The following is a 56,377-nucleotide window of genomic DNA, read 5'->3' as shown; positions in this document are numbered from 1 at the left end:
GCGATAGGCGAGAATCAATGCGCCCACCGCCAAGAGAACCAGCAGCAGAATGCGAAAGAACCAGCGAAAAATGATCACAAGCCCCGCGAGCCCACCCAAATCTCATGCCAAGGCCTGAGCCTTGACCGATCTGGAGCAATCGGGCAAGGCGTCAAAGCAGCGGCGGTTTGCACCCGCCCAAAGCAGACCGCCCGTTTCCTCGGAAGCTGAAGCGGTTCAATGCCAAGGTGAGGCGACAGGGACGATGGCATCAGGTGGCGCGCGTGAATTCGAAGGGCGATTGTCGGACGTCGCGGAGGCGACGGAGAGCATGCTCGACACGCTCCTGTCGGCGAACCCGCTGCCCGGAGAGACATTCCGCCCTGCCCGTTTTCTGCAGGCCATGCGCTATGCGAGCCTTGGCGGCGGCAAAAGGCTGCGGCCATTTCTTCTGATCGAGACCGCACGGCTCTTCGGCGTCGAAGGCAAGGGCGTGGTTCGCGCCGCGGCCGCGCTCGAAATGATCCATTGCTATTCCCTGGTCCATGACGATCTGCCCGCGCTCGATAATGACGATCTGCGGCGCGGCCGGCCGACCACCCATAAAGCTTTTGACGAAGCGACGGCCATTCTCGTCGGCGACGGGCTTTTGACCTATGCCTTCGATGTCACCGCCGATCTCGCGACCCATCCGGACCCGGCGGTTCGCGCCGAACTGGTCTTGGCCTTGGCCCGCGCGGCCGGCATCGGCGGTATGGTCGGCGGCCAGGTGCTCGACCTCGAAGCGGAACAGGCGAAGGAGCCGCATACGGCGGAAGCGGTCATCAGGCTTCAATCCATGAAGACCGGCGCGCTTTTGCATTATGCGGTCAATGCCGGCGCGATCCTCGGCGGCGCCGACGCGGAGGCGAAAGCCGCTCTCTCGCGCTATGGTCAGGCGCTTGGCGCGGCCTTTCAGGTGGCAGACGACATTTTGGATGTCGAGGCCGACGAGGTCGCCCTCGGCAAACGCGCCGGCAAGGATGCCGAGCGCAACAAGGCGACGCTTGTCGCCGCGCTCGGCTTTGAGGCCGCCTGCGAAAGACGCGACAAGATGGCGTCCGAAGCGATTTCCGCGCTGAAAGGCTTAGGACCGCAGGCGGGCATCCTCAAAGAGGCGGCGCATTTCGTCGTGGCGCGCAAAAATTGACCGATCCGTCCGCCGCCGGCCTTGGAGCAAACCTCCATCGGTGGCGCCTTGTCCGTTTGATCCGCGGCCGGCCGCGGCTTTTCATCAGCGTTCTATTTGGATTGGCGGTCGGCCTTTTCACGCCATCGTCGTGGCGCGAAATCACCCGCTGGCTCATTGCCTGGAACGCCTGCACCCTGCTTTATTTCATCTTGACCGGATGGCTTATCGCAACGGCGACGCAGGCCTCGATCCGCTATCGCGCCAAGCTCCAGGACGAAGGCCGTTTCGCCATTCTCATTTTGACGAGCATCGCAGCTTTAAGCTCGATTGGCGCGATCGTCGCGCAGTTGGCGATCGTCAAAGATACGACCGGGCTCTTAAAGGAGCTGCATATCGCATTGGCGGCAACGACGATCCTCAGCGCCTGGTTCTTCATCCATCTGATGTTCGCGCTGCACTATGCGCATGATTATTTCGGTACGGGCACCACGCGATCGGGCGGCCCGGAGCACCGGCGCGGCGGGCTGCATTTTCCCGGCACCGACAATCCGGATTATTTCGATTTCCTCTACTTCTCTTATGTGATCGGCGTCGCGTCGCAGACGGCCGATGTTGAGATCACATCAAAGGGCATGCGCCGGACAGCGCTGACCCATTGCATCCTCGCCTTTTTCTTCAACAGCGCGGTGCTTGCATTGACGATCAATATTGCCGCGGGATTGATCTGATCTTCAAAAATCGCTGACGATGCCTTTGACTTCCCAATCGCCATAACGGGTCGGCTCCGGCCCGTCGCGGCCGCCGATTTCCGTCGCTTTGGCAGCGTCCTTCGAAGAGGCTTCGGCGCGACGCCGGCGTTCCTCCGCTTCGGCCAAAGCGCGACGCGCTTCCGGGCTCAAAGACTTGGACGGGGAAAGAGGCGCATCGCCGCCCGGCGGATCAAGCTTGGGCATAAGTCATTATCCTGACCTGCATATAGGACTTCTATGCCCGAACTCCGGACGAGGAGAACATTCGAGTACCACTTTCGAAAATGTCCTTATACTGTCTGTGTGGTATCGCACAGCGTAAGCGGCACGTTTATGCGATGTTTGCAAGTTGTATACATGACGCCGCGTCCGGCACGCTTGAAGAAGGTGCGAGGCTAGCGGCGGAAGAGAATCCATTTCATAAGGAGCGGTACTTAGGCAGCAAATAAAATTCGAACACTGCAAGACGAAAGCGGTTTCGAAACGATTGAACATATACACTCTAATTGAGATAGCTTGAGGCGCATTTGCGCTGCCGCGTCAAAGCCGGAACCGTAGTTTTGGATTCTTCACAAGGAAAGCCTCGCCCGAAGCATCGCAGCCCGATGGTCTCGGCGGAAACTCAAAGACGCGAGGCGGAACGTCATCCCGGTCTTCTCGCCAGAACCGCAGCCGCGGCGCTTTTGAACGATATCATTACCAATGGTCATGCGCTCGACGAACGGCTTTCGTCGACAGCCGTTCCCAATCGCCTCGCAGGCATCGATGCGCGCGATCGCGCCTTGGTCCGCTCCATCGTCACCGTTTCGCTCCGGCGGCTCGGAACGATCAGGCATGCGATCAACAAGCTGGTGGAGCGCGGCCTGCCGCGTCAGGCGGCACAGATCGAATGGACGCTGATCGTCGCGGCGGCGCAGATCCTCTTTCTGGACGTGCCGGATCATGCGGCGGTCGATCTCGCCGTCCGCATCGTAAGGCTTGAAACGAAGACGGCGCCTTATGCGTCGCTCGTCAACGCCGTCTTGCGCAATATCGCACGCGAACGCGACGCCATTCTTGCCGCCAGCGATCCGCTCGAACAGGATACGCCGCATTGGCTCGCCGCGCGCTGGCGCAAGACCTATGGCGACGCCGCGGCCCAGGCCATCGCCGCGATCAATTGCGAGGAACCGACGCTCGATCTGACCGTCAGGTCGGATATCGAATCCTGGCAACAAAAGCTTGGCGGCGTGGTTTTGCCGACAGGCTCTCTGCGGCTCGAGACCCATGTTCCCATCAGCGAGCTTGAGGGCTTCGACCTCGGACAATGGTGGGTACAGGACGCGGCCGCCGCCCTGCCCGCGCGTCTGCTTCGGGTCAAGCCCGGCACGAAAGTCGCCGATTTCTGCGCGGCGCCCGGCGGCAAGGCGGCGCAACTCGCGGCGCTCGGCGCCGATGTCACCGCGATCGATCGCTCGGCCGAGCGCCTCAAAATGCTGGCGGCTAATTTTGAGCGGCTTCATCTGCGCGCCGAAATGATCGTCGCCGATGTGACCGGTCTCAAGGCCCTGACTTTCGACGCCATATTGATCGACCCGCCCTGCACGGGCACGGGCACGATCCGCCGCCACCCCGACATCGCCTGGATCAAAAAAGCGAGCGACATTACCTCTCTCGCGGCGATGCAGTCGCGTATGCTCGACAAGGCGGCGGAAATGGTGCGGCCCGGCGGGCTGATCGTCTTCTGCACATGTTCGATCGAGCCTGAAGAGGGCGAAATGCAGATCCAGGCTTTCCTGCGCCGCAATCCGGATATGGCGCGCCTGCCGATCGAACCGGACGAAGTTGGGGGTCTGCCGGGCATCCTCAACGAATTCGGCGAAATGCGGACTCTGCCTTCGCATCTTCCCGCCGAAAACCCAAGGCTCGCCGGCCTTGACGGCTTTTTCGCTGCGCGTCTCATTCGACGTGGTTAACAAACCCTATAGGATTTTCGAACATAACTTGCAGCATGATGCGATCGAGGAAATCGTGTCCATGTGTAAGTCGTTGTTTTAGCCAACTTCGTTTCGCGGGGGCGAGCCAGCATTTCGGGACCTCGTTTGAGGATTCCTCGCCAGAAATCAACGCTTGCGGGTATCGGCGTCGCTGCGATGAACGTCGATTTTGAGGAGCTACGGCCCTGAGAGGCGCCGCAATCAAAGATCGGGTGCGCCTGGTCGGCCTCTTCGCAGGCCGAATCGCGAGGCTCGCGCGCCGCGCGGCCACGGCACCTTTGCGTCTTTTCGCCGGAATGACCTTTCATCCGGCGGAGCGGCTTTTGATCGCGCCGCAAGATATTCGCACCGGCGATCCGACCACAGCGAACGACATTTATGCGGGCTATTTCGCCTTCGGCGGCAAGATCGTCAACGCGCATGGGCGCTCGCCCTTCGAAATCGAGCCGGGCTCGCCGGCCTGGGCGCGGGCGCTCGCCGGTTTCGGCTGGCTGCGCCATTTGCGTGCCGCCGATACGGCGCGCGCACGGGACCATGCCCGCGCGCTTGTCGACGATTTTCTTACCCATATGGGCAAGCCCACACCGGACCCCGCCTGGGAGCCGCGCGTCGTCGCGCGCCGGACCTTGGCCTGGCTGTCGCAATCGCCTTTGATCCTCGATGGTGCCGATCGCGCCTTCTATCGGCGATTCATGAAAGGGCTCGGCCGCTCACAAATAGCGCTCGAACATGAGGTCAAGGCCGGGCTCAGCGGCGAGCCTCGCCTGCTTGCCGCGATCACGCTCGCCGAGCTCGGCCTTTGCGCGCAGGCCGCGACGAAATTGCAGAAGAAGGCTACGAGATTGCTGGCCGAAGAACTCGACCGGCAGATCTTGCCGGACGGCGGACATGTCAGCCGCAATCCGCAAGTCTTGATCGATCTTCTGCTCGATCTTCTGCCTCTGCGCCAAGCCTATGCGGCGCGCAATATCGCGGCGCCGCCGCAGCTTCTCAACGCGATCGATCGCATCATGCCGATGCTGCGGCTGTTTCGCCATGGCGACGGCGCGCTCGCGCTTTTCAATGGAATGGGCGTGACCGCGCCGGAGATGCTTGCAACCGTGCTCGCCTATGACGACGCGCGCGTGCAAGCCATCACCAACGCACCCTATTCCGGCTATCAGCGTCTTGAGATGCAAGGCAGCTTGCTGATCGTCGATGCCGGGCCGCCGCCGCCGCAGGATTTTTCCGAACAGGCGCATGCGGGCTGCCTTGCCTTCGAATTTTCATCCGAAGCCCAGCATCTCGTCATCAATTGCGGCGCGCCGGATATTCATCGCGAGGCGGCTCGCCAGGCGGCCCGCATGACGGCGGCGCATTCGACCGTGGTCGTCGACGACACGTCATCTTGCCGCTTCGCCTTTCACTCAAGCCTCGGCCGATGGCTTGGCCATCGTATTCTGTCGGGACCGGATAGGGTCACGGTCGAAAGGAGCACGGTTTCCTCGGCCGCGCGGCTACGGCTTTCCCATAATGGCTATCAACCGCGGTTTGGATTGATCCATGAGCGCGATCTGACGCTGTCGAACGACGGGCGAACGCTCGAAGGCCAAGACCGCCTGCGGCCATCATCGCCTTCAAAACCGCTCGAAAACTACCCCTATTGCCTGCGTTTCCACATTCATCCGAGCGTCCGCCTCAAGCCTTCGTCGGAGCCGCGCGGCATTCTCTTCGAGCTTCCAAACCGGACGCAATGGGTTTTCGAAGCGCCCGGCCGCGACATCAGGATCGCGGAGAGCGTTTTCTTCGCTTCGCCCGACGGGCCGAGGCGCTGCGAACAGATCGTCATTTCGAGCGAAACCGGCCAGAGTCCGGAGATCAATTGGACCCTTCGCAGGCTCGACAAGACGACGCCATGACACAGCCCGCAGGGAGATATTCCAGTGGTTTGGCGATTGATTTATCTGCTAAGAAGGTCAAAACAGGGTCGGCTGCGCGGCCAAGAGCGTCCGAATGAGGGTTAATGTGTCCGAGATGATCGAAGTCGATGAGGCAAACCAGGACGATATGGGCCGCATTGTCGGCTATTACTGCTATGTCGGAACCAAGATTTGGTTCGAGGACGGCAAGGTTCATCGCACCGACGGTCCCGCCGTCATCACTTTGGACGGTATCGATCGCTATTATGTCAACGGCAAAGAAATCACGGTCGACGTTCGCGATTTCCTGATTGCGCATAAATGGAACCCGAAAAAGGGTCTCGACCGACCGGATAAGGTCACGGCCTTTCAAGAAGCCTTCTGCAAGTAAGGCAAGCCTCACTGGACGTGCGGAAACGGCTCGATATGCATTTCGCTTGTCCGCCCGAAATAGACGGCGCGGCGCCCAGCAAGCGACACGAAATAGCCGACGCAACCCGCGGCACCGATCCGTTCACAAAATTCCTTATATGTGATCGCGCGGGTTTGGATCGCCCGGATCGCGGCCTCGACACCGCTCGCGGAGAAATCCTGCGCGGGTGATGCTTCGAGGGCCGGACATGCAACGACGTGAGACGCTCCGTCCGGCATATAATAGGTTTTCTCGGCGCGGCGCAGGTCCGCATGATATTGTTCGACACCGGCCTCCATCAATTTCAACACGACCTGAGGAAAGCTCAACCGGCCCTCGTCCGAACCTCTCGTGCAATCCTCCATGACGTCTTTCACATCCGGGTCCATCATCGTCTCCTGCGGTTTTGAATTGGCGTCCGTTGAACTTTCTACCGTCACGTGATGGGCACCGCCCTCAGCCCATGAAGGCGAACGATGTCCTTCAAGATCGTTTCGACCTTGGCCCTTTCCGCCGGCGTCAGGTGAGCGAAGAAGGCCGCGTCATTCTCATCCGCCAGCACTGCTAGCTGCGGCACGAGCGCTCGTGCGGCCTTCGTGAGCGCCAGACTTTGATATCGGCGATCCATTTGATCCCTGCCTATCTCGATCAAAGCTTTTGCTTCGAGCCGGTCGGCGAGCTTCGAGATGGCGCCGCGCGTCATGCCGATGCCCTCTGCAAGTTCGCTCGGCGCCAAACTCTCCTTCTCATAAAGCTGGCGCAGCACGACCCATTCGGCGACGGTTACGTCGCGCTGCGCGAGCTTGAGACTGAAAGCATGCGAGACATGATTCGACACGAAGCGCAGCCAGTATCCCAAATGCGCCTCCAGAGGAGCGGCCTTTGCTTTGCATCTCATTTGAGCCTCGTAATTTCCAAGGAAACTATCACAAGTAGTTTCCTTGTCAACTGTTATGGCTTTAAACTCCTGAAGTGGGTGTCTCAAAGAACGAGGGCGGCCCATCCTGTTAAGACGGCGGAGCATGCGCTCCGGCTACGTTTTGACAAAAGCGCGCGTCGCCTCGGCCCAGGCCCGCGCGCGGGCCTGGGGATCCGCATTGAGCGTGATGTCGGTTACGACCGCCGCGCTATCGGCGCCGGCTTCGAGTACGCCTTTGGCGCGGTCGAGCGAGATCCCGCCTATGCCGACAAGCGGCAACGATCCGATCTTCTTTCGCCATTCGCCAAGCCGGCCCAAACCTTGCGGCCCAAAAGGCATTTGCTTCAAGATCGTCGGATAGATCGGCCCGAGCGCGATGTAATCCGGCGCCGTTGTAAGCGCGCGGGCAAGTTCGGCCTCGTCATGCGTCGAGACGCCGAGCCGCAGGCCTGCCTTGCGGATCGCCGTCAAATCGGCCGTGTCGAGATCGCCCTGGCCAAGATGGATATAATCGCAGCCGAGATCGATCGCATCTTGCCAATAATCATTGACGATGAGCTGCGCGCCATACTGCGCGCAAAGCGCTTTCGATTTCGCAATCTCGGCGCGCCGTTCTTCGGCGCTCACATCCTTGATGCGCAATTGCACGAGCTTCACGCCGCTTGGCAGCAGCCGCGCGATCCAGCTCGCGCTGTCGACGATCAGATAAAACGGATCAAGCACGCACGGCACCGCCGAAAGGAAGGCCTGCGGTCGGTGTCGAAGGCTCGGCCATGTCGCGCGGCTCCATAGGTCCCGCGAGATAGGCGAGCCGCCCAGCTTCGACGGCGCGCGCAAAGGCGTCCGCCATCATCACCGGATCGCCAGCTTTCGCGATGGCCGTATTCAAGAGCACGGCATCATAGCCAAGCTCCATGGCTTCCGCCGCATGCGACGGCGTGCCGATGCCCGCATCGACGATGAGCGGCACATTCGGAAAATGTGCGCGCAAGGCCTTCAGGCCGAACCTGTTGTTGAGACCACGGCCGGAACCGATCGGCGCGCCCCAGGGCATCAGGACTTCGCAACCGGCGCCGAGCAATTTTTCTGCGACGACGAGATCTTCCGTCGTGTAGGGAAAGACCGAGAAACCGTCGCGCGCGAGAATAGCCGCGGCTTCGACAAGGCCGAAGACGTCGGGCTGCAACGTATCGTCCTCGCCGATGACTTCGAGTTTGACCCAAGCCGTGCCGAAAACCTCGCGCGCCATTTGCGCGGTGGTGACGGCCTCTTTCACGCTGCGGCAGCCGGCCGTATTCGGCAAAACGCGCACGCCGAGATCGCGGATCAAGCCCCAGAAGGAATCGCCCGCGCGGCCGCCGCCCGCCTCGCGGCGCAGCGAGACGGTGACCACCTCGGTCCGTGCGGCTTTGACGGCGGCGGCAAGAATGGCGGGCGACGGATATTGCGCCGTGCCGGCCAAGAGCCGCGACGTCAGGCTGACTCCATAAAGCGAGAGCGGCTTGTCGCTCAATTCAGCCTCCCTGTTTCGGCACGAGAACCTCGACCGCATCCCCGTCTTTGAGAGGCGTCGTCATCCGATCCACCTTGCGGATAAAATTCTGATTGAGCGCCGTCGCAACCATGGCGTCTTCATAGTCGAGCTCATCGAGAAGCGCTGCGAGCGTCGTCGCAGCGACCTCAAGCTCTTTGCCGTTCACGCGGATCTGCATCCATGATCTCCGGAAAATAGGACCCCTTCAACACGACATCCGCCGCGCGGCGCGCGAGCGACGGCGCCGCGAGAAAGCCGTGCCTGTAAAGCCCGTTGACGAAGAGCGTCCGGCCGTCCAGCCGCAGACGCGGCAGGTTGTCGGCGAAAGCCGGCCGCACATTGGCGCCCATTTCGATGATCTCGGCCTCGCCGAAGGCCGGATGAACCGTGCAGACGGCAGACAGCAATTCAAGCGCCGAACGCGCCGTCATCACGCCGCCCTGCCCGCTTTCGATCATGGTCGCGCCGATCATGAAGCGGCCATCGCCGCGCGGCACGATATAGACCGGATAGCGCGGATGCAGAAGGCGCACCGGACGTGCGAAATTTATCTCCTGCGTCTTGAGCACCAGCATTTCGCCGCGAACCCCGCGCAGATCGGTGAGGCGATCGCGGGCATCGAAGCCGCGGCAATCGATGATCCAATCCGCATCGCCCTCGAGCGCATCCGCCTCGGTATTAAAGCGGAAGGTGACATCGGCATGCTCCGCAAGCAGCGATGCAAGCTTCGCCATTGCAACCCGCGGATCGAGATGCGCTTCTTCTGCGAAGAAAAGCGCCGACTCGAACCGGCCTTCGAGATCTGGTTCGAGCGCTGCGACAGCGGCCCCATCACACATCTCATAATGCGAGGTGCGGCGCGAAAAGCGGATGAGGTCGGGTCTATCGCGCGCGGGGGCGACGACAAGGCTGCCATGTATCTGAGCGACAGGCACGTCTTGCGTCCAATAGGTCAGCGCCTCGATGCCATAGGAGACGACAAGCGGCTCGGCGCTTTCGGCCTCGCACCAGGGCGCGATCATGCCGCCGGCAAACCAGGAACAGCCGAGGCCCGGCCCCGCCGCGCGATCGACGATCTCGACCGCGCAGCCGGCGCGGGCAAATTCATAAGCAGTTGTCAGTCCAGCGACACCGGCGCCGATCACGCGGATCTTCATCGTGGGCCTCCAGCGCTTAGCGCCTCATCCTGAGGGGCAAGCCATAGGGCGTTGCGAAGCGACGCCCGTCGCGAGCAACGGGCTATGGCTTGCGTCTCGAAGGAGAGGCGCGGGCAAGCCGCATAGTGCAAGTCGCCATGCCGCCCTCGTCCTTCGAGACGTGCGCTACGCGCACTCCTCAGGATGAGGGCTAGAACTGCTGAATGTGGGGGAAAAAATGCGCTCACAACCATCCCTCCGCCAGTGCAAACTGGATCAGGTTCGAAGGGTCGCCAGGCGCCGGCATGATCGTCATGCCAGCTTGCCAGCCTCTCAGCCCCCTGCCGGGGATCCCCTAGGTCTCAAACTCTAAATAGGCTCCGCAGGCCGCTCCCGTCAAGGAGAGGTCGGTTTTGCCTCACCGAAATGCGGCTTGATGTCGAGAAGCGGCGTCATGTCGAGACAGTCGAGCCCGGTGACGATGAGACAGCCCGGCTCGACGCGCCGCAAGGCGACGATGGACGAGGCGATCGGATTGGGCCGCACGGGAGAGCGCAAAGCAAAGGTTCCAACCGGTTCCTTGCCGGTGGCCGCCTGGATCACAAGGTCGCGCCGCGCTTCGTTCATCCAATAGAGAAGCTGCAATTCAGGCCATTGCTCGATGCCGGTCAGCGCCTGATGCCAGAGCGGATCGACGACGATGCGGCATTCGGGCCCCTGCTCGCGATCACCCTGCCGCGGACAGTCCGTCCGCTTCTGCCAAGGTGTGCGAATATGCCCGATAAAATAGAGCTTTGCGTCGCTCGCGCGGGCCTCCTCAAGGGTTACAGCGATTTCGCCGGGCCGGATCGTTTCATCCATCGTTTTTCCAATCCCCTTTACATTGCAAGCCTAACCCCGGACGATGGCCTTTTACGCCGGGGGCTCGATATGACCTTCGACCGCGCTGCTTTCATCAAAACCAATACGCATCTTGCCCTGGTTCCGCTGCGGCCGGACATCAAGCTTCATCTTGCCGAAGAAGCAACAGGGCTCTGGCAAAAGACGCAGGACGAGCTTCACGCCGTCAACCTGCCGCTGCCTTATTGGGCCTTCGCCTGGCCGGGCGGCCAAGCCTTGGCGCGTTATATTCAAGACCATCAAACCTTGGTCGCGGGCAAACGCGTCCTCGATCTCGGGTCGGGCTCCGGCCTCCTCGCGATAGCCGCGGCCAAGGCGGGCGCCGCTCATGTCGAAGCCAACGATATCGATCCCTTGGCGATGGATGCCATCTCCATGAATGCCGTCGCCAATAGCGCCGATATCCATCTTCTATCTGAAGATGTTGTCGGCTGCGATCAGCATTGGGACGTCGTGCTCGCAGGCGATATCGCCTACGAGCCCGGCATGGCCGAACGCTTCATTCTATGGCTGGAACAGCTCGCCAATAAAGGCACGCGCGTGCTGATCGGCGATCCCGGCCGCACCTATCTCCCGCGCGACAGGCTCCATTCGCTGGCACACTACGAGGTGCCGGTGTCGAAATGCCTGGAAGATTGCGAGACGAAAATGACGGATGTCTGGCGCTTCAAGGACGCGATGTAAGGGGCAACCTTCACCATAAGCGAACAATGATTTCCGTCATGGCCGGGCTTGTCCCGGCCATCCACGCGGTAACGCTTCATCACTGATTTTGTACCAAGCATCAATGTCTCGGCGTGGATGCCCGGCACGGGGCCGGGCATGACGAGGTTGAGCCAATCGGATTTCGCCATTCATCTACAGCGGCCATTTTCGGCGAGGCGGCATCGCTTTTGTCAATGATCGCAACGCAATCAAGTTTACGCAGATTGCGTAAACTTATCTGCGTGCGACCGCCTTCGGCGGCGGCCCGAAGGGCCGTCATTGACTAAAGCGATCCGCTCGCCATGCTCGCCGCCAACAGATGAATGACAAGGATTGAATTGCGAGCTGCGAAATGCAGCGGCGACGCCTCGATCCTTCGAGACGCGCCTTCGGCGCTCCTCAGGACGAGGGCTAGGCCTGCTTCTGATAATCCTTGATGTCGGAAAAGCTGATGTCCGGCCAGCGTTCCTGTTCGTAGCGCAGATCCCAGGCGGATGCCGCCATGAAGACCGGCGCGCCGTCGAGATCCATCGCAATCGATGCCGGATAGGCGCGCGTGAACTTGTCGAGGTCGGCCTGTGTCTTCGCGCTCACCCAGCGGCAGAGCTCGAAACGGCTCGTCTCGAAGGTCACGTCCAACCCATATTCGGCTGAGAGCCGCTCGGCCAGAACATCGAGCTGCAAGGCGCCGACGACACCCACCATCGCGGCCGCGCCATCATTCGGCAGGAAGACCTGCACGACGCCTTCCTCCGCCATCTGGCCAAGCGCCTCGCGGAGCTTCTTCGCCTTCATCGCATCGCCGATCTTGACGCGGCGCAAGATTTCCGGCGCGAAGCTCGGCACGCCGCGAAACACAAGCTCTTCGCCTTCGGTCAGCGTATCGCCGATGCGCAACGTGCCATGGTTCGGAATGCCGACGACATCGCCCGCGTAAGCCTCTTCCGCCAATTGGCGGTCCTGCGCGAAGAAGAATTGCGGCGCATTGAGCGCGATGTTCTTGCCCGTGCGCACGAGCTTCGCCTTCATCCCGCGCGTCAACTTGCCGGAACAGACGCGCATGAAAGCGATACGGTCGCGATGGTTCGGGTCCATATTCGCCTGGATCTTGAAGACGAAGCCCGTCATCTTCGGCTCATGCGCGTCGACATGGCGCGACGCTGCGTCAAGCCCATGCGGCGGCGGCGCGAATTCGGCCAGAGCATCGATCAGATCGCGCACGCCGAAATTGCGCAGCGCGCTGCCGAAAAAGACCGGCGTCAGATGGCCTTCGAGAAAGGCTTGCCGGTCGAAGCGCTTCAGGCCGTCGCGCGCGAGTTCGATCTGATCGCGCACCTCTTTAAAATCCGGCTCGCTCAACAGCCCCTTGATATAGGGATCGTCCGGGCCGCTCACCGCAACCGGCTCGGCGTCGGAATCGAGCCTGCGCACGAGATTGCGGTCAAGATCGTAAGTGCCGGCGAAGGCGCGGCCCTGGCCGAGCGGCCATGTGCGCGGCGCGACATCGAGCGCCAGCGTCTTCTCGATCTCGTCCAGAAGCTCAAAAGGATCGCGCGCCTCGCGATCCAATTTGTTGATGAAGGTCACGATCGGGATATCGCGCAGGCGACACACTTCAAACAGCTTGCGCGTCCGCGCCTCGATGCCCTTCGCCGCATCGATCACCATGATCGCCGAGTCGACCGCCGTCAGCGTGCGATAGGTATCTTCCGAAAAGTCCTCATGGCCCGGCGTGTCGAGGAGATTATAGACGCAGCCGCCATACTCAAAAGTCATGACCGAGGTCACGACCGAGATGCCGCGCTCACGCTCGATGCCCATCCAGTCGGAGCGGGTCTGGCGGCGATTAGCCTTGGCGCGCACCTCGCCCGCGAGCTGGATCGCGCCGCCGAAGAGCAGCAGCTTTTCGGTGAGGGTCGTCTTGCCCGCGTCAGGGTGCGAGATGATGGCAAAGGTGCGGCGCCGGCCGACGGGGTCGTTGGCCGGGATTTTGACGAAATCGGTGACGGGTTCTTGGGCGTTCATAGGGGGTTAGGTCGCCCTTGGGGAAGCGGATGTCAACTCTCTTAGCGCAGCTTATAACCTTAGGGACCTTTGATTGAGGCTTTTAGGACGGGGGCGCCAGCGATTTAGCGGTTACGCCCAGATCAGATGCAAGCTGAAGAGCCTGCCTCGGTGACATCCCAATGTGAATCACGACCGTTTTCTTTCTATCGGATTCATTTCGGGCAACCTGAACTCTTAGAAGCACGCAGACTCTTACGATGTGAGACGCGCGCGTCCTGATGCCCGTGAATTTCGTGACTTTGCCGCTATCCTTTCCAGCGACAGAATGACGTAGGAGGCATTAAGGGGTCGTATGGCCTAAAGAACAGTACAGTTCTCACTCAGACCAACGTGGCCCACCGAGGTGCTGGAAGCGAGGATTTCCGCCGCGATGGCGTCGAGGCCGACTTGCTTTTCGACGGCGCCCATTTCAGCTGCGACTTTGGGCATGCCATAGATTATGCAGGTTTTCTCGTCTTGGCCGATTGTGCTCCCGCCCATATGACGAATGCTCAGGAGTCCAGCCGCTCCGTCGCGGCCCATGCCTGTGAGAATGACGCCTATGGACTTTCGTCCCGCGGATTTTGCGACTGAATGAAACAAGACATCGACCGATGGATGATGACCATTGACGGCATCCGTGTGGCTCAACTGACAACGCAGCCGATCAGAACCAACCACCTCAAGATGCGTCTCTCCACCGGGTGCGAGATAGATTTGTCCAGGCCTCAGCAGGGCGCCTTCGGTCGCTTCCGAGACGCGCGGAGAACACAGCTTGTTCAACCGGTCTGCGAAGCTCTTCGTGAAGCCCGCAGGCATGTGTTGGGTGATGACCGTCGGCGGACAATTTTCAGGAAACTCGGATAAAATGGTCAGTAAAGCTTCGACACCGCCGGTTGAGGAACCAATTGCGATTATGGAATCCGTGAATTTGTAACGGGAGCCGGACGGCGCCTTGACTATGCGTTTTGGATACGCGTCTGAAGGCTGCAGGCGCGACATCGCAGCGATTTTTATTTTTTTCGTGAGCTCGCTGAAAGCATCCGCGTCACGTGACGTCGGTTTTGCGATACAATCTATGGCACCTAACTCGAGCGCTCTGATCGCCATGGCCGCACCGTGATAGGTCAGGCTGGAAATCATGACCACTGGAGTCGGCCGCAGCCTCATCAGCTTTTCGAGAAATTCGAGACCGTTCATATCAGGCATCTCGACGTCGAGCGTAACGACATCGGGATCGAGCGATTTTATCGCCGCGCGCGCCTCGGCCGCATTCGCTGCATGGCCCACCACTTCAATGTCGCGGTCTTCCGACAGTCGTCGCGAAATGATTTTTCGCATGAGCGCTGAATCGTCGACGACGACAACGCGTATGGGTTTTGGCCAAGCATCAATCGCGTGCATCATAAATCGCCTAAGGGTAAAATTGATTATTAAATGCCTTTTACAAAGCCAAACGTGTAGGTGGCCCATTGCGATCGACAGCTAACGTCGCCGCATGTTGACTTGGATGGTGGATCAACCGAAGTGGTCTGGACCAAACATCCAGATTTATTTTGGAAGTTCATGCATCTGAAAATTTAATGTCGTCGGAGAACTCACACGTAGGGATGGGGCTGCAAAATTCGGCCATAAATCCGATTGCGAACGTGCTCGTGACCTCGGCCGCATATCGCCGTGTTCCTCTGAAAATGATAACGGTCGGCTTGGGTGGAATGATGGACGTTTTGATCAGTGCATCGATTTGCGACACATTGACGATCGTGCCTTTTCTTAAGATACCTCTTTGATCATCGAAGGCACAGTTTTTGTGCTTTGGTTCGACCCTTATGACGCTTGGTCCCGCAGCAATTTTGACCTCGTGCCTGATCCCGCGTGCCGCCGCGATATCGGCAAGCTTGGCGCTCAACGCACTTTGACAATTGCCATCAACCGCAACCCGAAACCCATCCAAATCTTGCGAGGTGATAATGCCTCCGACAACACCGACCCCAGCAAGACTAAGTTGCACGGCGGAACCCATGTGCGTCTTATCATTTGGATTATTCGGCGAACCGAACGGGGCAGCGTCATAGACGAGATCGACCGACTCCGAGCTGATCCTCTTCGTTTTGCATTTAGTTGACTGGCCGTCAGGAAGCCTGCAGACCCCACCTAAAGCAACGTCAATCGGAAGCCCATAACCGTACAGCAGCAGCGAAGTCTGTAGATCGTCGAGTTTGGTAATTTGGGGCGCTGGGTCTTTCTCACGCTCTTTCTGCCCGGACACCGGCAATGCTTGCACTGGCTGAGCAAGAGACCAAATATTGTACCGGCGTGATGGCTGTTTATCCATCGGCATTTTCCTACCAAGAAATCAATCACATAAGAAATGTAGTTATCCGCACAATCACTACAGGATAGCGCGAAACAATTGATAGAATCTTTCCAACTATCTTTCCCTGACCACACCGCGTCTGGCGCAGGTGATAGCCGTTTATGAGACCTTGAGAAGGGCAATGACATTGGCAGATACAAACAGCCCCTGGCCCGAATTGCCCTATGCCGCGCTCCGGCCGACCATGGAGACCTTGCAGCTCTGGACGCAGATCGTGGGCAAAGTGCGCCTGGTGCAGACACCATGGGTCAATCATTCCTGGCATGTGACGCTTTACGTTTCAGCGCATGGCCTGACGACGGGCCTCATCCCGCATGGCGCGCTTGGCTTCGAGCTCGAGTTCGACTTCATCTCGCATGCGCTGATCATCCGCGTCAGCAATGGCGGTCAGGACGAGATCCCGCTGGTGGCGGGGCGTATCTCCGATTTCTATGCCGCGACATTAGCAAAACTGGCGGCACTCGGCGTGCCGGTCGCAATCGATATCCATCCCAACGAACTGCCGGACCCGACGCCATTTCCGCAGGACACGGCGCTGCGCGATTACGATCCCGACGCCGCGCATCGCTTCTGGCTTGCGCTCGTTCAATGCGACCGCGTGTTCAAGCTCTTCCGCACGCGCTTTATCGGCAAATGCAGCCCGGTGCATTTCTTCTGGGGCAGTTTCGACTTCGCGGTGACGCGCTTTTCCGGCCGCGCCGCGCCGCCTCATCCGGGCGGCATTCCGCATCTGCCCGACGCGGTCACGCGCGAAGCCTATTCGCATGAAGTCTCGAGCGCCGGCTTCTGGCCGGGCAGCGGCACGATCGATTACGCCGCCTTCTATTCCTATTGCTATCCGGTGGCGCCAGGCTTCGCGGATGCGCCCGTTAAGCCAAGCGAAGCGCGTTTCGATCCGCAGCTCGGCGAATTTCTTTTACCTTATGAAGCCGTGCGGAATGCATCAGACCCCGATGCGGCGCTGCTTGCCTTTCCGCAAAGCACATATGAAGCCGCGGCCAATGGAGCCGCGTGGGATCGCAACGCGCTTGAAGTTCCCCAAGGTGAATGCGGCCACCCGCGAACAATTTGAAGTGTTCAAGGGCTGGTCTTCACACGGGCGCCTTCTCCACATGCTAAGATATTTGCTTTCGAAGGAGAGAGCCCATGCGCCTGCCGCTGATCAAGCCCGCCGATCTCACCGATGTGCAAAAGCCGCTCTACGACGACATGAAGAAGGGTATCGGCTCGAACTTCAACGCGTTTCTGACGGTCGCGCCAGAAGGCGCAGCCGAGGCCGGCGCGTTGATGGGTCCGTGGAACCCCTGGCTGCATGAGCCGCGCATCGGCGGCGCGGTGTGGGAACTCACCAAGGCGATGACGATGGAGGCGAGCCTGCCCGATCCGGTGCGGCAGATCGTGATCCTCGTCACAGGCGCGCATTTCAACGCGGCTTATGAAATCTATGCGCATGTCGCGGTCGCCGAGAAGGAGAAAATGTCGCCCGAACGGATCGCGACGCTGCTCTCGGGCTCGCGGCCGGGCGATCTCACGAAGGAAGAAGGCATAGGCTATGACATCGCCTTCGCGCTGGTGAATGGTGGGATCCTGCCAGAGCCGATCTATCGCCTCGCCGTCGCGACCTTCGGCCAGCATGGCGCGAATGAGCTCATCTATCTCGTCGGGCTCTATTGCCTCGTGTCGATGACGCTCAACGGTTTCAACGTGCCTGTGCCTGAGCGCGAATAGCCAAGCTCGGCTCGTAGGCTCGGCCATCGAGCCGTCATTGCGAGCCATAGGGCGTTGCGAAGCGACGCTATGGCGAAGCAATCCAGGGCGGTCACACAAACGATAGTATGGATTGCTTCGCTTCGCTCGCAATGACGATGCTCACCATCTCTTGACTGACACAGCCAGGAACCGCTGAAGCGCCGCGTCGTTAACGGGGTCAATACGACGCTCCCTTGCCTTCAACGCGGCGGTATCCATGTCTTCTGAAACCTCCCCCTATGTGGTGCAGACCACGGCCAATGTCGGCGGCCAGCCATTGCACATGATCTTCGTGCAATTTCCCATCGTCTGTTTCGTCGGCGTTTTGCTCACCGACATAGCCTATTGGCAGACAGCCGAGGTCATGTGGGAACGGTTTTCCATCTGGCTTCTGACCGCGGGCTTGATCATGGCCGCGTTCGCGGTCATCGCCGGGCTGATCGATTTTATATTCAGCCGGCGAATCCGGGCGATGCGGCCCGCCTGGTTTCATGTGGTGGGCAGCATCGTCGTCATCGCGCTGTCCGTGCTCAATGCCTTCGTTCACAGCCGCGACGCCTATACCGCGGTCGTGCCGCAAGGCCTGATCCTGTCCGCGCTCGTCGTGATCGTCATGATCTTCACCAACTGGATGGGCCGCGACATGGTCTATCGCCAGGGCGTAGGAGTGCCCAACTGATGCGCCTTTCCCTTCTTTGCACCGTTGCCGCCGCGGCCCTGGCGCTTGCCGGCTGCCAGGACGAAAAGCCAGCCGATCCCTCGACCCAGATCGGCGCCAATCCGGTCCTGCCGGAGCCGCAGCAATATCTGCTGCCGCCGATCCAGATCGCGCAGCCCGCGACCGCGAAATGGGGCGACGCGACGCCTTCCGTCCCGCAAGGTCTGCAGGTTCATGCGCTCGCCAATGGGTTCGAGCATCCGCGCCAGATCTATGTTCTGCCCAACGGCGACATATTGGTGGTCGAAGCGAATGGCCCGAAGGCGCCTATCTTCCGCCCGAAGGATTTGATCACCGGCTGGGTGCAGACATTCGCTGGCGGCAAGGAAAAGGGCGGCAACAGGATCACGCTGCTGCGTCCCAATGCGGATGGCGGCGTCGCGGAGCGCACGACCTTTCTCGATCATCTGAACTCGCCCTTCGGCGTGGCGCTCGTGGGCCATGATCTTTATGTCGCCAATACCGACGCCATCATGCGCTATCCCTATAAGGACGGGGATACGCAGATCACCGAACCGGGGACCAAGCTCAGCGATCTGCCGGGCGGCCCGATCGATCATCATTGGACGAAGAGCATGGTCGCAAGCCCCGACGGATCGAAGCTCTATGTCGGCGTCGGCTCGAACAGCAACATCACCGAGAACGGCATCCAGGCTGAGTATGAGCGCGCCGCCATTTGGGAGGTCGATCGCACGAGTGGCGCGCATCGCATCTATGCGAGCGGCACGCGCAACCCGACGGGATTGCAGTTTCAGCCGCAGACCAACACGCTTTGGGCGATCGTCAACGAACGCGACGAACTCGGGCCCAATCTCGTACCGGACTATCTGACCTCGGTGAAGGACGGCGGCTTCTATGGCTGGCCCTATAGCTATTTTGGGCAGCATCTGGACCCGCGGGTGATGCCGCAAAGGCCCGATCTCGTCGCCAAGGCGATCGTGCCAGATTATGCCTTGAGCTCGCATGTCGCGCCGCTCGGCCTTGCCTTTGCCTCGGGAACGAACCTGCCCCCAGCCTATCGCGACGGCGCATTCGTCGGCGAACATGGGAGCTGGGATCGGAGCCCGCTCAATGGCTATAAGGTCGTGTTCGTGCCGTTCAGCGACGGAAAGCCGAGCGGCCCGGCGCAGGACGTGGTGACGGGCTTTTTGACGGCGGACGATCACGCCCGCGGCCGGCCGGTCGGTCTCGCAATGGACAAGACCGGCAGCCTGCTGATCGCCGACGACGTCGGCGATACCATATGGCGGGTCACAGGCAGCGGCGCGATGACAGGCGACGCTCGTTGAGCGCCGCCTGAGCAGCGCCCATCCCATTTCATTCAGTTTGTCGGCGCTCGCTTAAGGGCCGCGAAACGTTACTTCCAGCTTCGCCGCCGTTCCCGAACTTTGTGAGGTATCCAAGACCTCACAAACGAATCGGGAGTGAACGTTCATGAACATCTGCACATGCGGCGACGAGGTCCAAGACCCAGACCGCCGGCGGTTCTTCGGTTATGCCGTCGCAGCAGGTACAGCGGCGGCAGCCGGACTTGGTACGCTCCCGGCGCAGGCAGCGGCGATCGCGCCCGGCCAGCGCAAATTCATGGAAGAGGCGACCAATCTCGCAATCGAATCCGTGCAAAAGGGCTGGGGCGGCCCGTTCGGTGCGGTGATCGTGAAAGACGGCGAGATCATCGGGCGCGGCCAAAACCGCGTGCTGCTCACCGGCTGCCCGGTCTTTCATGCCGAAGTCACCGCGATCATGGAAGCGTCCGCCAAGCTCAATCCAAAGGCGCTGCTCGGCAGCGATTACGGCCCCGGCACGATCCTCGAAATGATCCCCCGCGAGGCAGGCTCGCCCGACCCCGTGCCGGAACGCGCCCGCATGCTGAAGGGCTGCGAGATCTACATCAACGGCGCGCCCTGCCCGATGTGCATGAGCGCGATCTATTGGTCGCGCATCGATCACGTCTATTTCGCCGCCAGCTTGAAAGACACGAGCGCGATCGGCTTCGACGATGCGTTTCAATATGAGGATTTCACCAAGCCATGGGCCGACCGGCGCATCGGCGTCACCGAGAATTTCGAACGCGATATAGGCCTCAAGGCCTTCCAGGCCTGGATGGATAAGAAAGACCGCCACCCTTATTGAGTGACGCCCGTTTCATTCCGCGGCGGTGCGTTCGTGCAGAGGCACAACCGGCCCATCGCGCAAGGCATCATGCGGCCTCTGTGCGCCCTTTCGCTGCCGGGCGATCAACGTATACATGGCCGGCGTCACGAAAAGCGTGAACAAGGTCCCGATGCTGATCCCGAAGGCGATCACGACGCCGATCGCAAAGCGGCTGCGCGCACCGGCGCCTTCCGCGACGATCAACGGGATCATGCCGACCGTCATGGCGGCTGTCGTCATGAGGATCGGCCGCAGCCTGACGCCCGCCGCATGTTCGATCGCGTCGCGCCGCGACATGCCTTGCTCTTCCTGCAGACGATTGGCGAATTCGACCATCAAGATCCCGTGTTTCGAGATGAGGCCGATGAGAGTCACGAGGCCGATCTGCGAATAGATGTTCATGCTCGCCATGCCGAGCACGCCAAGCGCATTCAAAGGCAATAGCGCGCCGAACATGGAGGTCGGCAAAGCGATCAGGATGATGAAGGGATCGCGAAAGCTTTCGAATTGCGCCGCGAGCACGAGAAAAATCACGATGAGCGCGAAGACGAAGGTCATGAGGAGCGTATTGCCCTCCTGAATATATTGCCGGCTTTCGCCCTGGAAATCGACGCTGAATCCGGAGGGCAGAATCTCTTTCGCCTTGGCCTGCAGGAAACTCAGCGCCTCGCCGATCGTGTGGCCTGGGAAGGGCACGCCCTGCAAGGTCACAGAATTCAACTGCTGGAACGTCGGCAGGCTGTTCGGCTGCACGTTTTCAGACGTGCTCGCGACCGTCGAAAGCGGCACCAAAGCGCCATTCGACGTACGAACCTGATAGCGCGTCAGCCAATCGGCCGAGAGCCTGTAATTGCGCGGCACTTGCGGGATTACTTCATAGCTGCGGCCATAGAGATTGAACCTGTTCACCCAATTGCCGCCGAGCAGCGTTGCGAGCGACGAGCCGATCTCCTGCATATTGATGCCAAGCTGATTGGCTTTGTCGGCGTCGATCTTGAACTGGATCTGCGGCGTATCGAATTTGAGATCGCTGTCGGTAAAGATGAAGAGCCCGCTCTCTCGCGCCGCTTTTTCGATCACGGCCATATAATCGACGAGCTGCTTATAATCGCCGATCGAGCGAATGATGAATTGCACCGGCGGGCCACCGGTCGAACCCGGCAGAGACGGCGGCGAAAAGGCGATGATCTGAGCGCCTGTGATCGCTCCGAGCTTCGGCTGCAAAGCCTGGATGATCTGCTTTTGATTGCGCTTGCGTTCGTCCCAAGGCGTCAGGATCGCGCCGGCCAACCCCTGACGTACGCCGGCATAGCCGTTGATGACGAAGACATGGTCGTGTTCGGGGATAGTGTCGACGGCCTTTTTGAACTTCTGCGTCGCATCTTCCATATAGTCGAGATTGGCATATTGCGGCGTCTTGATGAGCGCGAAGATCGCGCCTTGATCTTCTTCCGGCGCAAGTTCCTTCGGCGTCGTCATGAACATGAGCGCGGTTATCGCCAGCACGCCGACGAGAACGAGAATCGTGACAGCACGGAAGTTCAGCGACCGATGCAGGCGCCGCTCATAGCGCCGCCGCAAGCCCTCGAACAGACGATCCAGAAAAACGACGAATCCGCGGGCGTTTTCACGCGGCGGCTTTAGAAGCCGCGAGCACATCATCGGCGACAGAGTGAGCGCGATCACGCCCGAGACGACGACGGACCCTGCCAAAGTAAAAGCGAACTCGCGAAAGAGCGCACCCGTCACGCCGGACACAAAGCCGATCGGCGCATAGACAGCGGCCAACGTAATCGTCATCGAAATCACCGGACCGGTGATTTCGCGCGCGCCTTTGATCGCCGCGTCATAGGGGGTCATGCCCTCCTCGATGTGACGATAGATGTTTTCGACGACGACGATCGCATCGTCAACGACGAGACCGATCGCAAGCACGAGCGCCAGAAGCGTGAGCAGATTGATCGAATAGCCGAGCATCAGCAAAAAGCTCATGACGCCCACCATGGAGAGCGGGATCGTCACGATTGGGATGATCGTCGAGCGCAGATTGCCGAGGAAGAGGAAGATCACCACGATGACGATGAGAGCGGCTTCGGCCAGCGTCTTCTCGACTTCGTGGATCGAGGCGCGGATGAAATTCGTCGCGTCATAGGCGATCGCACCTTCGAGACCGACCGGCAATTGCGCCTGGATTTCCGGAAAAGCCTCGCGGACCGCAGTGATAACTTCGAGCGGATTGGCGGTCGGCGTCGTATAGATGCCGATGAACACGGCTTTCAGCCCGTCGAAGACGGAAGATGAATCGACCGATTCCGGTCCGAGTTCGATATCCGCGATATTGCCGAGACGAGTCAGCGTATCGCCGCGCGCCCGGACGACGAGCTGGCCGAAAGCCTTGGCCGAATCGAGCGAGGTCTGCGCGTTGATGCTCGTTTGGACGAAGTCGCCTTTGATCTCGCCCGCAGCCGAGGTGAAATTATTGGCGGCGAGCGCGTTGCGGACATCGGCGGGGGTCACGCCCTGCGCCGCCATGCGATTGGGATCGAGCCAGACGCGCATCGCGAAAGTCTGGCCGCCGAGGATCTGCGCATTGGCGACGCCATCGATCGTCTGCAGACGTGGCTGCACGACGCGCGTCAGGTAATCGGTGATCTGCGAGCCGTTCATGGCCTTCGAATTGAAGGACATATAAAGCAGTGCGTTCGAATCGCCCGTCTGCTTGACGACGACGGGATCGAGCGCCTCGCGCGGCAAAATGCTCTTGACCTGGCTGACCTTCGACAAAACGTCGGCGACGGCGCGATCGGCATTGGCATTGAGCCGCAGGTTCAAAGTGATCGTCGAGGTATTCTGCTGCGAGTTCGACACAAGCGTGTCTATGCCCTCGGTGCTCGCCACGGCCTGCGCGATCGGCACCGTGATGAAGCCCTGGATGAGGTCGGCATTGGCGCCCGGATAGGCCGTCGTGATCGTGATCGTCGTCGACGACAGTTCCGGATATTGGCGGATCTGCAGCTTCGAGAAGGATTGCAGGCCCATCAAAAGAATGAGCAGGCTGACGACGCTCGCGAGCACCGGCCGCCGGATAAAGATATCGGTGAAAGACGACATCAGGCCAGGTCCATTATTCTTTCGGCCGAACCGCTCGTGGGGTCAGCTTGGCATCGAAATCCGGCCGGACGCGGGCTTCGGCCTGCAATTTCAACTGACCCTCCGTGACGACCGTCTCTCCGGCTTTGACACCTTCGAGAATGGCCACACGATCTTCGAGCACGTCTCCGGTGCGCACGGCCCGGCGCTCGATTTTATAGGAGATGTCGCTTTGAGCCGCCGCCTGCGCCCCATCGGCGGGTGGCGCAACGGGAACAACAACAAAGACGCTGTCGCCATAAAGTGAATAAGTGATGGCCGTGCGCGGCAGGACCACGCGTTCGACCGATTCCCCGGCAATGACTGCCACATTGGCAAACATGCCCGGCAACAGCACGCGATCGGGATTAGCAAAGAGCCCGCGCACCGTGACATTGCGGGTATCTTGCGCGACACGCGCATCGATCGTCTCGATCTTCCCGCGAAACGTCTTGTTTGGATATCCGTCGACGGTGACTTCCAGCGGCTCGCCCGGCTTCAAGCGCGCGATCGATTGTTCGGGTATCGGAAAGTCGACATAGATCGGGTCGAGCTGCTGCAAGGTGATGAAAGCCGTTCCGGGCGAAAGATATTGGCCGAGATCATATCGGCGCAGGCCGAGGCGGCCGGCGAAAGGAGCGACTACCGTTTTTTGAGCGATGGTCGCGCGCATTTTTTCGACCGTCGCCTCGGCCGTGTCGCGCGCCATTTGCGCCGCATCGAGATTGGCCTTGGCAGCATTACCGGAGTCGGTCAGCCGGCGCTGCCGATCGAGCGAGATCTCGTTGTTTTTCAGCGTCGCAAGATTGTTTTTGAGATCGGCCTCTTCGACCGAGGTGTCGATATCGAAGAGCGCCGCGCCTTTTGCGACATCCTGGCCGTTTTGGACATGGATCGCAGTGATCGTCCCGGCCAATTGGGACGACACGTCGATGCCCTGCACGGCCCGGAAGGTGCCGACAGCCGGCAGGCGCGGCGTCCAGGTGTCCACAACCGCTTTGGCGACGGCCACGGCCGGGGGCGGCGGCGCAGACGAGGCAATGATGGTTTTGATCATCTGCGGCTTCACGACGAATTGGAAATAGCCGAGGCCGCCGGTGACGCTCACAAGGAGGATCAGAACGAAGAGGAAGAGAAGCGCTCGTTTCATGCGAACCAACGAAAATATGCGGCTTGGGCGGTCGGGGGCTTTATCCACCCTCGGTGGATCAGAGCGATCCACACATGACCGAACCGTTCGGTCGAATCCTATAGCGTAAATTTTTGGCAGGCACAACGTACCCGGAAGTTCGGCTGGTGGCGCCCGAAGGCCCGGTCTTTTCAATGCGTTGAAGAAGGTTCTTGGCGCTACCGCATATTCATTTCATGGCTTTTGCGAGGCAGATGTTGCATTCGGCAATCGAAGCATCCAGGTCCCGTGTCTGCCCCAACGCATGAAAGCCGGCATACAAAAAAGCCGCACGACAAAGGCCCGCCAAACGATCGGCGGGCCTTTTGGTCTATGCGCTGCGGGGCTGCCCGCTAGAACGGGTGTGCGTCCCTATCGAAGCGATCGGCAGTCCTTTAAGCCTTTTTAATCGCGCCGGATTGCTCCGAAAACCGCTTCGTATTTCGCGGTCCGATGCTCTGGCGCAGGCAGGTTTTAATATTTGAGGCCGCTCACCGTCTTGAATGCTCCCTTGCCGCCGACACCCTTGCGGCCAGCGGCTTTGGCGTCTCCAAAGGCCCGGTAAGCGGCTCCAAGAACCCGGTCCATCTTGCCGTCGGCCCGCAGTTTGGCGTCGCCAATAAGCTTGCCGGCGGCAGCTTCAACGTTGCCTTTTATCTGCCGGGCAGCCCCTTTCACTTGATACTTATTCATTGCTCACGCTCCTTTGACGACACGCGAGAACAATGCGTGGAACGACAGGCGGGTTCCTGTGTTGAGCGTCGGCAAGCCACCTTTGCCGGAGAAAAAAACCGGGGCGGTGGGGCGGCAAATCCAAGCCGGTCGCCCGTATGAGGGTTAACACTTACTTAACAGTCTTGGCGTTGCCTTAACGAATCCGCAGAAACGTCATCTGCGGCGAGGCGCCGCGCTATCGCGTGTTTTTGAGCTCAAATCGCTGTGAAAACCGCTGAAAATGCAGAAAATGCCGCAGTTCGGTGTCTGGCCGGGCTGGCACAGAAGGTGCATTTGTCAGTTCAACGACGATAATATGGCGTTTTGTTAAAGGGAGAGCGTGAGGGGAGTTCAACACTTGAGAGGCTGATGGTCATGACACCTTTTACAATAGTGATCCTCATATGCGCGATGGCTGTGGATCACGCTGCTTGCCAGCCCGACACCGCGGTCGATGTCGTGCAGGGTCCGAAGGTGGCCAATGAGAGAGAATGCGGTTTCTTGGGTCAGGCGACCGTCGCTGGAACAGCGATCGCGCCACGCCCCGGCGAAGAATATATGAAGATCGTTTGCCAGCGTTCAGGCTCTCTCTCCGCCTCTCACACAGCTGAAGCAACTCCTGCTGAGTGACATATTGAAGAGCAGACTGCCTAAATAGCAGGCCCTAAAGTTTAGGCAGCGCTCTTTTTATAGGCTCAAATTTGAGATCTCGCACCGGTTTGTATCCTGCGGCCTGTGTCATGAGAGTCTCACCGCCCAGATTTTCGACGATCGTGGCTAAAGTTGCATTCTACCGCATTGGGCAGTCGCCAAAAGCCGACCCGCCGGGCAATGCCCGCGCATAAAGCGCGCTAAAGATCCTCGCATCAGAAACGATTCGGAAACAATTTCAGCCTGGACAAGGGCGCGCTGACGCGTTGACTAAGAAGAAGCGAACTGGTCTACATCCGCCATAGGCGGTTCGGCGGGTTAGGGGAGCTTTGCCTCGGGAATGAATATAGCAACGCCACTGGAACGAGCCTGGCAATTTCGCGAATTGATCCGGGCGGTCGTACGGCGTGAATTGGCAGTACGCTTCAGCGGAACAATTTTCGGCTGGGCCTGGGCGATCTTCGGACCGCTCGTCATGCTCAGCGCCTATACGGTGATTTTCACTTCGGTCGTAGGCGCGCCCAATTCGGCCAAGGGCGGCCCCGGCGCTTATACCGTGTCGATCTTCGCCGGCCTCATCATTTTCAATCTGTTCAGCGAACTCGCCTATCGCTCGCCGGGCCTGCTGCACGAACATGCCGAAGTCATCAAAAGATCGATCTTTCCGAGCGAAACTTTAGCCTGGACGGCGACGATCAGAGCCTGCGTCTATGCCGGCATCAGTTTTGGGGTGCTTCTCATTTTCGAGATCGTGCTGACGCATGGAATCCCGCTGACGTCGCTGCTTTTGCCCGCCGTGCTCGTGCCTTTGTTTTTATTTCTGCTCGGCATGTCATGGTTTTTGATGGCGCTTGGCTGTTTTACGCGCGACATTGCCTATTTGATGGTCTCTATCGTGCCGGTGCTGATGTTCGTGACGCCGATCTTCTATTCCATCCAGGATTTGCCCCCCAATCTTCAGATCGTGGTGCGCGTCAATCTGATCGCCGATTATGTCGAACTGATTCGTAACCTGCTGTTGCAAGGCACGCTTCCCAACCCGATTCTCTATTTTGGAACGGTGGGCGCCTCGCTTCTGATCTTCTTTGGCAGCTATCGGTTTTTCATGCGTTATAAGGCAGTATTGGTCGATGTCATCTGACGTGATCATCCGGTGCGAAGGCATAGGCAAGGCGTTCCAGCTCTATGCGCATAGGAACGACCAGCTGAAGCAAATCCTGTTCGGCCGCTGGAAGCGTTTTTATCATCAGCACTGGGCGCTCCGCGATATTTCCTTCGAAATTCGCCGCGGCGAAAAGCTCGGCATCATCGGCCGCAACGGGGCCGGCAAAACAACTTTGTTGCAGATCGTCTGCGGCATCACCGAACCGAGCTATGGCAAGGTCGCCGTGACGGGATCGATCGCGCCGATTCTGGCGCTTGGCGCCGGCTTCGACCTCGAATTGACGGGCCGTGAAAATGCGATGATCGGGGGCGCCATTCTCGGATTGCGCCGCAGCGTCATTGAGCAAAGATTGCCGTCCATCGCGGCTTTCGCCGATATAGGCGAGTTTTTCTTTCAGCCTTTGCGCATGTATTCGAGCGGCATGGCCGCGCGCCTCGCCTTCGCCATTTGCGCCCATGCCGACGCCGATATCATGATCGTCGACGAGGCCCTCTCCGTCGGCGACGCGGCGTTTGCCGAGAAATGCGACGCCTTCATCGAGGATTATGCCAAGCGCGGCACCATTTTGATCGTCTCGCATGATCTCGTGACGCTCGAAAATCTATGCGACCGGGTTCTCTGGATCGATGATGGATGCGTGCACAAAATCGGAGCGCCGGCCGAGGTTCTGGATGCCTATGCGGCAACGGTGCAAACGAAGCCCTTGTCGGCGAAACCCTTGGCTCCCCGCGTGGCTGCGCGCGGCCGTTAGCCCCCTCGTTCTTTAAAATTCGATGTGATTGGCGGGCGTCGCGGGGCTGAATGTCTGTTCCGGTACGTGAATCATCGCGAGATCCGGCCTTTCCATTACGGTTGAAACCCGCTTGCCCCCATTTGTGAGGTTACCTCCTTCGCGGAAACTGTTATCAAGTGACGTGTCTCGCGTCCTGTAACAGGAGTCACCAGCGATGGCCGGTGCGGATGTTCTTCAGGTCATTACCAAAATATATGACGGCATCCTCGACGCGCAGAGCCAATCGGAAGTCTGCGAAAGCGTCGTGCGCCTTGCCGGCGGCCACATGGGCATTCTAGCGACCCATCGGCATCGGCCGGATCGCTCGGTCATGTTCTCGAAGATGGCCTATAACAACGATATGGCCTCGCAAATGGCCTATCTTACCCATTTCGATAAGATCAGCCCGTTCCACTTGCTCGAGAAGCAGGCCCGGCCCGGCGAAGTCGTCACGGCTTCGCATCTCGTGAGCTCGGAAGATTACAAGCGTTCGGTGTTTTACAACGAATGGGCCCGCAAGCGCGACCATTGGGACTATGTCGGCATCATGCTGACGAAACAGCCTGGCGCCATGGCCGGTTTTGCGATTCTGCGGCCCTCCAGCGCGGGCATCGTCACCCAGGACGAGATGGCGGCCATGAAATCCATCGCGCCGCATCTCAAGCGCGCCTTCATGGTCGGCGATCTGCTCGACGAATATCGGTCGCGGGCGCATCTGCTCGGGCGCTTCGTGGCCAGCGCCGGCTTCGGCGCGGTTCTCACCACGGCCGGCGGCCGCATCGTTTACGCCAACGATACCGCGGAACAATTCATGCGCGGCAACAGCGGCCTCAAAAGCGAACAGGGCTTCATCAGCGCGGCTGATTTCAAGGCCTCGCAAAGATTGCAGGCGCTCGTCCTCGCCGCGGCGCGCGGGACCGAAGATCTGGCGCCGGGCGGATCGATCATCCTGCCCACTGAGGCCGGGGGTGCATCCCTCGTGGTCCATGTCGTGCCACTATCGGGACGCGCGGCCGGCTATATTCTCGACAAGGACAGTCCGTCCGTCGGGCTTTTCATCGTCGATCGCCGTCGCGGGATGACGGATCGGGTCAATGTCTTTTCGGCCATGTTCCACCTGACACCGGCGGAAGGGCGCGTTCTCGACGCATTGATCTTCAATGAGGGGCCGCCACAAAGCGTCGCGCAAAGGCTCAAAATCTCAGACATGACGGCGCGCACGCATCTCAAACATATTCTCGCCAAGACCAGCACCCACCGGCAGGCCGATCTCGTGAGATTGTTCTTCGAGACGACCATCCCTTGGAAGGATCGCTGAGCGCGGTAAGAGCGCACGGCGATCGGATCTGGATCATGCCTTCGGCGCGTCATCCAAGCCGAAAAGTCAGCGCCTTTTCGAGATGATGCGCATGGGTTTAGGCGTGGGCAGGCCCATCCACCGGCGTCAGGCCAAGCGGAACCAGAGGCTTCACCGGCGACATATTCGCGTTCTGCTTATGCAGCATGAATAGCGCGACCGCGAATTCGGCAAGGATCGCAGCAAAGATCACGAACGCTAAGCGCGGATCGCGTCTCACTAAGGTTTCGGCCGCGATCAGGATCGCGATATGCAGGACGGGCACGGCCAGAATGGTCACGGCTGTGCCGGCCGAACCGCGGCCCGTCGCCGACGTGACCGTCAGCACAAGTCCTATCCCGAATAATCCATGCGCCAGCGCCAATAGGGGAATGCCTACGCGCTTTGTCGCTTCGCTGGTCCATTCCGCCAGGCGGCGCTGATCTTGGAGGCCCGAGAAGCGTTCGGCGATAAATTCTCCCAAAGGCAATTCGAACACGCCGCGCCAATCGCGCTTCGGCATGCCATTTGTGCCTTGCATATCGATCGATAGGACATATTCGTCGAAATTCGCCGTCCGCATATCGGCTGAGCCTTGCGGGCGCGTCTGGATAGACCCATTCGTCATGACGAGCAGAACACCGTGGTCGTTGCGGCGGAATTCGGTTTCCGCCGCGGTGATGATCTCCTCCTCCTGCTTTTCCGGCGAGAAATGATGGATGAACACGCCGGTCGCGACATCGGGCGATTTCCACCGCTGGAAATACAGCGTCTTGGTGCCATTATCGAACGTATAGAATTGCGCTGGCTCCAACATGCGGTGATTGAGCGAATTGCGGATGACGTGAATGACGTCATGCATCTGCCCGACATAGGCCGGCGCGACGAAGGACGAGAACCAATAGCCGACGCCAACGGCGATCACGCCGACAAGCGCGGCCGGCATGCAAATCGACCAGACCGACAATCTGATGGAATAAAGAACCGCGATCATGCCTTCCGACGACATGCGCGCGAATTCAAGCGTGATGGCGACACCGACCGCCAATGGAAGCGCGATATAAAAAACCGTCGGCACAGTGCCGAGAAGCGCAGGCATCAGCAAACCGCTGCGCACTGCCGCCGGCGGCAGGTAGTGAAACAGCGATGTCATGATCACCGGAACGCAAAGACTCGTCTCGATCAGCAAGGCCGAAAGCGCGATGCGTTTCGCGAGATAGAGCGTGAGCAGTCGAGGCATTCGATCTTCCGGCTAGATCAGGATCAAAGAAAACGTGGGCTCGACTTCCAATATTGGGTTCATCCATCAAACATAAACGCAAAGCGCCCTGGCAAGACAATCACTTATTCATGCGCGCATTGGCCTGCTTGGCATATTGCAGCCAAGCTGCGTCGAAAACACGGCGGCTGGGCAGACTGGTTGCCCCTGCCCAATGCGCGAAAAAGATCCGGTTGCCGACCGGATCGACGGGCCCGTCCGGCTGAAACGCAATCCCCTCGGCCTTATAAAAGCTCTCGTCCGACGCCGTTTCGACGCATTCGCGGAGAGACGCCACTTTCAGCCCGCGCCGATGGACGATGAAATTCGTCAGAGGCTGGGCGAAAAGCATGCCGCGCTTACGCACGGAATGGAAGATTTTCTCGTCCTTTGCGATCGTCTCATAGAAATCGCGCAACGACAGAACATGGTTCGAGGTTAAAAAGAACCCGTCGTTGAACAACCGCGCATTGCGCAGGAAATCGTAATTCGCCTGTTTTTTATTGTAGACATATTCCTCGCTCGACGAGGCCATGACGAAATCGGCTTTTTTGCTCTCGATCAGACCGAAAAGCTCACGCACATCGCGAAAAAGAAGCGTATCGACGTCTATGTAGAGGACTTCATCGAGCGGCAGAGCCAGCGACAGGAACTTGCGCAGCCGACGGCGATGCCCCGGAAACAAAGGATAGAGCCTTGCCGCCAAAGCGTCGAGTTCGGCGCTGTCGGGCGTCACGAATTGGACGCCATAGACATCCGCGGCGCGCCGCGTCAGGGCGACATTATCGTCATAGGGAATGAGATAAAGCGGTGTCGCCGCATTACTCGCGAGGTAGCTTTCGAGGAATGGGAGAAGCCAATCGGCAATCTTGTCATTGGCAATGACGGCAATACCATATTTTTTCGCGGGCAATGATGGATCCGACATGAAGGCGTGACTCGAATGCCTGGGGGTTAGGCGCGCGTCGCAGGCATTGACGGGCACGGTGTGATTTCGGTTAGACGCGCCAAAAAATGAAGCGACGAGGCGGAAACGAACCCGCCATTCCACATTTTGCCGCCCGCTGGCAAGAGCCGGCTTGGCATTAGCCTTCCAGAGCCATGCGCCTCAATCATAATAGTTGAGGTCAAGGCACGAGTGTGGCGCCACGGCTTCATGTCGCATGTGCCCACCGAAAATCACATAAAGACTTGTTTATATCTTTATTGCCTGCCCTTTCGGGGCCTGCTATAGAGCGGCACCCTTTCCCAAACGCCGGCCTGCCATGACCCAAAGCTCTCCCGATTACGCCGTTACCGACCTCGGACTCGCCGCCTGGGGCCGCAAAGAACTCGCGATTGCCGAAACCGAAATGCCCGGCCTGATGGCGACGCGGGCGGAATTCGGGCCGTCGCAACCGCTCAAGGGCGCCCGCATAGCCGGCTCGCTGCACATGACGATCCAGACGGCGGTGCTGATCGAGACCTTGAAGGCGCTCGGCGCCGATATCCGCTGGGCCTCATGCAACATCTATTCGACGCAGGATCATGCCGCGGCCGCGATCGCCGAAGCCGGCATCCCGGTCTTCGCGCGTAAGGGCGAAAGCCTCGTCGATTATTGGGACTATACGCACAAGATTTTCGAATGGGGCGACGGCGGCACGCCGAATATGATTCTCGACGACGGCGGCGACGCGACCATGCTGATCCATCTCGGCATCCGCGCCGAAGGCGGCGATACGGCTTTCCTCGAAACGCCCGGCAATGAGGAGGAAGAAATCCTCTTCGCCGCGATCAAGAAGCGGCTCGCCTCGCATCCGGGCTTTTACGGAAAAATCGGTGCCGCCATCAAGGGCGTCAGCGAAGAGACGACCACAGGCGTCCACCGGCTCTATAATATGGAAAAGGAAGGCAAGCTTCTGTGGCCCGCGATCAACGTCAATGATTCGGTCACGAAGTCCAAGTTCGACAATCTCTACGGCTGCCGCGAATCGCTTGTTGACGGCATCCGCCGCGGCACCGATGTCATGATGGCCGGCAAGGTCGCGATGGTCGCCGGTTTCGGCGATGTCGGCAAAGGATCGGCCGCCTCGCTGCGCAATGCGGGTGCGAGAGTTCTCGTCTCGGAAGTCGATCCGATCTGCGCCTTGCAGGCCGCGATGGAAGGCTATGAAGTCGTCACGATGGACGAAGCCGCGCCGCGCGCCGACATCTTCGTGACCTGCACCGGCAATATCGACGTCATCACCGTCGATCACATGCGGGCGATGAAGGACCGTGCCATCGTCTGCAACATCGGCCATTTCGACTCGGAGATCCAAGTCGGCGGCTTGCGCAATTTCAAATGGCACAACGTCAAGCCGCAGGTCGACGAGATCGAATTTCCCGACGGCCACCGCATCATCCTTCTCTCCGAGGGACGCCTCGTCAATCTCGGCAATGCGACCGGCCATCCGTCTTTCGTGATGTCAGCCTCCTTCACCAATCAGACCCTGGCGCAGATCGAACTCTGGACCAAGCAGGGCCAATATGAGCGCAAGGTCTATACGCTGCCGAAAACCCTCGACGAAAAAGTCGCGGCATTGCATCTCGACAAGATCGGCGTGCATCTCACCAAGCTGACGCCGCAACAGGCGGGCTATATCGGCGTACCGCAGACAGGTCCCTTCAAGCCGGAACTCTATCGCTATTAGGCGCATGATCCCGAAAAGGCGGCCCCATTTCGGGGATCATCTGTAAGCCTCGCGCAAGGTTAGGCCGCTTCGGCGGCCTGCCTTTACGCCTGGACCCGAGCCGTTACGCGCATAACCCTCCCCTACGAAATCCAAACAACCCACAGGAAAAGATTAACCCGATTCTCAAAGACTCCTCTTATCGCTAAAGTGGACTGATTCGAACGCAGTCCATGGCCGAGCGGTGGGGAGATCATGAATGGGACGGCGGCATCGGCATATCGCCTTGTCCCTTGAAAAGACCCTGCTCGGCCTTCCTCCTTTTTTTGTTGCACCGGAGGCTTCGGCGCAAACCGCCGATCAGCTCGCCGTCCTGCAGGGCCTGCGCGAAAGCCACGACATTATCGGACTTTCGCTCGTCATCGGACTTGTCCTGTTTTCGACGATCACCGCGCTTTTGCATCTGGCCGGCCGGCAGAGCTGGACGAAACGCGAAAATGCGCTCTCGCTCGAACTTGCAAATATCCGCGCCAAACTCGATCGCGCCGAAGTATTTCTGGCCGCCGAGCCGCAGATCATCATTGCTTGGGACACGGCGAATGGCGGCCCGGAGATCACCGGCGATCTCAGCCTTGTCACCGATGCGCCGGTCGCACGCCGCGTCCTGGGCTTCGGCTCGTGGCTGCCGCCCGAATCCGCCCAGAAGCTCGACTCTCTCGTCGATAAATTGCGCTTGCGGGGCGAAGCCTTTCGCCTTGCGGTCGAAAGCCTCGGCGGCCGCCATCTCGAAATCGAGGGCCGCGCCGTCACCGGCCGCGCCGTCATGCGCATTCACGATGTCTCGGGTGACCGCCGCGAAGTCATTCGTCTGCGCGAATGCCAGATTCGAACCGTCATCGAAATCGATGCCTTGCATGCGATGCTCGACGCCATTCCCAATCCGGCCTGGATCCGCGATCAGGATGGATCGCTGACCTGGGTCAATGTGCCCTTCGTAAAAGCCGTCGAAGCGAAGGACCCGGGCGACGCGATTCTAAGGCAGGCCGAACTTCTCGAATGGCGCGCCAGAGATGGCGCAGCCGCGGCGCGGCGCGCCGGACGGCTTTGGCACGAACGCGCACCGGCAGTCGTCGCCGGCGAAAGGCGCATGTTCGATATTGTCGAAGTGCCCGGCGAATTCGCATCGGCCGGCATGGCAATCGATCTCTCCGATCTCGAGGCGAGCCGCGCCGATCTGTCCCGTCTCACCGAGGCGCATGCACGAACGCTCGATCAATTGACGACGGCCGTCGCCATTTTCGACCGCTCCCAGCGTCTCATCTTCCACAATGCGGCCTATCGGACGCTCTGGGCGCTTGACCAGAACTTCCTCGATCAGAAGCCGACCGATTCCCAGATCCTCGACCGTCTCCGCGCCGCCGGGCTCCTCCCCGAACAGGCGGATTTCCGGAGCTGGAAAAAGAGCTTCCTCGGCTCCTACCAGTCGATCGAGACGAGCGAGCAGGTCTGGTATTTGCCGGACAGCCGGACGCTGCGCATCGTCGTCAACCCAAACCCTCAGGGCGGCGTCACTTATCTCTTCGACGATGTCACGGAACGCTTCCATCTCGAATCGCAATTCAACGCCCTGACCCGCGTGCAAGGCGAGACGCTCGATACGCTCAAGGAAGGCGTCGCCGTCTTCGGCACGGACGGACGATTGAAGCTTTTCAATCCGGCCTTCGCCCAGCTTTGGAATCTCGATCCCAAAATCCTCGCGGAGCGGCCCCATATCGATCAGGTCGCAGCGCTGTGCGCCGTGCTTCATCCCGACGAGACGGCCTGGAACGAACTCCGCAGCTTCGTTGCCGGACTGCAGGATGAACGCACCGGATTCGAGCGGCGCTTTGCCCGCAGAGACGGCACCGTGCTCGATTGCGCCGCCCTGCCGCTGCCGGATGGCGCGACTCTCTTGGCCTTCACCGATATGACGGCGGGCGTCAATGTCGAGCTCGCACTCACCGAACGCAATCAGGCTCTGATCGATGCCGAGAAGCTGCGCAATGATTTCGTCCATCACGTCTCTTATGAGCTGAGGTCGCCGCTCACCACCATCATCGGCTTCATCCAGCTGCTGGGTGACGGCGCCATCGGCCCCTTAAATGACAAACAGCGCGAATATATTGGCTATGTCATGAACTCATCGGCCGCGCTGCTTGCCATTATCAACGATATTTTGGACCTTGCCTCGATCGATATGGATGCGATGGAGCTTCAGCTCGAAGAGGTCGATATCAAAGAGACGATGAAAGCCGCAGCGCAAGGCATCCAGGACCGGGTGGCCGATTCCGATATTCATCTGCGGATCATCGCGCTCGACGACATCGGCAGCTTCAGGGCCGATGCCAAGCGCGTCCGGCAGATTCTGTTCAATCTGCTTTCGAATGCGATCGGATTTTCGGCGCGAGGCCAAAGCGTGACATTGGCCGCCTTGCGCCGCGACGATGAAATCGTCTTCAAGGTCAGCGATCAAGGCCGCGGGATACCGCCGGCCGTTCTCGACCGTGTGTTCAACCGGTTCCATAGCGATACCTCGGGCTCCGGCCACCGCGGAGTCGGGCTTGGCCTGTCCATCGTCCGGTCCCTGGTCGAATTGCATGGCGGACGCGTCTTGATCGATTCGGTCCTAGGCGAAGGCACGACGGTGACTTGCATCTTTCCCGCGCAGGGTGTGAAGCTGATAGAAGCTCGAGCCAACGCTTGGCCGGAGCCAGACAGCCCGCGCCAGGAAAGGCGGACGCAAGGTTAGCTGGAATAGGCTCGCGGCTGCATTATCCGCTCGTTCTTCGGCGGTGGCTCCGCCAGAGCGGGATGAGCAAAAGTGTGAAGCGGTTTTGCGCTCGCATCCCGCTCTAAGTATTTTGAATCGATCACGTTCATGGTTTTGGATCGATTCGATCCAAAACCATCGTGATCTAAGGCGAGGCGATCGGGGGAAAGAAGGATGATGGCCGCTGAGGCGCTCAACGATACGCCTCGCCATTCGACTTGGCGTGTGGATCTCTCCAACGAGACAGCAACATCGGCTTTGGCGGGCGATGTCGCCTCCTGGCTTCACGCGGGCGACCTTCTCACCCTCTCCGGCGAGCTTGGCGCCGGCAAGACGACCTTTGCCCGCGCCCTCATCCGTCTTTTGACCGGCGATCTCGAGCTTGAAGTGCCGAGCCCGACCTTCACCTTGATGCAAATCTATGAGACGCCGACGCATCCGATCGTGCATGCCGATCTCTTCCGGATCACAAACCCGAGGGACATAGCGGAACTTGGCTGGGACGAAGCGGCCGAAGGCGCGCTCGTCCTCGTCGAATGGCCGGAGCGTGCCGGCGACGTGCTTTCCGCCGACCGGCTGGACATTGCCTTCCATCTCGATTCCGAGCAAAGCGCCACGCAGCGAATCGCGATCCTGACCGGTGTCGGCGCTTTCGCGACCAGGCTCGCGCAGGCCAAAGCCATTCACGAGCTTCTGAATCGCTCGGGCTGGTCCGACGCCGAGCGGCAATTTATGCAGGGCGATGCGTCGACGCGTCTTTATGAGAGGCTCGTCAGGCCCAGCGGCGAGACCGCCATTCTAATGATGTCGCCGCCGCGGCCGGACGGACCGCCGGTGCGTTTCGGCAAGCCCTATAGCGCGATTGCGCGGCTCGCCGAAGACATCAAACCCTTCATCGCCATCGATCGCGGCCTGCGGGCGCTCGGATTCTCGGCGCCGAAAATCTACGATTGCGATCTCAAAGCCGGTCTCGCCTTGCTCGAAGATCTCGGCACGGAGTCGATCGCCGATGCGCAGGGCATGATCATCGAGCGCTATGACGAGGCCATCGCCGCGCTCGCCCATTTGCACAGCCTCAGCCTGCCGCCGGTGATCCCGGTCACGGAAGATGTGGATTATAACATTCCGCCTTACGATCTCGACGCGCTCGCCATCGAAGTCGAGCTGCTAGTCGATTGGTACGTACCGCATATCGCCGGCATCAACCTCGCGTCGGGCGCCAAATCGACTTACATCAATTTGTGGCGGCATGCCTTGAACGAAATCTTCGCAACGCCGGCGAGCTGGACGCTACGCGATTATCATTCGCCGAATATTCTCTGGCTGGCAGACAGACGCGGGACGGCGCGAATCGGCATGCTCGATTTTCAGGATTGCGTCCTGGGTCACCCGGCCTATGACGTCGTCTCGCTCCTGCAGGACGCCAGGACCAATGTGCCGAACGATGCCGAATTGAAACTCCTTGGCCATTATGCGCGGGCGCGCCGCGAGGCCGACCCGGGCTTCGACCTCGGCACCTTTGCCCGCGCCTACGCGCTTTTAGGCGCACAACGGGCGACGAAAATCCTCGGTATTTTCGCAAGGCTCGACAAGCGCGACCACAAACCACAATATCTTTCGCATCTGCCGCGCGTCGAAAATTATCTTGTCAAAAACCTGGCGCATCCTGTCATGGCAGAAGTGAGGGTCTGGTACGAAACCTATCTCCCGCGTCTGCTGAAACCGACTTCATGACGTTTTAAAGCAAGCGATGCCTCATCCCTTCATGCCAAAAAGAGCAATGATCTTCGCCGCCGGTCTCGGCACACGCATGCGGCCGGTGACGGACACTTTGCCGAAGCCGCTCGTTAAAGTCGGCGGCAAACCGCTGATCGACCATATGCTCGACCGATTCGCACAAGCCGGCGTCGAGACAGCCGTCGTCAATGTGCATCATTTCGCCGATCAGATTGTCAGCCATCTTGCGAAACGCACCGCGCCGCACATCGCGATTTCGGACGAGCGCGGCAAGCTCCTCGATCAGGGCGGTGGCATTCGCAAGGCTTTGCCCCTGCTCGGCACGGAGCCGTTTTTTCTGTGCAACACGGATGCCTTCTGGGTCGGCGGCACGCGCGACAATCTCGCGATGATGGCCGAGCATTGGGCGCCCGACAAAATGGACATTCTGTTGCTCGTCGCGGCCTCGGCAGCGAGCATAGGTGTCGATTGGCCGGGCGATTTCACGATGGACCCCGATGCGAGGCTCGAAAGGCGCAAGGAACGCGAGGTCGCGCCTTTCGTCTATGCGGGCGTCGGCATCATCAAGCCCGAGCTTTTCGCTGGGCATGACGAGGATATTTTCCGCCTCGCGCCCTTTTTTTTCGACGCCGCCGAGAAGGGCCGACTCTATGGTCAAAGATTAGACGGGTTTTGGCTGCATGTCGGCACGCCGGAGGCGATTGTCGATGCCGAGCGCTGTCTGCTGCGGGCGGCCATGTGAACGTATTGAGATGACCGTGATCAGGTGAACACGCTCGCAAAAATTCGGCAGGCGTCCCGCCCTGGGGATAAGCCCCAAACCATTGTTTTATAGGGGATTCACGGAATCTGCTTTTTGTTAACGCGCAACCGGACGAAAAGTTCCACCGGCTTTACCTTTTCTTGGTCACAATCCTGTGTCATATGAAAAATAATGACGTTTAAGCAGCAGTTAACCAAGCAGCGCCAATAAGAAAAGGCTTGGCTGGCCCCCGTCCGGACATCGCTACCGCACGGAGAGGTACCTTAAGCTAAGCCATAGGCGCCCTAAAGAAACGGGCTGAGCGGGGCTAATGACATACGAGATCTGCACGCCGCAGGACTATCCCCTTGAGGGTCGCGGCCGTACATTTCGGGAGTTTTCCCGGGCCGTTTCCGGTCCCGCCTGCCTCATCCTCAGCGTATTGCTAGGGTCCAGCTTCCTTTATGTCCGCTTCGCCGCCACTAATGGTAATGGCGATGAGAAAACCGCAGCACCGGCGCAAGTCGCCATGCAGACGGGCGAAGCCGCGCCAGCCGCGCCCCCGAATCCTTACGGCGAGTTGCTCAACCCGACATTTTCTTTGGGCGCGGTGCCGATCCCCTTCGCGCAAAGCGCGCCGCTGAGAGCGGGATTCGACCCGGCACGGACGGCGGAGGCCGCGCGGACGACCGTCGCAGCGACGGAAAAAGTCATAGCTGCCCCCGTTCCGGAGGTTCCGCAGTTCCTTCAAAGCGTTCCAGTGCCGATGCCGCGCCCGTCCGATCTTGTGGCGCAATCCACGACTAATGCGTCGAAGCCTGAAGGCCGCCAGACCGCGCCAAGCAGGACAGCGGCTTGGTCGCCGCAGGCGGCACCCGCCGACACGCGCTCCATCTTCGCTAAACTCTTCGGCATGGGCGACCAGCAGCCCGGCCCGGCGCTTGCCTATGCCAACCCGGAAGACGGCGCCGTGCGTTCTACGCCCGCGGCGCCGAGCGTCGCGGCGCAACCGGCTGGGGCCTATGATCGCTATACGGCCGTCTACGATATCACCGCGCGCACCGTCTATCTGCCGGATGGGCGGAGGCTCGAAGCGCATTCCGGGCTCGGCGACCGCTTGGACAATCCGCGTTACGTGAACGAGCGTATGCGCGGCGCGACGCCGCCGCATGTCTATGATCTCACGCTCCGCGAGTCGCTTTTCCATGGCGTGCAGGCGCTGCGCCTGACGCCCATTGGCGATGGCGACGTCTATGGCCGCGCGGGCCTGCTGGTGCATCGCTATATGCTCGGCCCGAACGGCGATTCAAACGGCTGCGTCTCGGTCAAGGACTATGAGGCCTTTCTGCAGGCCTATCGAAATGGCGAGATCAGGCGTCTCGCCGTCGTCGCCCGCCTGAACTAAGCCGCCCGCTTCATTCCCAAAGGATGCAGGATGATGTCACGCCGCCACGTGGTGGTGCGTGCATCGGCATGGCCAGATTGCAACCTTGGCGAACGAAACACCGTTAACATTAAGTTAAGAAGGACGTTGAACCCACGGGAGACCTGCGCCACAAGCCCGGCACAGATCAATTTAGATCCACGTGATTTCAATGAATTTCAAGCAAGCCGTTTTTATTGGCCTGATGATGGCGAGTTTGGCGAGCGACACTCTTATCGAGCTTGCCGCCGCGGCCGAATATCTCGAATTTCCATTCGGTGGCGGCTTCTGGTCCGGGCAAAGCTCTTATGCTCCACCGGCCGAAGCCTATCCTGCTTTAAAGCCATATGTGCCGCGGCGTGCCGCCGCCAAGCCGCGCCACCCTGTCGTACATAAAGCTCCGCTTGACCGCGCCATTCAAGACGCCGATGCGCCTCCTCATGCGTCGCCATTAGCCGAAGAACTCGCGGCGATGCAAAAGCAGAATCCCGGGGCGCTCGCGATTTTTCTACGCGACGACACACTGAGAAAAAGCGACGCGGTCGTGACGAATACAGGCATTCTCGTCTTCAAGGGCAAGTCTCAAGATCACAGCGCGAAAGATTTTGTTTCGCTTCCCGCCGCGAAGGGCGTGCCGCATCGGACCGAACTGGCCGCGATCCAAAAAGTCTTCGTCCAACATTTCGAAGTCGTACGCGTGGCAAAATTGACGTCGGCGCCCGGCTTCGGAGAAAAACAGGCAGCGCCAAAGCCATTCGAGAGCGTCGAGATCAAAGCGATCAGGCGGATCGCCGGGGTGCCCGCGTTTCAATAGGGGCTAACGCCTACTCGCCGATCAGATGCAGCACAATGTCGCGTCTATGCGGCGCGGCGCGGTGTTCGAAGACATAGATCCCCTGCCAGGTTCCGAGCACCAGGTGATGCGCTTCGACGGGAATTGATAGTTGAACCTGCGTCAGCGCAGCCCTGATATGCGCCGGCATGTCGTCCAGCCCTTCGGTATCATGCACATAAAGGCCTTTGCCTTCCGGTGCTATGCGCTCGAAAAATGTGAGAAGATCCTCCCGCACATCTGGATCGGCGTTTTCCTGCACAAGCAGCGACGCGGACGTGTGCCGGCAATAGAGCGTCAAAAGCCCGGTCTCGACCTTTTGCTTTGCTAACCAGCGATTGACCTCAGAGGTGATCTCGGTGAGGCCGTTGCCCTTCGTCTCGACCAAGACATGATGCATGGCTTGAAGCATAGGCATACCTTTTGCCGTCATGCTAAACCTTCGGCAGAGCCTCGTGCATGACACCGTCGATCTGACGCGCGGCTTCTCCCGCCGGCGCATGGGCGCCGAAATGATTCCAGAAAAACGGCGTGCCCGCCTTGGCGCATTGATCGCGCAGATCGCGCGCCCAATCCTCTTGGCAAACCTTGACGTCTTTTCCAAATTCGCCGCCGCCGACGATCCAATCGAGCGTCGCGCCTGACGCACCTTCGCCCGGCAGCCAGGCGCCCACTTTAAGATCGACCTTATCGAGCAAAGGTTCCGCCGCCACCCAACGCACCGCGGCGGGGGTTTCGAGCAAAAGCGGAATGCGGCGGTCGGCTTCTTTCTGGTTCTCGGCCGTGACGCCGAGCCAGACATTCCGCAGCGGCCATTGATCGATCTTACGCGACGGCTTGATCATCGCAAAATCCGACATGGCGGCTTCGATGCGCGCGGGCGTGCCGGCGTCGGCCATATAATCCTGCATCTGCTTTGGCCGCTTGGTCAGGATCTGGAAAATATGCTGCGGCGCCAGAGCCATGACGGCAAAGACCCGGTCGATCTGTTCCTTCGGCAGGCTTTCGTGAAAGACATCGGCGATCGAATTGACGAAAATCCGCTTCGGCTCCGTCCAAGTCAAAGGCTGTGGCAGCTTATCGCCCTGAACCTCGACTTTGCCGGTCCAGCCGACGCCCGCTTCGGCATAGCCGTGGCCCCATTGGCCGGGCGCTGCATTTTCCGCCGTTGTCGTCTCGGCGTAGCAATGTTTACAGGCAAGGCTTTTGCGTGTGCAGCCGTAGATCGGATTCCACGTGGCTTCGGTCCATTCGATCTTGACATCCATGGGGCAAGCCTCCTGTTTCGCTCAATTCCGCCGTGCCTCCGGTAGCCGGAGACATCTAAAACACCACCAAATCAAGCCAAAAGGCCTGACGCATGAGTGAACTGACCGAAAATGAAATGAAACTTCTGCGCGCGATCCTCACAAATGAGGCCCACGACGCACCGCTCGGCGAGGAACGGATCGGCAGCTCCGTCTGGTGTGAAAGCATTAATGAGGCCAAGGAGCCGACCGGAATCAAGGACGGAAAAATCCTGTCCGCCATCGTCTCGCTGCTCAGCCAGAAGAAGCTCGTCGTCACCGACGGCGAGACCATCGAACTCACAAAGGCAGGCTATGACGCCGCCATGAAGGGCTGAAGACGGCGCCGGGTTCGCGAATGCCCGTTCTATGATTGGAACCGGCCCCATTCATGATTTTGGATCGATTCGATCCAAAATTATCGCGATCTAATGCGCGTGATCGTGGTCGTGATCATCGTGCGCATGGTCATCATGGTCGTCATGGCCGTGATCATCGTGGTCATGATCATGATCTTCTTTTTTGACTTTCGGCTTGATCAGCGTCTTCGCCAGAAAGGCCTCGCAGCCCATCACGCCGTCATCATCGATCATACGGCCTGTGCCTTTGCGCGACATGCTCTTGACGGGTACGTCGAGCGCCTTCAAAGCCTCTTTTGTTTTGGTCATCGCATCGAGCGGGGCGATGGGATCGGCATCGCCGTGAACCAGCAAGATTTGCGGCTTCGACGTGATCTCCGCAGCCGTTACATCGCTCGCGCTATAGGTGGCTGAAAAGGCGACGACGCTGCCCATGGCTTTGCGCCGATGCAGGCTAACATACAACGCCAAGTCGGCGCCTTGCGCGAAGCCGACCAAAGCCAAATGGCCGTCTTGAAGGTGGCGCTTCATCAGCATTTCGTCCAGAAATGTGTTGAGCGACACCGCTGCTTCTTTGATCCCGGCCTCGATCTCGTCCGGACTTTTGCCTTCGGTCTCGAACCATTTGGCGTGGCCCGCCGTCTTGCCGGGCAGCGGCGCCTCGGCCAGAAGAAAATCGGCCTTCAACATCGTCGGCTGCCAATTGATCGCGACGTCGATCAGTTTCGCATCGGCCGCGCCCGGCTCGTCGAGCAGCACGACGAGATAGACGGGCTTGCCACAGGACATGGCCGCGAGGCAGGGACCTTCTTTGATTTCCATGCTCGTCTCCTCTCGAAACGCGGCTGCGGAACGGATGCTTAGCTTATCACACCGCGGCTGTGCTCATAATTTCTGGTACTTGCGATGGCACCTTTGGCCGAGGCCGGTCAAAACCTCATAGCCGCTAATGCCGGCCGCTGCCGCGAAGTCATCGATCGTGATCGAAGGCCCGATCAGTTCAACGATGTCACCACGTTCGACATAGCCGGAATCGCTCGTGTCCACCGCCACCAGATCCATGCCGACCCCGCCTATATAGGGGCAGCGTTTGCCTTGCGAGATGACTGCGCCGCCCGAGCCCGATCTGGTGAGGCTTTGCGGAATGCCGTCAGCGAAGCCGGCGCTGATCGTCGAGATGCGGCGCGGCCCGCGCGCGACCCAGCCTTGATCCTCGCCGACGCGTTCGCCGGGCTCGAGAATCCGCACCTGGATCACTTGCGCTTCGAGCCGCACGACCGGTTTCATCGGGTTCGGCCGTCCCGGCACCGGATTGCCGCCATAGAGCGCATAGCCTGGCCGGACCAGGTCATAGAGCGGATTGGCCTCCAAGAAGATCGCGCCGGAATGCGCAATCGAGGCGGGCACGTTCGGCAATTTCGCCCGCATGATCTCGAACTTCTCGATCTGCTTCGTGATCGTCGCCTCATGCTTGGCATGAGCGAGCTGCGTCATGATCAGCCGAATGTCGAAGAGATGCGAAAGATGAATGCCATGTTCGAGATCATAGGGCTTGAGGCCGAGCTGGTTGAGGCCGGTTTCGAACCGGAAGGCCGCGGGCAATAGGCCGCCTTCTGCCGTGCGCCGCCCGGTGACGGCACAATATTGGCCCCAATCCTCGATTTCCGGCACCGAGCAGAGCACCGGCGCCAGATTGAAATCGGCATAGAGCGGCGCCGTGTCGGGACGCATGCCGTTCAGCACATAGATCGCGGCATCGGGTGCGATGGCGCGGGCCGCACGCCCCTCGAAAGCATGGGCGACGAAGAAGGTCTTGCAGCCCGCCTCGTAAAGCGCCGTGACGACCGGCTTCAGCCCGAGCCCATAGGCATCGGCCTTAACCACGGCGCCGCATTCGGCCTCGCCGCAGATCAGCCGCAAGGTCTGCCAATTGGCGACGATCGCCGAGAGATCGACGGTCAGGATCGTACCGGCTTCGCTTGGGGTGACTTCCGTTGTGACGTCCATTCTTGTCCACTATTTAGGCCCAGCGGGGCGCCCTTCCCTCCGACAGAGCAAAAACTCTGCCGCGGCGGCCGGCGAGCCTATTCGGCCGGCGCGCCCTCCGGTTCCTGCCGCGTCACACGGCTATGCTTGCAGCTATAGAAAAAATAGATCACGAGCCCGATCACAAGCCATATGGCAAGCCTGATCCATGTATCGCTCGGCAGGCCCAGCATCAGGAAAACCGCCGATGCGGCGCCGAGCGGCGCCACCACGAAGACCAGGGGGGTCTTGAACGGGCGAGGAAGATCCGGCTGCATGATGCGAAGCGCCAGCACCCCGCAGCAGACGATCGCAAAGGCGAATAAAGTCCCGATTGAGACGAGTTCTCCCACGAGCCCGATTGGCAGGATGCCGGCGAGCGCTGCTACGATCACGCCCATGAGAATCGTCGTGACATAGGGCGTCCGGAACTTCGGATGGATGCGGCTGGCGATTTCCGGCAGCAATCCATCTTTCGACATCGTGAAGAAGATCCGCGACTGGCCGAGCAGCAGCACGAGAATGACCGAGCTCAGGCCCAAAATCGCGCCGAGCTTGATCAGCGGCGCGAGCCATGTGAGCCCGATGGCATCGACGCCGAAAGCGATCGGGTCCGGCACGTTCAACTGGTCATAGGGAACGATGCCGGTGATGACGAAGCTGACGAGCACGTAGAGCACGGTGCAGATCGCGAGCGACCCCATGATGCCGATCGGAATGTCGCGCTGCGGATTATGCGCCTCCTGCGCGGCCGTCGAGACCGCGTCGAAACCGATATAGGAAAAGAACACCACGGCGGCGCCGCGCACGAGGCCGCTGAAGCCGAATTGTCCTGGCCCCAGGTTCGGCGGAAAGAATGAACCCTCCGGATTGGCTGCCGTCACCCAATTCGAGGTTTTGACGAACCAGATGCCCGCGATGATGAACAAGACGACGATCGATAGTTTGATGAGGACGAAAAGGTTGTTCACCTTGGCGGATTCGCGAATGCCGATGACGAGCAGAGTCGAGATGAGCGCGATGATGAACATGGCCGGAAGATTGAGAATCGCGCCGCTCCACGACCATGCGCTTGTCGCCGGATCGAAGACGAGGGCCGCCTGCGTATAGGCGTCCGGGATATGAATCCCGATGCCCTTTAAAAAGCTTGTCACATAGCCGGACCAGCCGATGGCGACCGTCGTCGCGCCGAAGGCATATTCGAGGATGAGATCCCAGCCGATGATCCAGGCGATGAATTCGCCCATTGTCGCATAGGCATAGGTATAGGCGCTGCCGGCAATCGGCACGGTCGAGGCCATTTCCGCGTAGCACAAGCCGGCAAGCGCGCAGACTATCGCCGACAGGACGAAAGACAGCGGGATTGCAGGCCCGGCATAGGATGCGGCCGCATGACCCGTGAGCACGAAAATACCGGCGCCGATAATGCCGCCGATGCCGAGCGAGATCAGGCTTGTCAGAGATAGCGAGCGGCGCAGGTTTAGCCCCTCGGTCGCCGCAAATTCGCCGTCGGGCGCATTGGCTTCGGCCTGCAAATGAGCAATGGACTTGCGTACCCAGAGATTTTTCATGCGTTGCGCCCCGCTATGGCTTGCTCTCGCCGGCAGCACAGCTTAGCCGCCACCCGCCCCATTCTTCGGATTAACGGAACTTCACCGGCGAAAAGCAAGGTTCGCCAAGTGCAAAACGCGTTTGATAGCGTAAAATGAAGGGGTTTTACGTTGCGAATGAAAGAATCGCTCATTTCTTTTGCAGGTGCAGGTCGAGCCTCCGTGATCGCGGATCGCTCGTGCTTTGCCGCCGCGTAGCTGTATAATGCGGCACCGTGGCTCGGAGGCGCCCATCACGTGATCTTCATGCGATCGATTCTTTTCAATCTGCTCTTCTATGTTCAGCTCATCGTTCTTTTGGTCGGTGGCTCGCCCTGCCTTATCTTCGGACGGCACGCGGTTCAAAATATCGCCCGGCTTTGGGCCCGCAATTCGATCTGGCTTCTCGATAAAATTTGCGGCGCGAAACTCGAATTCCGCGGTGTCGAACATCTGCCCCAGGGCGCCTGCATCATCGCCTCCAAACATCAGTCGTTTCTGGAAACATTTTCGCTGACGACCCAGGCGCCGGATTTTTCCTTCGTGCTGAAGCGCGAATTGATGGTGATTCCGTTCTTCGGCTGGTATCTGAAGCGCGGCGGATTGATCGGGATCGATCGCTCCAAACGCGGCACGGCGCTGACGCAACTCACCCCGCAGGTTCGCGCGCTTCTCGCGCAGGACCGGCAATTCATCATCTTTCCCGAAGGCACGCGCCGCCCCGTCGGAGCACCGCCGCATTATAAGTCCGGCGTCGCGCATCTTTATCTGGAAACCGGCGCGATCTGCATCCCCGTTGCCTTGAACACCGGCCTCTTCTGGCCGCGCCGCAGTTTCTGGCGGCGGCCGGGCCGGATCGTGATCGAATTTCTCGAACCGATTCCGCCGGGCTTCGATAAAGAAACCTTCATGCGGCTGCTTCAGACCAGGATCGAAACAGCCACCGACAGACTTGTGGCGGAAGCCTGTCTCGAAGAGCCGGCGCTGCGTGCGGCCATGCCGGCGGGCCAGAGCATTTCGCCAGCCTAGCGCCTTTTTCGCTTGACGATTCGCGCAAATGTTCTATCTTTGTTCCCAGATCACGACATCACAGTCTAGGAACAAAAGGACGGGCGCCATGCGAACGATCGATCCCTTTTTCGCGCCCGGTCTTTGGGGTGGCGCCCCGATGCCACCCCAATCCCCAACGATGACGGCGGGACGGCTCTCCAGTCCCCAGCGACGGCCTGCCGTCATCGCCCCTTTGCTCGCTCATGCACCGCTCGCATCTCTGACGGGCAGTGTGCTGGGGCCGCGTTTTCATGCCTGGTATGGCCGCTCGAGACGCCGCACGATCTGCTCCGTCTATCTTGTGCGCGACGACGAGGCGAAGGGCTTGCCGGATTTTGCCGACGGAATCGTCATCGCCGCAAGGCGAGACGCTGCTGGGCTTCGCGCGCTGGCGGTTTTCGCGCTTGGCGATTCAGAAGACAGGCGCGCATGGGTCGAGGAAGCGATCTCGGCCGGCGCGATGGAATGGCATGTCCATCTTCTGGCGGAAGATGACAAAGAACGGCGTGCCCTGTTGCAGGATCTTGGAGGCTAGAGCATCGGACCGAAAAGTGTGAAGCGGACCTGATCCCGGCTTTTGCCGAGATCAGTTTTCAAGTGATCAAATCGGACAGGTCCGATTTGATTGGACCAATCCGATGCGATTAAAAAACTAAAGGGCCCCGGATGCTCCGATACGAGCGTCCGCCGCTCTAGGGCGCGGCCACGGTCCATTAACTATTCCATGCGAAATAGGCTCTCATTCGGCAGTGCGCCTGCCGTGCGTTGATGAGTAGCTTCGATGTTCGCGTTGCGTCGGCACGGTTTTATCTCCGGCCTCTCATGCCGGATGGCTGTCATGGGTTCGGTGCTTCTGCCTTGCGCCGCCCTTGCGCAAACATTTGATCCTGACGCGATCGAAGCGCTCTTGAAGGCCGAAGCGGCGCCCGGCGCGCAAGCGCCCCGCGCCGCGATGCCTGCCCCGCCGCAAGGCTCCGTCGAGACGCATGCCGCCGCGCAGCCTTCCACACCCAAGCCCGCGCCGGAGGATCTTTATCTCTCGAAAGATCCGCAGCCGACATTCACGACTGAAACGGCGCGCCTGACCGAAGAGGCGGCGCAAAACTATCTCACCATTGTCGAGGCGGGCGGCTGGCCTGTCGTGCCGTCCGGCGTCAAGCTTGCGCCGGGCGTGACGGGGCCGGCCGTCGCAACATTGAAGGAGCGATTGGCGATCGGCGGCGATCTCGACGCCACGGCTGCATCAGGCGACGCCTATGATGCCGCCGTCGAAGCTGCCGTCAAACGCTTCCAAGAGCGGCATGGGCTCGAACAGACCGGCGCGATCGGCGGACAGACCTTACGCGCGCTCAATATCACGGCGATTGCGCGCTATAACCAGCTTCTCGCCTCGGCGCGGCGCTTGCGCGCGATCAAATTTGCCTTTGGGCCGCGCTATGTCGTGGTCAATATTCCATCGGCCAATGTCGAGGCCATCGAAGAGGGCAAGGTCATCCGCCGCTATATCGCGGTCGTCGGAAAGACCGATCATCCCTCGCCCACGGTCGAAGCCAAGATCACCTCGATCAATCTCAATCCGACCTGGACTGTGCCGGCCTCCATCGTCAAAAACGAAATCATCCCGCATATGCAGGCCAACCCCGGCTATCTGGCGAAGGAGCATATTCGCATCCTCGATCAGGCCGGCGCGGAAGTGAATCCAGCGACAATCGATTGGGCGACCAATTCCGCGGCCTCCTTCACGCTGCGGCAGGACTCGGGCGAGACCAATTCGCTCGGCACTTTGCGCATCGACATGCCGAACAAGGATGCGGTCTATATGCACGACACGCCCTCCAAAAGCCTGTTTTCGGCAAGCGTGCGGTTCGGGTCGCATGGCTGCGTGCGGGTCTCGAAAGTCGAAGATCTCGCGGCTTGGCTGCTGGAGAATAACAGCGGCGCAGATCCATCTTCCGGGTCCGGCTGGACCGCGCAAACGCTCGATGCGGCAATCGCGCTTGGCACGCGGATGGACGTCAAACTGACGAAGCCCGTGCCGGTCGCCTGGGTCTATCTGACGGGCTATGCGACGCCCGATCATGTCGTGCATTTCCGCAACGACGTTTACGATCTCGACAATGGCGTCGACACGACGCCGACCGCTTCGATACCGCCGCATCCGCAGCAGCAATCGTCAGTGGCCCCAGGCAAGCCTGTCACGCCCGTAACGAAGAGCCTGCTCGAGTAGCTCAGCGTTGCACTTTACGCCTGCGCGATCGCGTGAAACGCATAGCCGCGATAGAGCGCCTGATGGCTCAGCATCAAGCCCCGTGCGCGCGTTTCCGCCTTCAGCTCGCGCGTGATCTCGACGCGCGGCACGACATCGAAAAGATCGAGCCAATTTTTGAGCGCCCTGCGAAACCATATGGGCATTCCCGCCTGATCGCCGAAATCGACGACATGCAAAGACCCGCCGGCGCTAAGAAGATCGAACGCATGCACGAGCGTTTCCTGCCACGGCGGGATCATCGACAAGGCGTAGGAAATGAAGATCCGGTCGAAATCCCTACGGCCGAAAAGCACGTGCGGATCGAAGCTGGAGGCATCTCCTTGCGCCAGCGTGATCCGCTGACCGAGTCCCGCCCGATCCACCGATCTTTGCGCCTGCGCCAGCATCACGGACGACACATCGACGCCGTAAAAATGCGCATTTCGGTAGGCCCGCGCGGCGCAAATGAGATTGCGCGCGGTTCCGCAGCCGACTTCGAGCACAGAGCCGCCGGAGGGTGGCGCGAGGCTTTCGATCAGGCGATCGCGGCCGAGCAGGTAGGGTTTGCGGGTCAGATCATAGATGTGGCGCTGATGGCGATACATCTTGTCCATCAAAATCGCGGCGTCTTGCATGTCCCGCACCCCGATCATCTTAAACGCATGATCTTTTCAAGATCATGCTTCGGCATAAAGTTTCGACGCATGATCTTATCCGAAAAGTCCGCACCTTTTCGAGATCATGCTCGGCGTAAAGTTCTGACGCATGATCTTAATCCGAAAAGTCTGCAACTTTTCGGGATCATGCTTTGACGTAAAGATGGAAGCCGCCATAGATCGACGAACGGTCCTGCCGCGTGAACGTGCGGCAGCGCGCCGCATCATAGGTCCAATGCGAGAGGATGTCGGCCGGCACGCGGCCGGGTAGAAGTCTCTCATCGGCGGCGGTACGGAAAATGACCCGCGCACCGGGACGCGCGGTGCGCGTGATCTCGCTCCACAGTTCCGTCAGATCGTCGTCCGTCATCCAATCCTGCGCATCGAGCAGGACATAGGCATCAAGCGTATCTTTGCCGCAGCATTGCAAATAATCGATCATGGATGCGTGGCGGACATCAACGCGGTCGCAACGTCCACGCAACGCCTCGAAATGGACGCGTTCGAGGTAAGGCGGGGTTGCCGGATCCGGCTTATTCTCATAGCCACGCGCCAAGGCCTGCCAAGCGAAATAATTCGTCGAAAGGTCGAAGTCGCAGGCCAAGCGGCGCGTCCGCTCGCGCAGAACCGCGACCATGTCGCCATCGCCGTCACGCGCCAAGGCCCTATATTGTGACGGCGGAATCCCCAGCCCGTAAAGCGAGGCAGGGCGCCCGATCAGCCAGCGGATGAAGCTCTTTTCAAAGAGAGGCGCGATCACCTGTTCAAACAATTCGTGCTGTTCGTCGCGCGAGCGCGCCTTCAACAATGCCTTCAGATCGCAGCCGTAGAGGCTCGCCAAGGCATGCGTGACGCCGATGAAATTGCCGAGCAAGCCATAACGATAGAAGTTTTTGGAAAAATGCGCGATGCGCCGCGAGCCCATGATCATCCGGCCGTCCCAATAGGCGCGCGACGCGGCATCGAGATTCGGGCGGATGAACCGGTCGTAGGCTGCGATATTTTCAGGCCGGTCGGCGCGGCCGAAGAAGAGAAAGAAGCTCTCGTAATCCGGCAGATGTTTTGCCGCGCAAAGTTTCAGCCGGTTGAGTGCGATGTGAGCGCCGTTGAGATCAATGGCGGTGATCTTCGCCGGCCCGTCGACGAGATAGCTCAAAACATTGCAGCCGCCTGACGCGATCGTGACGAGATGATCGCTGGGGCGCAACGCCAAGGCCTCCATGTCGACGGCCGGATCTTCCCAAATCTGCGGATAGACCAGCCCTCTGAAGGCGAAAGTGAAAAGACGTTCGAGAACACCCGCCTGCGACAGACTCTTGTTGCGATGGACAGCTGCGCTCAGTCCCGCGGCCGTTGTCCGCCGCATCACATTCACACTGTCGACCAATCGCTTTCCCCTCGTCCAAACAATGCTCCTTCTTATGCGCGTTGCGCATGTCCGCACGTTCCAACTGTCGGAAGACAATCGGAAATGCGTTGAAACGAGCTGTGAAAGCGCATTCGAAACGCAAGAAGGAGCTATCGTGCTCGCTCTAGGGTGTTCGAATGACAGTGAGATGACCAAAGCTGCCGGCTGTCATAAAACCAGTTGGAAATTCTCCAACTACCGCGCAGCGTAATCAGATCTTCGGCAGATGCCCCGCTTTGACGAACAGAGTGCAGCCTGAGACCGAATAAGGCGTATGTTCGCTGCCTGCCGGATCTCTGATCCAAGTGCCTGCCGGATAGTCTCCATGCTCGTCGCTGAAGGTGCCGTCGAGGACGAGGATTTCCTCGCCGGCCGGATGCATATTGCGCTCCAATTGCAGGCCCGGCGCCAGGCGGATGAGATAGGTCGATTCGCCTTCGAAATCGTGGAGAGGCAGCACCGCCATTCCATCGCGGCCCGCGCGCATCCAGTCGCCGGGCTTCGTTTCGATAACGACCCTCGCGACGTCTTTCGGCGAGAACTGCCAAAGCTTTACGAAGAGCAGGCAGCCGTGCTTAGTGAAGGGGCTATGCGAGGTGCCGATCGGATCGCGAAGATAAGTGCCCTCGGGATAGCGTCCGTGCTCGTCCTCGAAAAGCCCATCAACGACGAAGACCTCTTCGCCGCCGCCATGCACATGATGCGGGAAAAAGCTGCCCGGCTCAAAGCGCACAAGCGTGGTCGCGCGCGCGATCTCATCGCCGATCCGGTCGAGCATCAAGCGGTCAACGCCCTTTTGCGGCGAAGCCACCCATTCGGCCTCACCGGGACGAACCACTTCCTTGCGTGAAAAATCCGCGCGAACCTGCATCAGTTTGACCTGCCCCGTACCGAGCCTTTTAGGTGAAGCGGGTTGAGGTTTTAGCCGATCGCGGCGCAGGCTTCCATCTTTTCGGTCGCTCCAGGGTCATTGCGGCCGGAGCGAAGCTCCTCGCAATGGCGGATAGATGATTGAGTCCTGATCTTAAATGACCATGTGGGGACCGAATTCCGCGGCGGGAATCGGCTCGAGGAAGGCGATTGCAAATCCGTCTTCGAAACAGCGCACGGTCAGACCGCGCCGCCCTTTACCTCCGTCAAGGACAATGGGGGCGCCGACCGGCGGCCGGTACGGGCTGCAAAGCGCGAGGCCCGACGTCGAAATATTGATGATTCGTGCCGTTTGCACGGTGCCTTCGGCATCCATGAACTGGCAGGTTGTTTGCTTTGGCACGATGCGCTGCGCCCGTCTTTCCTTGAAGGACGCAAAGTCCAGATCGCTCGCGCCCTGGCCCAAACAGGCTTTGAACCAAGCCAGCTTTTGCGCGATGCGATCTTGATAGGCGTCGCCGACATCGATACGCAATCCCGCCGCCATCAAGCCCGTGATGACCCCATGCAGCTCGCCCAGAAGATCGAGATTGAGGTCAATGCGATCGCCGAGATGGCCTGCCACCTCGCAGGACAGAGCAATCTGATTGGGATCGATCTGCAACGTCCGGCAGGAGTGCAGCTTCCCGTCGGCGAGTGAATAATGTCCGAAAAGCTGGAGCCGCAGAAGCGTGATGCCACCCAGGCTCGGCATGAGCGCGGCCTTGAACTCGGCTGGCGCGGTCACGCCCGGCGCCGGCGCTAGAGCCAAAATACGCACGGGATGTTCGAAACGTTGGATGCCCATAAATTCTTCCTTTGTGCGCAGGCTTGAGATCAAAGGATGTTTTCAGAATGAGGACGAAACGTATGAAGATTCGTTAAAATGCGCGTTAATTGGACAAAAGACCTATGCCGATACGGCAGTACACCAGCAACACGTTGATTTTTAATGAATTACAGAGGCTCAAGACTTGCTGGGAGAAGTTTCCTATAGTTAAGATACCAAGCCCAGTTCCACTCTCAGGCGCGCTCTCGCCCTGACCGGCAGCCAACCGCCCCGGACATACTGATGAAACTCGAATTCGCAGATCTCTCCAAAGACGGCCTGATCCTTTACCCGCGTCCGCTCGCCGATCGCGCCCCGAGCCCGGTGGCAACGGCCGCGACGCCACAAGCCTTTCTCGATCAGGACCGCGATCTCCCCGAGCTTGTCGGCATCGTGCCAAACCTTCGGGATTTTGCCTGCGGCGACGATTACAATGTCGGAGCCTTCGAGATTAAGGCGCAGGGCACGAACACGATCTGCGTGCCGAGCAATCTGCCGCATCTTCTGCCGACCACGGCGCTGATCATCGACGATTTCTATCATCACGCCGGTACGACGGTCGCCGATCAGTGCCAGATCAGCCTGCAATTCTTCCGCACCAATTACGAAGCCGGCGATCATCTTCTCTTCGACCGCATTCATCGTCATGCGACCGAAGGCAAGATGGTGATCTATGTCGTGACCGCGATCGATCCGGCGGAAGGCGCGGACCCGAACGCGCTCGGCACGGAATTCTATTCGGCCTCCGTCATGGGCAAGCGCATCAGCCGCCCGAAGCTCGCGGCATCGGCTGACGATTTCAAAAAGCAATATATCGATCCGGGCGTGGTCGCGGCCCCCGGCGGCGCCATCATCCGCTTCAGCGAAACGACATTGCATGCAGCACCCGATATCACCCATGTCTCGATGATCGGCGGCGGCATCTTCGGCTCGACCGGCAGGAAGGCCTTGCGCCGGTCGCTATTGAACATCATCGCGAGCTATAAGCAGGGCGATGGCGCGGTCTATGGCCGGAGCCGGCCGCCGAACGATCATCGCGAAACGCCGGTTCAAAACATTGAGGAAAGGCGCGAGGATTATCGCGCCGCCGCCCTCCGCGTCATGGCCGAGAGCATGGCGTCGGATGCGGTGGGATAGAACAGCGAAACGGCCCGATCAAAAGAGTATCGAGCGCCACCTGCCCGGTTGCTTCAAAACCGATTGCCGGACCTATGCCTGCCATGTCGTGATTAACGCTCGTTATCCTTACCCGCCATCATGCGCCGGCACAAATCATCGGCGTCCCTAGAGCCTTGCTTCCTTGACGTGTATCAATGGGCTTGGACAGGTGTGCGATAAGAAGTGGGAAGAAGGAGAAAGTCCGAGATGTTCCAGCGCATTTTGATCGCCACGGATGGTTCCTCATTTGCCGCTGGTGCGGCAGCGCTGGCCGTGAAACTCGCCTCATCATTAGGGGCCGAACTTGTCGCGCTAACGGTCGAGATGGAATTCCCTGCCTATCTGTTCTCTGAAGTCGAGGTCCGCCATGCGGAACAAGCGCTTCAGAAACGTTCGGGTGAGATCCTGACAGAAGTCACCGAGATGGCTCGGCAAGCCAATGTTCCCTGCAAGACCCAAAGCATTGCCCATGAAGCGCCGTTTCGAGCCATACTGGACGCCGCTGCGGCGGAGGGATGCGATATTATCGTGATGGGGTCGCACGGCCGCGGCGGGCTCGCATCTCTTGTCTTGGGAAGCGTGACACAAAAGGTATTGGCGAATACCAGCTTGCCGGTTCTTGTGTCGCGTTGAGCAGCTATAATGGCTCATTAAGCATGGAGCCAGCCCACTTGAATTGGACGCTCATCGCGGTTGCTTGATTACAATTAAGATGCATGGAGCGCCACCGCACGATTTTTTTAAAGGACACGAGCACAGGTACTTCGAGCTGCCCCCTTTGCCGGATCTCCCGAGCCAAATCTCAACAATGAGCGCGCGATGAATCAAATGGACGAGTCAGCTGCGCTTACCATTCCGGCCGTCTCGGGCTTATCCGCCAGCGAAGCCATCTTGCGGCTGCAGCATGACGGTCCCAATAGTCTGCCTCAAGAAAAAAGCCGCGACTTGGCGCGCATCGTTCTCGATGTCATTCGCGAACCCATGCTGCAGCTTCTCCTCGCCGCGGGCGTGATCTATCTGGTGCTCGGCGATCTTGCTGAAGCCTTGATCCTGCTTGCTTTCGCAGTCCTTAATGTTGTCCTTGTCGTCGTTCAGGAAAGCCGGACGGAAAAGGCGCTCGCCGCCCTCAAGGATCTCTCGGCGCCACGCGCCCTTGTGCTGCGCGACGGTCGGCGCCAACGCGTTTCAGCCCATGATTTGGTTATCGGCGATATCGTCATCGTCTCGGAAGGGGATCGTGTCCCGGCCGACGCCGCGCTCATCGAGGCTGTCAATCTCGAAGTGGATGAATCGCTTCTTACCGGGGAATCCATTCCGGTTCGAAAAATCGCAGGCATGGGGACGGCGGAGGATGCGCGGCCAGGCGGAAATGACAGCCGCAATATATGGTCTGGCAGCCTGGTCGTTCGTGGCGAAGGCACGGCGCATGTCGTGGCGACTGGTCCGCGTACGGAAATGGGACGGATCGGCCGATCGCTCGCCACGCTCGAGACTGCCGCCTCGCCGCTTCACGAACAGACCGGCAGACTGGTCCGCCTGTTCGCCGCGGCCGGCCTAGGCAGCGCCATCCTGCTCACCGTCGTTTACGGGATTCTGCATGGCACCTGGGTGAAGGCCGTTCTCGCCGGGATCACCCTTGCGATGGCGACGCTTCCTGAAGAATTTCCGCTCGTTTTGACTATTTTCCTCATCATGGGTGCTTGGCGAATTGCCAAGAGCCACGTATTGGCGCGGCGATCGGCGGCGGTCGAGGCGCTTGGGGCGGCAACGGTTCTATGCGCCGACAAGACTGGAACGCTTACGCAGAATCGAATGAGCGTTGCAAAGCTTGTGAGCGGCAACGAGCATTTCTCGGTTACCGGCACCTCGGTCGCCGAACTCCCTGAACGCTTTCATCGTCTGGTCGAGTTCGCCATCCTTGCGAGCCGGCCCGATCCGTTCGATCCGATGGAGCGGGCCTTTCACGATCTAGGTCAGCACTATCTCGCCCATACGGAACATCTGCACTCAGACTTTGCCCTCGTCCGTGATTATGCTTTCTCACACGATC

The 56,377-nt window shown here is 59.7% G+C and carries 53 protein-coding genes and 1 riboswitch (2 of these 54 cut by a window edge); of the genes, 27 read left to right on the top strand and 26 right to left on the bottom strand.

Features of this window, described 5'->3' with window-relative positions; genetic code table 11:
• Positions 1–72 carry the beginning of a monofunctional biosynthetic peptidoglycan transglycosylase gene (mtgA, locus tag A3OQ_RS21855; protein ID WP_040580836.1) on the bottom strand. 585 nt of this gene lie to the left of the window's left edge, so only the first 72 of its 657 coding nucleotides appear in the window; its start codon is at positions 70–72; its stop codon lies beyond the left edge, outside the window.
• A 172-nt stretch (positions 73–244) separates the two neighbouring features.
• Between mtgA and A3OQ_RS0109050 the strand changes: the two genes are divergently transcribed.
• Together A3OQ_RS0109050 and A3OQ_RS0109045 are read left to right on the top strand one after the other, a co-directional pair.
• Positions 245–1,168, top strand: coding sequence for a polyprenyl synthetase family protein (locus tag A3OQ_RS0109050; protein WP_020175064.1), 924 nt, complete (start codon positions 245–247; stop codon positions 1,166–1,168).
• Positions 1,165–1,878, top strand: a complete 714-nt coding sequence (locus A3OQ_RS0109045) for a DUF1345 domain-containing protein (protein ID WP_020175063.1) — start codon at positions 1,165–1,167, stop codon at positions 1,876–1,878. Before A3OQ_RS0109050 ends, A3OQ_RS0109045 begins: the two co-directional genes overlap by 4 nt.
• Before the next feature lie 3 nt (positions 1,879–1,881).
• Here the strand turns inward: A3OQ_RS0109045 and A3OQ_RS0109040 are convergent, their stop codons facing one another.
• Positions 1,882–2,103 (bottom strand): DUF1674 domain-containing protein, encoded by a 222-nt coding sequence (locus A3OQ_RS0109040; RefSeq protein ID WP_020175062.1) that lies wholly within the window; start codon positions 2,101–2,103, stop codon positions 1,882–1,884.
• A gap of 401 nt (positions 2,104–2,504) precedes the next feature.
• Here A3OQ_RS0109040 and A3OQ_RS0109035 point away from each other — a divergent pair, with 401 nt between their 5' ends.
• The 3 genes from A3OQ_RS0109035 to A3OQ_RS0109025 all read left to right on the top strand — a co-directional run bounded on the left by A3OQ_RS0109035 (position 2,505) and on the right by A3OQ_RS0109025 (position 6,164).
• Complete coding sequence (locus A3OQ_RS0109035; RefSeq protein ID WP_020175061.1) at positions 2,505–3,854, top strand: RsmB/NOP family class I SAM-dependent RNA methyltransferase; 1,350 nt, start codon at positions 2,505–2,507, stop codon at positions 3,852–3,854.
• 233 nt (positions 3,855–4,087) lie between these two features.
• Entirely contained in the window at positions 4,088–5,773 is a 1,686-nt protein-coding gene (locus A3OQ_RS0109030) for a heparinase II/III family protein (protein ID WP_020175060.1), read from the top strand.
• A 115-nt stretch (positions 5,774–5,888) separates the two neighbouring features.
• Positions 5,889–6,164: an aldehyde dehydrogenase gene (locus tag A3OQ_RS0109025; protein ID WP_244427267.1), complete on the top strand. Its 276-nt coding sequence runs from the start codon at positions 5,889–5,891 to the stop codon at positions 6,162–6,164.
• Positions 6,165–6,172: 8 nt separating this feature from the next.
• Here the strand turns inward: A3OQ_RS0109025 and A3OQ_RS0109020 are convergent, their stop codons facing one another.
• The 7 genes from A3OQ_RS0109020 to A3OQ_RS0108990 all read right to left on the bottom strand — a co-directional run bounded on the left by A3OQ_RS0109020 (position 6,173) and on the right by A3OQ_RS0108990 (position 10,635).
• Positions 6,173–6,574 carry a DUF1398 domain-containing protein gene (locus A3OQ_RS0109020; RefSeq protein ID WP_020175058.1) on the bottom strand — a complete coding sequence of 134 codons (402 nt, stop codon included), beginning with the start codon at positions 6,572–6,574 and terminating at the stop codon, positions 6,173–6,175.
• Positions 6,575–6,621: 47 nt separating this feature from the next.
• Positions 6,622–7,209, bottom strand: coding sequence for a MarR family winged helix-turn-helix transcriptional regulator (locus A3OQ_RS21850; protein WP_341872076.1), 588 nt, complete (start codon positions 7,207–7,209; stop codon positions 6,622–6,624).
• A 9-nt stretch (positions 7,210–7,218) separates the two neighbouring features.
• On the bottom strand, positions 7,219–7,827 hold the full coding sequence (locus A3OQ_RS0109010; protein ID WP_020175056.1) for a thiamine phosphate synthase: 609 nt from the start codon (positions 7,825–7,827) through the stop codon (positions 7,219–7,221).
• Positions 7,820–8,656, bottom strand: a complete 837-nt coding sequence (locus A3OQ_RS0109005; RefSeq protein WP_051116027.1) for a thiazole synthase — start codon at positions 8,654–8,656, stop codon at positions 7,820–7,822. The genes A3OQ_RS0109010 and A3OQ_RS0109005 overlap by 8 nt, the downstream gene beginning before the upstream one ends.
• Positions 8,619–8,816: a sulfur carrier protein ThiS gene (thiS, locus tag A3OQ_RS0109000; RefSeq protein ID WP_020175054.1), complete on the bottom strand. Its 198-nt coding sequence runs from the start codon at positions 8,814–8,816 to the stop codon at positions 8,619–8,621. Before thiS ends, A3OQ_RS0109005 begins: the two co-directional genes overlap by 38 nt.
• On the bottom strand, positions 8,785–9,795 hold the full coding sequence (locus A3OQ_RS0108995; RefSeq protein WP_020175053.1) for an FAD-dependent oxidoreductase: 1,011 nt from the start codon (positions 9,793–9,795) through the stop codon (positions 8,785–8,787). The genes thiS and A3OQ_RS0108995 overlap by 32 nt, the downstream gene beginning before the upstream one ends.
• Before the next feature lie 215 nt (positions 9,796–10,010).
• Positions 10,011–10,141: riboswitch (TPP riboswitch) on the bottom strand.
• Between the two features lie 29 nt (positions 10,142–10,170).
• Positions 10,171–10,635, bottom strand: coding sequence for an SAM-dependent methyltransferase (locus tag A3OQ_RS0108990; protein WP_020175052.1), 465 nt, complete (start codon positions 10,633–10,635; stop codon positions 10,171–10,173).
• 69 nt (positions 10,636–10,704) lie between these two features.
• Between A3OQ_RS0108990 and A3OQ_RS0108985 the strand changes: the two genes are divergently transcribed.
• Entirely contained in the window at positions 10,705–11,358 is a 654-nt protein-coding gene (locus A3OQ_RS0108985; protein WP_020175051.1) for a class I SAM-dependent methyltransferase, read from the top strand.
• 432 nt (positions 11,359–11,790) lie between these two features.
• Here the strand turns inward: A3OQ_RS0108985 and A3OQ_RS0108980 are convergent, their stop codons facing one another.
• The 3 genes from A3OQ_RS0108980 to A3OQ_RS0108970 form a co-directional block, all read right to left on the bottom strand.
• Complete coding sequence (locus A3OQ_RS0108980) at positions 11,791–13,404, bottom strand: peptide chain release factor 3 (RefSeq protein ID WP_020175050.1); 1,614 nt, start codon at positions 13,402–13,404, stop codon at positions 11,791–11,793.
• A gap of 339 nt (positions 13,405–13,743) precedes the next feature.
• Entirely contained in the window at positions 13,744–14,832 is a 1,089-nt protein-coding gene (locus tag A3OQ_RS21845; protein WP_020175049.1) for a protein-glutamate methylesterase/protein-glutamine glutaminase, read from the bottom strand.
• 157 nt (positions 14,833–14,989) lie between these two features.
• Complete coding sequence (locus tag A3OQ_RS0108970) at positions 14,990–15,760, bottom strand: hypothetical protein (protein WP_020175048.1); 771 nt, start codon at positions 15,758–15,760, stop codon at positions 14,990–14,992.
• 163 nt (positions 15,761–15,923) lie between these two features.
• Between A3OQ_RS0108970 and A3OQ_RS0108965 the strand changes: the two genes are divergently transcribed.
• The 5 genes from A3OQ_RS0108965 (at position 15,924) to A3OQ_RS0108940 (ending at position 20,402) form a co-directional block, all read left to right on the top strand.
• Positions 15,924–16,874 (top strand): DUF5996 family protein, encoded by a 951-nt coding sequence (locus A3OQ_RS0108965; protein ID WP_020175047.1) that lies wholly within the window; start codon positions 15,924–15,926, stop codon positions 16,872–16,874.
• A 74-nt stretch (positions 16,875–16,948) separates the two neighbouring features.
• A complete protein-coding gene (locus A3OQ_RS0108960; protein WP_020175046.1) occupies positions 16,949–17,530 on the top strand; it encodes a carboxymuconolactone decarboxylase family protein in 582 nt (193 codons plus the stop codon).
• A 238-nt stretch (positions 17,531–17,768) separates the two neighbouring features.
• Positions 17,769–18,230 carry a DUF2231 domain-containing protein gene (locus tag A3OQ_RS0108950; protein ID WP_026595664.1) on the top strand — a complete coding sequence of 154 codons (462 nt, stop codon included), beginning with the start codon at positions 17,769–17,771 and terminating at the stop codon, positions 18,228–18,230.
• Positions 18,230–19,558: a PQQ-dependent sugar dehydrogenase gene (locus A3OQ_RS0108945; RefSeq protein ID WP_020175044.1), complete on the top strand. Its 1,329-nt coding sequence runs from the start codon at positions 18,230–18,232 to the stop codon at positions 19,556–19,558. Before A3OQ_RS0108950 ends, A3OQ_RS0108945 begins: the two co-directional genes overlap by 1 nt.
• 145 nt (positions 19,559–19,703) lie before the next feature.
• Positions 19,704–20,402 carry a nucleoside deaminase gene (locus A3OQ_RS0108940; protein WP_020175043.1) on the top strand — a complete coding sequence of 233 codons (699 nt, stop codon included), beginning with the start codon at positions 19,704–19,706 and terminating at the stop codon, positions 20,400–20,402.
• A gap of 12 nt (positions 20,403–20,414) precedes the next feature.
• Here the strand turns inward: A3OQ_RS0108940 and A3OQ_RS0108935 are convergent, their stop codons facing one another.
• From A3OQ_RS0108935 to A3OQ_RS24370, 3 genes are all read right to left on the bottom strand, one after another.
• Entirely contained in the window at positions 20,415–23,534 is a 3,120-nt protein-coding gene (locus A3OQ_RS0108935; RefSeq protein WP_020175042.1) for a multidrug efflux RND transporter permease subunit, read from the bottom strand.
• 13 nt (positions 23,535–23,547) lie between these two features.
• Complete coding sequence (locus A3OQ_RS21840) at positions 23,548–24,702, bottom strand: efflux RND transporter periplasmic adaptor subunit (RefSeq protein ID WP_020175041.1); 1,155 nt, start codon at positions 24,700–24,702, stop codon at positions 23,548–23,550.
• A gap of 492 nt (positions 24,703–25,194) precedes the next feature.
• Positions 25,195–25,413, bottom strand: coding sequence for a CsbD family protein (locus tag A3OQ_RS24370; protein WP_020175039.1), 219 nt, complete (start codon positions 25,411–25,413; stop codon positions 25,195–25,197).
• A 1,012-nt stretch (positions 25,414–26,425) separates the two neighbouring features.
• Between A3OQ_RS24370 and A3OQ_RS0108915 the strand changes: the two genes are divergently transcribed.
• The 3 genes from A3OQ_RS0108915 (at position 26,426) to A3OQ_RS0108900 (ending at position 29,340) form a co-directional block, all read left to right on the top strand.
• Positions 26,426–27,226 carry an ABC transporter permease gene (locus tag A3OQ_RS0108915; RefSeq protein ID WP_020175037.1) on the top strand — a complete coding sequence of 267 codons (801 nt, stop codon included), beginning with the start codon at positions 26,426–26,428 and terminating at the stop codon, positions 27,224–27,226.
• Positions 27,216–28,001: an ABC transporter ATP-binding protein gene (locus A3OQ_RS21830; protein ID WP_020175036.1), complete on the top strand. Its 786-nt coding sequence runs from the start codon at positions 27,216–27,218 to the stop codon at positions 27,999–28,001. The genes A3OQ_RS0108915 and A3OQ_RS21830 overlap by 11 nt, the downstream gene beginning before the upstream one ends.
• 196 nt (positions 28,002–28,197) lie before the next feature.
• Positions 28,198–29,340 (top strand): helix-turn-helix transcriptional regulator, encoded by a 1,143-nt coding sequence (locus tag A3OQ_RS0108900; RefSeq protein WP_020175035.1) that lies wholly within the window; start codon positions 28,198–28,200, stop codon positions 29,338–29,340.
• 97 nt (positions 29,341–29,437) lie between these two features.
• Here the strand turns inward: A3OQ_RS0108900 and A3OQ_RS0108895 are convergent, their stop codons facing one another.
• Both A3OQ_RS0108895 and A3OQ_RS0108890 read right to left on the bottom strand, forming a co-directional pair.
• Complete coding sequence (locus tag A3OQ_RS0108895) at positions 29,438–30,598, bottom strand: LptF/LptG family permease (protein WP_020175034.1); 1,161 nt, start codon at positions 30,596–30,598, stop codon at positions 29,438–29,440.
• A gap of 100 nt (positions 30,599–30,698) precedes the next feature.
• Positions 30,699–31,529 (bottom strand): hypothetical protein, encoded by an 831-nt coding sequence (locus A3OQ_RS0108890; protein ID WP_341872075.1) that lies wholly within the window; start codon positions 31,527–31,529, stop codon positions 30,699–30,701.
• 352 nt (positions 31,530–31,881) lie between these two features.
• On the opposite strand from A3OQ_RS0108890, the gene ahcY reads away from it, so the two are divergent.
• The 6 genes from ahcY to A3OQ_RS0108860 all read left to right on the top strand — a co-directional run bounded on the left by ahcY (position 31,882) and on the right by A3OQ_RS0108860 (position 40,792).
• Entirely contained in the window at positions 31,882–33,288 is a 1,407-nt protein-coding gene (gene ahcY, locus A3OQ_RS0108885; protein ID WP_020175032.1) for an adenosylhomocysteinase, read from the top strand.
• Between the two features lie 238 nt (positions 33,289–33,526).
• Positions 33,527–36,055 (top strand): sensor histidine kinase, encoded by a 2,529-nt coding sequence (locus A3OQ_RS0108880; protein ID WP_020175031.1) that lies wholly within the window; start codon positions 33,527–33,529, stop codon positions 36,053–36,055.
• Positions 36,056–36,250: 195 nt separating this feature from the next.
• Positions 36,251–37,810, top strand: coding sequence for a tRNA (adenosine(37)-N6)-threonylcarbamoyltransferase complex ATPase subunit type 1 TsaE (tsaE, locus tag A3OQ_RS0108875; protein WP_020175030.1), 1,560 nt, complete (start codon positions 36,251–36,253; stop codon positions 37,808–37,810).
• Positions 37,811–37,841: 31 nt separating this feature from the next.
• Entirely contained in the window at positions 37,842–38,555 is a 714-nt protein-coding gene (locus tag A3OQ_RS0108870) for a nucleotidyltransferase family protein (protein ID WP_244427121.1), read from the top strand.
• A 331-nt stretch (positions 38,556–38,886) separates the two neighbouring features.
• The gene (locus tag A3OQ_RS23515) at positions 38,887–39,960 is read left to right on the top strand and encodes a DUF2778 domain-containing protein (protein WP_244427120.1); all 1,074 of its coding nucleotides are present in this window, start codon (positions 38,887–38,889) and stop codon (positions 39,958–39,960) included.
• A 190-nt stretch (positions 39,961–40,150) separates the two neighbouring features.
• Complete coding sequence (locus A3OQ_RS0108860) at positions 40,151–40,792, top strand: hypothetical protein (RefSeq protein WP_020175027.1); 642 nt, start codon at positions 40,151–40,153, stop codon at positions 40,790–40,792.
• A 10-nt stretch (positions 40,793–40,802) separates the two neighbouring features.
• On the opposite strand, the gene A3OQ_RS0108855 is transcribed toward A3OQ_RS0108860, so the two are convergent.
• Both A3OQ_RS0108855 and A3OQ_RS0108850 read right to left on the bottom strand, forming a co-directional pair.
• Positions 40,803–41,222, bottom strand: a complete 420-nt coding sequence (locus A3OQ_RS0108855) for a secondary thiamine-phosphate synthase enzyme YjbQ (protein ID WP_020175026.1) — start codon at positions 41,220–41,222, stop codon at positions 40,803–40,805.
• A gap of 22 nt (positions 41,223–41,244) precedes the next feature.
• Positions 41,245–42,078 (bottom strand): phage Gp37/Gp68 family protein, encoded by an 834-nt coding sequence (locus A3OQ_RS0108850; protein WP_020175025.1) that lies wholly within the window; start codon positions 42,076–42,078, stop codon positions 41,245–41,247.
• 92 nt (positions 42,079–42,170) lie between these two features.
• Here A3OQ_RS0108850 and A3OQ_RS0108845 point away from each other — a divergent pair, with 92 nt between their 5' ends.
• Positions 42,171–42,434 carry a hypothetical protein gene (locus A3OQ_RS0108845; protein WP_020175024.1) on the top strand — a complete coding sequence of 88 codons (264 nt, stop codon included), beginning with the start codon at positions 42,171–42,173 and terminating at the stop codon, positions 42,432–42,434.
• Positions 42,435–42,524: 90 nt separating this feature from the next.
• Here the strand turns inward: A3OQ_RS0108845 and A3OQ_RS0108840 are convergent, their stop codons facing one another.
• The 3 genes from A3OQ_RS0108840 to A3OQ_RS0108830 form a co-directional block, all read right to left on the bottom strand.
• Positions 42,525–43,277 carry an alpha/beta hydrolase gene (locus A3OQ_RS0108840; RefSeq protein WP_020175023.1) on the bottom strand — a complete coding sequence of 251 codons (753 nt, stop codon included), beginning with the start codon at positions 43,275–43,277 and terminating at the stop codon, positions 42,525–42,527.
• A gap of 63 nt (positions 43,278–43,340) precedes the next feature.
• A complete protein-coding gene (gene alr, locus A3OQ_RS0108835; RefSeq protein WP_020175022.1) occupies positions 43,341–44,462 on the bottom strand; it encodes an alanine racemase in 1,122 nt (373 codons plus the stop codon).
• A gap of 77 nt (positions 44,463–44,539) precedes the next feature.
• Positions 44,540–46,051 carry an amino acid permease gene (locus A3OQ_RS0108830; protein ID WP_020175021.1) on the bottom strand — a complete coding sequence of 504 codons (1,512 nt, stop codon included), beginning with the start codon at positions 46,049–46,051 and terminating at the stop codon, positions 44,540–44,542.
• A gap of 276 nt (positions 46,052–46,327) precedes the next feature.
• On the opposite strand from A3OQ_RS0108830, the gene A3OQ_RS0108825 reads away from it, so the two are divergent.
• From A3OQ_RS0108825 to A3OQ_RS21810, 3 genes are all read left to right on the top strand, one after another.
• Positions 46,328–47,098: a lysophospholipid acyltransferase family protein gene (locus A3OQ_RS0108825; protein ID WP_020175020.1), complete on the top strand. Its 771-nt coding sequence runs from the start codon at positions 46,328–46,330 to the stop codon at positions 47,096–47,098.
• A gap of 88 nt (positions 47,099–47,186) precedes the next feature.
• Entirely contained in the window at positions 47,187–47,654 is a 468-nt protein-coding gene (locus A3OQ_RS23510; protein ID WP_020175019.1) for a hypothetical protein, read from the top strand.
• Between the two features lie 303 nt (positions 47,655–47,957).
• A complete protein-coding gene (locus A3OQ_RS21810; RefSeq protein ID WP_020175017.1) occupies positions 47,958–49,346 on the top strand; it encodes a L,D-transpeptidase family protein in 1,389 nt (462 codons plus the stop codon).
• Positions 49,347–49,360: 14 nt separating this feature from the next.
• On the opposite strand, the gene A3OQ_RS0108805 is transcribed toward A3OQ_RS21810, so the two are convergent.
• The 4 genes from A3OQ_RS0108805 to A3OQ_RS0108785 all read right to left on the bottom strand — a co-directional run bounded on the left by A3OQ_RS0108805 (position 49,361) and on the right by A3OQ_RS0108785 (position 53,148).
• A complete protein-coding gene (locus A3OQ_RS0108805; protein ID WP_020175016.1) occupies positions 49,361–50,020 on the bottom strand; it encodes a class I SAM-dependent methyltransferase in 660 nt (219 codons plus the stop codon).
• A 148-nt stretch (positions 50,021–50,168) separates the two neighbouring features.
• A complete protein-coding gene (locus A3OQ_RS0108800) occupies positions 50,169–51,410 on the bottom strand; it encodes a BtaA family protein (protein WP_020175015.1) in 1,242 nt (413 codons plus the stop codon).
• Positions 51,411–51,642: 232 nt separating this feature from the next.
• Positions 51,643–52,302 carry a cupin domain-containing protein gene (locus A3OQ_RS0108790; RefSeq protein ID WP_020175014.1) on the bottom strand — a complete coding sequence of 220 codons (660 nt, stop codon included), beginning with the start codon at positions 52,300–52,302 and terminating at the stop codon, positions 51,643–51,645.
• Between the two features lie 153 nt (positions 52,303–52,455).
• A complete protein-coding gene (locus A3OQ_RS0108785) occupies positions 52,456–53,148 on the bottom strand; it encodes a PilZ domain-containing protein (protein WP_152428369.1) in 693 nt (230 codons plus the stop codon).
• 264 nt (positions 53,149–53,412) lie between these two features.
• Here A3OQ_RS0108785 and A3OQ_RS0108780 point away from each other — a divergent pair, with 264 nt between their 5' ends.
• The 3 genes from A3OQ_RS0108780 to A3OQ_RS0108770 all read left to right on the top strand — a co-directional run.
• On the top strand, positions 53,413–54,306 hold the full coding sequence (locus A3OQ_RS0108780; protein ID WP_020175012.1) for a hypothetical protein: 894 nt from the start codon (positions 53,413–53,415) through the stop codon (positions 54,304–54,306).
• A gap of 228 nt (positions 54,307–54,534) precedes the next feature.
• Positions 54,535–54,960, top strand: coding sequence for a universal stress protein (locus tag A3OQ_RS0108775; RefSeq protein WP_020175011.1), 426 nt, complete (start codon positions 54,535–54,537; stop codon positions 54,958–54,960).
• Positions 54,961–55,146: 186 nt separating this feature from the next.
• Positions 55,147–56,377: the start of a cation-translocating P-type ATPase gene (locus A3OQ_RS0108770; RefSeq protein WP_020175010.1), read on the top strand. It continues 1,367 nt past the right edge of the window; the window shows 1,231 of its 2,598 coding nt (coding positions 1–1,231); its start codon is at positions 55,147–55,149; its stop codon lies off the right edge, out of view.

The organism is Methyloferula stellata AR4, from assembly GCF_000385335.1.
In the GTDB taxonomy this organism is placed as follows: Bacteria; Pseudomonadota; Alphaproteobacteria; order Rhizobiales; family Beijerinckiaceae; genus Methyloferula; species Methyloferula stellata.
This window is presented reverse-complemented; position numbering and strand designations above follow the sequence as displayed.

Coding starts and splice junctions, on each gene's coding strand:
- A3OQ_RS0108960 (WP_020175046.1), top strand. CDS start 16,949: ATGCGCCTGCCGCTGATCAAGCCCGCCGATCTCACCGATGTGCAAAAG.
- A3OQ_RS0108985 (WP_020175051.1), top strand. CDS start 10,705: ATGACCTTCGACCGCGCTGCTTTCATCAAAACCAATACGCATCTTGCC.
- A3OQ_RS0108845 (WP_020175024.1), top strand. CDS start 42,171: ATGAGTGAACTGACCGAAAATGAAATGAAACTTCTGCGCGCGATCCTC.
- A3OQ_RS0109035 (WP_020175061.1), top strand. CDS start 2,505: ATGGTCTCGGCGGAAACTCAAAGACGCGAGGCGGAACGTCATCCCGGT.
- A3OQ_RS0109040 (WP_020175062.1), bottom strand. CDS start 2,103: ATGCCCAAGCTTGATCCGCCGGGCGGCGATGCGCCTCTTTCCCCGTCC.
- A3OQ_RS0108895 (WP_020175034.1), bottom strand. CDS start 30,598: ATGCCTCGACTGCTCACGCTCTATCTCGCGAAACGCATCGCGCTTTCG.
- A3OQ_RS21810 (WP_020175017.1), top strand. CDS start 47,958: ATGGGTTCGGTGCTTCTGCCTTGCGCCGCCCTTGCGCAAACATTTGAT.
- A3OQ_RS21840 (WP_020175041.1), bottom strand. CDS start 24,702: ATGAAACGAGCGCTTCTCTTCCTCTTCGTTCTGATCCTCCTTGTGAGC.
- A3OQ_RS24370 (WP_020175039.1), bottom strand. CDS start 25,413: ATGAATAAGTATCAAGTGAAAGGGGCTGCCCGGCAGATAAAAGGCAAC.
- A3OQ_RS0108990 (WP_020175052.1), bottom strand. CDS start 10,635: ATGGATGAAACGATCCGGCCCGGCGAAATCGCTGTAACCCTTGAGGAG.
- A3OQ_RS0109050 (WP_020175064.1), top strand. CDS start 245: ATGGCATCAGGTGGCGCGCGTGAATTCGAAGGGCGATTGTCGGACGTC.
- A3OQ_RS0108775 (WP_020175011.1), top strand. CDS start 54,535: ATGTTCCAGCGCATTTTGATCGCCACGGATGGTTCCTCATTTGCCGCT.
- A3OQ_RS21830 (WP_020175036.1), top strand. CDS start 27,216: ATGTCATCTGACGTGATCATCCGGTGCGAAGGCATAGGCAAGGCGTTC.
- A3OQ_RS21850 (WP_341872076.1), bottom strand. CDS start 7,209: ATGCTCCGCCGTCTTAACAGGATGGGCCGCCCTCGTTCTTTGAGACAC.
- A3OQ_RS0108840 (WP_020175023.1), bottom strand. CDS start 43,277: ATGGAAATCAAAGAAGGTCCCTGCCTCGCGGCCATGTCCTGTGGCAAG.
- A3OQ_RS0109025 (WP_244427267.1), top strand. CDS start 5,889: ATGATCGAAGTCGATGAGGCAAACCAGGACGATATGGGCCGCATTGTC.
- A3OQ_RS0108950 (WP_026595664.1), top strand. CDS start 17,769: ATGTCTTCTGAAACCTCCCCCTATGTGGTGCAGACCACGGCCAATGTC.
- A3OQ_RS0108935 (WP_020175042.1), bottom strand. CDS start 23,534: ATGTCGTCTTTCACCGATATCTTTATCCGGCGGCCGGTGCTCGCGAGC.
- A3OQ_RS23515 (WP_244427120.1), top strand. CDS start 38,887: ATGACATACGAGATCTGCACGCCGCAGGACTATCCCCTTGAGGGTCGC.
- thiS (WP_020175054.1), bottom strand. CDS start 8,816: ATGCAGATCCGCGTGAACGGCAAAGAGCTTGAGGTCGCTGCGACGACG.
- alr (WP_020175022.1), bottom strand. CDS start 44,462: ATGGACGTCACAACGGAAGTCACCCCAAGCGAAGCCGGTACGATCCTG.
- A3OQ_RS0108880 (WP_020175031.1), top strand. CDS start 33,527: ATGGGACGGCGGCATCGGCATATCGCCTTGTCCCTTGAAAAGACCCTG.
- A3OQ_RS0108915 (WP_020175037.1), top strand. CDS start 26,426: ATGAATATAGCAACGCCACTGGAACGAGCCTGGCAATTTCGCGAATTG.
- A3OQ_RS0108855 (WP_020175026.1), bottom strand. CDS start 41,222: ATGCTTCAAGCCATGCATCATGTCTTGGTCGAGACGAAGGGCAACGGC.
- A3OQ_RS0108900 (WP_020175035.1), top strand. CDS start 28,198: ATGGCCGGTGCGGATGTTCTTCAGGTCATTACCAAAATATATGACGGC.
- A3OQ_RS0108850 (WP_020175025.1), bottom strand. CDS start 42,078: ATGGATGTCAAGATCGAATGGACCGAAGCCACGTGGAATCCGATCTAC.
- A3OQ_RS23510 (WP_020175019.1), top strand. CDS start 47,187: ATGCGAACGATCGATCCCTTTTTCGCGCCCGGTCTTTGGGGTGGCGCC.
- A3OQ_RS0108965 (WP_020175047.1), top strand. CDS start 15,924: ATGACATTGGCAGATACAAACAGCCCCTGGCCCGAATTGCCCTATGCC.
- A3OQ_RS0108940 (WP_020175043.1), top strand. CDS start 19,704: ATGAACATCTGCACATGCGGCGACGAGGTCCAAGACCCAGACCGCCGG.
- A3OQ_RS0108805 (WP_020175016.1), bottom strand. CDS start 50,020: ATGATCGGGGTGCGGGACATGCAAGACGCCGCGATTTTGATGGACAAG.
- A3OQ_RS0108785 (WP_152428369.1), bottom strand. CDS start 53,148: ATGGGCATCCAACGTTTCGAACATCCCGTGCGTATTTTGGCTCTAGCG.
- A3OQ_RS0109005 (WP_051116027.1), bottom strand. CDS start 8,656: ATGCGGTCGAGGTTCTCGTGCCGAAACAGGGAGGCTGAATTGAGCGAC.
- A3OQ_RS0108995 (WP_020175053.1), bottom strand. CDS start 9,795: ATGAAGATCCGCGTGATCGGCGCCGGTGTCGCTGGACTGACAACTGCT.
- A3OQ_RS0108790 (WP_020175014.1), bottom strand. CDS start 52,302: ATGCAGGTTCGCGCGGATTTTTCACGCAAGGAAGTGGTTCGTCCCGGT.
- A3OQ_RS0109020 (WP_020175058.1), bottom strand. CDS start 6,574: ATGGACCCGGATGTGAAAGACGTCATGGAGGATTGCACGAGAGGTTCG.
- A3OQ_RS21845 (WP_020175049.1), bottom strand. CDS start 14,832: ATGATGCACGCGATTGATGCTTGGCCAAAACCCATACGCGTTGTCGTC.
- tsaE (WP_020175030.1), top strand. CDS start 36,251: ATGATGGCCGCTGAGGCGCTCAACGATACGCCTCGCCATTCGACTTGG.
- A3OQ_RS0108980 (WP_020175050.1), bottom strand. CDS start 13,404: ATGAACGCCCAAGAACCCGTCACCGATTTCGTCAAAATCCCGGCCAAC.
- A3OQ_RS0108860 (WP_020175027.1), top strand. CDS start 40,151: ATGAATTTCAAGCAAGCCGTTTTTATTGGCCTGATGATGGCGAGTTTG.
- ahcY (WP_020175032.1), top strand. CDS start 31,882: ATGACCCAAAGCTCTCCCGATTACGCCGTTACCGACCTCGGACTCGCC.
- A3OQ_RS0108945 (WP_020175044.1), top strand. CDS start 18,230: ATGCGCCTTTCCCTTCTTTGCACCGTTGCCGCCGCGGCCCTGGCGCTT.
- A3OQ_RS0108970 (WP_020175048.1), bottom strand. CDS start 15,760: ATGGATAAACAGCCATCACGCCGGTACAATATTTGGTCTCTTGCTCAG.
- A3OQ_RS0108870 (WP_244427121.1), top strand. CDS start 37,842: ATGCCAAAAAGAGCAATGATCTTCGCCGCCGGTCTCGGCACACGCATG.
- A3OQ_RS0108780 (WP_020175012.1), top strand. CDS start 53,413: ATGAAACTCGAATTCGCAGATCTCTCCAAAGACGGCCTGATCCTTTAC.
- A3OQ_RS0108830 (WP_020175021.1), bottom strand. CDS start 46,051: ATGAAAAATCTCTGGGTACGCAAGTCCATTGCTCATTTGCAGGCCGAA.